At 36.4% G+C, this 57,671-nt stretch carries 33 protein-coding genes (1 of these 33 running past the window's edge); 19 read left to right on the forward strand and 14 right to left on the reverse strand.

The window, feature by feature from the left end; genetic code table 11:
• Both BC008_RS31245 and BC008_RS31250 read left to right on the forward strand, forming a co-directional pair.
• On the forward strand, positions 1-1,886 hold a 1,886-nt coding region (locus BC008_RS31245), incomplete at its 5' end, for an ATP-binding protein (protein WP_201026198.1).
• A gap of 349 nt (positions 1,887-2,235) precedes the next feature.
• Positions 2,236-5,589 carry a two-partner secretion domain-containing protein gene (locus BC008_RS31250; RefSeq protein WP_027845548.1) on the forward strand — a complete coding sequence of 1,118 codons (3,354 nt, stop codon included), beginning with the start codon at positions 2,236-2,238 and terminating at the stop codon, positions 5,587-5,589.
• 301 nt (positions 5,590-5,890) lie between these two features.
• Here the strand turns inward: BC008_RS31250 and BC008_RS31255 are convergent, their stop codons facing one another.
• The 5 genes from BC008_RS31255 to BC008_RS31275 form a co-directional block, all read right to left on the reverse strand.
• The gene (locus tag BC008_RS31255; RefSeq protein WP_058183637.1) at positions 5,891-6,262 is read right to left on the reverse strand and encodes a hypothetical protein; all 372 of its coding nucleotides are present in this window, start codon (positions 6,260-6,262) and stop codon (positions 5,891-5,893) included.
• A 210-nt stretch (positions 6,263-6,472) separates the two neighbouring features.
• Entirely contained in the window at positions 6,473-7,456 is a 984-nt protein-coding gene (locus BC008_RS31260) for a DUF928 domain-containing protein (RefSeq protein ID WP_027846970.1), read from the reverse strand.
• Positions 7,457-7,736: 280 nt separating this feature from the next.
• Positions 7,737-10,172 carry a CHASE2 domain-containing protein gene (locus BC008_RS31265; protein ID WP_027844604.1) on the reverse strand — a complete coding sequence of 812 codons (2,436 nt, stop codon included), beginning with the start codon at positions 10,170-10,172 and terminating at the stop codon, positions 7,737-7,739.
• Between the two features lie 90 nt (positions 10,173-10,262).
• On the reverse strand, positions 10,263-11,186 hold the full coding sequence (locus tag BC008_RS31270; protein WP_027844603.1) for a DUF1822 family protein: 924 nt from the start codon (positions 11,184-11,186) through the stop codon (positions 10,263-10,265).
• A 126-nt stretch (positions 11,187-11,312) separates the two neighbouring features.
• On the reverse strand, positions 11,313-12,179 hold the full coding sequence (locus BC008_RS31275) for a hypothetical protein (protein WP_027844602.1): 867 nt from the start codon (positions 12,177-12,179) through the stop codon (positions 11,313-11,315).
• Between the two features lie 402 nt (positions 12,180-12,581).
• On the opposite strand from BC008_RS31275, the gene BC008_RS31280 reads away from it, so the two are divergent.
• The 5 genes from BC008_RS31280 (at position 12,582) to BC008_RS31305 (ending at position 22,375) form a co-directional block, all read left to right on the forward strand.
• Positions 12,582-14,495, forward strand: coding sequence for a vanadium-dependent haloperoxidase (locus BC008_RS31280; protein WP_201026128.1), 1,914 nt, complete (start codon positions 12,582-12,584; stop codon positions 14,493-14,495).
• Between the two features lie 1,055 nt (positions 14,496-15,550).
• Positions 15,551-17,260 carry a 4Fe-4S binding protein gene (locus tag BC008_RS31290; RefSeq protein ID WP_058183639.1) on the forward strand — a complete coding sequence of 570 codons (1,710 nt, stop codon included), beginning with the start codon at positions 15,551-15,553 and terminating at the stop codon, positions 17,258-17,260.
• 111 nt (positions 17,261-17,371) lie between these two features.
• Positions 17,372-18,844 (forward strand): FHA domain-containing protein, encoded by a 1,473-nt coding sequence (locus tag BC008_RS31295; RefSeq protein WP_201026129.1) that lies wholly within the window; start codon positions 17,372-17,374, stop codon positions 18,842-18,844.
• A gap of 1,500 nt (positions 18,845-20,344) precedes the next feature.
• The gene (locus BC008_RS31300; RefSeq protein ID WP_027844600.1) at positions 20,345-20,683 is read left to right on the forward strand and encodes a hypothetical protein; all 339 of its coding nucleotides are present in this window, start codon (positions 20,345-20,347) and stop codon (positions 20,681-20,683) included.
• A 180-nt stretch (positions 20,684-20,863) separates the two neighbouring features.
• Positions 20,864-22,375, forward strand: coding sequence for a hydroxysqualene dehydroxylase (locus tag BC008_RS31305; protein ID WP_027844599.1), 1,512 nt, complete (start codon positions 20,864-20,866; stop codon positions 22,373-22,375).
• A 662-nt stretch (positions 22,376-23,037) separates the two neighbouring features.
• Here the strand turns inward: BC008_RS31305 and BC008_RS31310 are convergent.
• Together BC008_RS31310 and BC008_RS31315 are read right to left on the reverse strand one after the other, a co-directional pair.
• Positions 23,038-23,493 carry a hypothetical protein gene (locus BC008_RS31310; protein WP_027845929.1) on the reverse strand — a complete coding sequence of 152 codons (456 nt, stop codon included), beginning with the start codon at positions 23,491-23,493 and terminating at the stop codon, positions 23,038-23,040.
• A gap of 1,851 nt (positions 23,494-25,344) precedes the next feature.
• On the reverse strand, positions 25,345-27,183 hold the full coding sequence (locus tag BC008_RS31315; RefSeq protein WP_036267749.1) for a sodium:solute symporter family protein: 1,839 nt from the start codon (positions 27,181-27,183) through the stop codon (positions 25,345-25,347).
• A 1,865-nt stretch (positions 27,184-29,048) separates the two neighbouring features.
• Here BC008_RS31315 and BC008_RS31320 point away from each other — a divergent pair.
• From BC008_RS31320 to BC008_RS31335, 4 genes are all read left to right on the forward strand, one after another.
• On the forward strand, positions 29,049-30,131 hold the full coding sequence (locus BC008_RS31320) for a glycosyltransferase family 4 protein (protein ID WP_027845928.1): 1,083 nt from the start codon (positions 29,049-29,051) through the stop codon (positions 30,129-30,131).
• 636 nt (positions 30,132-30,767) lie between these two features.
• A complete protein-coding gene (locus BC008_RS31325; RefSeq protein WP_027843805.1) occupies positions 30,768-32,081 on the forward strand; it encodes a DNA cytosine methyltransferase in 1,314 nt (437 codons plus the stop codon).
• A gap of 101 nt (positions 32,082-32,182) precedes the next feature.
• Positions 32,183-33,541 (forward strand): GTP-binding protein, encoded by a 1,359-nt coding sequence (locus BC008_RS31330; protein WP_027843804.1) that lies wholly within the window; start codon positions 32,183-32,185, stop codon positions 33,539-33,541.
• Positions 33,542-34,290: 749 nt separating this feature from the next.
• Positions 34,291-34,542, forward strand: a complete 252-nt coding sequence (locus BC008_RS31335) for a Calvin cycle protein CP12 (RefSeq protein WP_058183640.1) — start codon at positions 34,291-34,293, stop codon at positions 34,540-34,542.
• 11 nt (positions 34,543-34,553) lie between these two features.
• Here BC008_RS31335 and BC008_RS31340 read toward each other — a convergent pair whose 3' ends face one another.
• A complete protein-coding gene (locus BC008_RS31340; RefSeq protein ID WP_027843802.1) occupies positions 34,554-35,450 on the reverse strand; it encodes a TlyA family RNA methyltransferase in 897 nt (298 codons plus the stop codon).
• A 245-nt stretch (positions 35,451-35,695) separates the two neighbouring features.
• Complete coding sequence (gene apcB, locus BC008_RS31345) at positions 35,696-36,205, reverse strand: allophycocyanin subunit beta (RefSeq protein ID WP_027843801.1); 510 nt, start codon at positions 36,203-36,205, stop codon at positions 35,696-35,698.
• 383 nt (positions 36,206-36,588) lie between these two features.
• On the opposite strand from apcB, the gene glnA reads away from it, so the two are divergent.
• The gene (glnA, locus tag BC008_RS31350; protein WP_027843800.1) at positions 36,589-38,004 is read left to right on the forward strand and encodes a type I glutamate--ammonia ligase; all 1,416 of its coding nucleotides are present in this window, start codon (positions 36,589-36,591) and stop codon (positions 38,002-38,004) included.
• A gap of 115 nt (positions 38,005-38,119) precedes the next feature.
• On the opposite strand, the gene BC008_RS31355 is transcribed toward glnA, so the two are convergent.
• Positions 38,120-38,320 carry a hypothetical protein gene (locus BC008_RS31355; RefSeq protein ID WP_027843799.1) on the reverse strand — a complete coding sequence of 67 codons (201 nt, stop codon included), beginning with the start codon at positions 38,318-38,320 and terminating at the stop codon, positions 38,120-38,122.
• 573 nt (positions 38,321-38,893) lie between these two features.
• Between BC008_RS31355 and BC008_RS31360 the strand changes: the two genes are divergently transcribed.
• The gene (locus BC008_RS31360) at positions 38,894-39,949 is read left to right on the forward strand and encodes a class I SAM-dependent methyltransferase (protein ID WP_027843798.1); all 1,056 of its coding nucleotides are present in this window, start codon (positions 38,894-38,896) and stop codon (positions 39,947-39,949) included.
• A 413-nt stretch (positions 39,950-40,362) separates the two neighbouring features.
• Here BC008_RS31360 and patX read toward each other — a convergent pair whose 3' ends face one another.
• Entirely contained in the window at positions 40,363-40,560 is a 198-nt protein-coding gene (gene patX / locus BC008_RS49830; RefSeq protein WP_058183641.1) for a heterocyst-inhibiting protein PatX, read from the reverse strand.
• Between the two features lie 746 nt (positions 40,561-41,306).
• Here patX and BC008_RS31370 point away from each other — a divergent pair.
• Positions 41,307-42,353: a zinc-dependent dehydrogenase gene (locus BC008_RS31370; RefSeq protein ID WP_027843796.1), complete on the forward strand. Its 1,047-nt coding sequence runs from the start codon at positions 41,307-41,309 to the stop codon at positions 42,351-42,353.
• Positions 42,354-42,457: 104 nt separating this feature from the next.
• Here BC008_RS31370 and BC008_RS31375 read toward each other — a convergent pair whose 3' ends face one another.
• Positions 42,458-45,688, reverse strand: coding sequence for a glycoside hydrolase family 15 protein (locus BC008_RS31375; protein WP_027843795.1), 3,231 nt, complete (start codon positions 45,686-45,688; stop codon positions 42,458-42,460).
• 1,363 nt (positions 45,689-47,051) lie between these two features.
• On the opposite strand from BC008_RS31375, the gene mgtE reads away from it, so the two are divergent.
• From mgtE to BC008_RS31395, 4 genes are all read left to right on the forward strand, one after another.
• Complete coding sequence (mgtE, locus tag BC008_RS31380) at positions 47,052-48,398, forward strand: magnesium transporter (protein WP_027843794.1); 1,347 nt, start codon at positions 47,052-47,054, stop codon at positions 48,396-48,398.
• A 410-nt stretch (positions 48,399-48,808) separates the two neighbouring features.
• Positions 48,809-49,075 (forward strand): glutaredoxin family protein, encoded by a 267-nt coding sequence (locus tag BC008_RS31385; RefSeq protein ID WP_027843793.1) that lies wholly within the window; start codon positions 48,809-48,811, stop codon positions 49,073-49,075.
• Between the two features lie 320 nt (positions 49,076-49,395).
• A complete protein-coding gene (locus BC008_RS31390) occupies positions 49,396-50,886 on the forward strand; it encodes a UDP-N-acetylmuramoyl-L-alanyl-D-glutamate--2,6-diaminopimelate ligase (protein ID WP_027843792.1) in 1,491 nt (496 codons plus the stop codon).
• A 259-nt stretch (positions 50,887-51,145) separates the two neighbouring features.
• Positions 51,146-52,624 (forward strand): DICT sensory domain-containing protein, encoded by a 1,479-nt coding sequence (locus BC008_RS31395; protein ID WP_027842626.1) that lies wholly within the window; start codon positions 51,146-51,148, stop codon positions 52,622-52,624.
• 146 nt (positions 52,625-52,770) lie between these two features.
• Here BC008_RS31395 and BC008_RS31400 read toward each other — a convergent pair whose 3' ends face one another.
• Complete coding sequence (locus BC008_RS31400) at positions 52,771-54,309, reverse strand: sensor histidine kinase (protein WP_058183642.1); 1,539 nt, start codon at positions 54,307-54,309, stop codon at positions 52,771-52,773.
• A 2,325-nt stretch (positions 54,310-56,634) separates the two neighbouring features.
• Here BC008_RS31400 and BC008_RS31405 point away from each other — a divergent pair.
• Positions 56,635-57,213 (forward strand): BON domain-containing protein, encoded by a 579-nt coding sequence (locus BC008_RS31405; protein WP_027842625.1) that lies wholly within the window; start codon positions 56,635-56,637, stop codon positions 57,211-57,213.
• A 217-nt stretch (positions 57,214-57,430) separates the two neighbouring features.
• Here BC008_RS31405 and bioF read toward each other — a convergent pair whose 3' ends face one another.
• On the reverse strand, positions 57,431-57,671 hold the end of the coding sequence (gene bioF, locus BC008_RS31410; protein ID WP_036265126.1) for an 8-amino-7-oxononanoate synthase. The gene runs 974 nt beyond the window's last position; 241 of the gene's 1,215 nt are visible here — the last part of the coding sequence; its start codon lies off the right edge, out of view; it ends in the stop codon at positions 57,431-57,433.

The raw sequence follows: 57,671 nt of genomic DNA on the forward strand, positions 1-57,671 counted from the left end.
CAGTCAGCGTGGCGGGAAGCATGGCGGGAATGGTGGCGGGAAGCATCGCGGTAAACACGGCGGGAATGGTGGCGGGAAGCATCGCGGTAAGCACGGCGGAAGGCGTGGTGTTCAGCGTGGCGGAAGGCGTGGTGGTCGGCGTGGCGGTCGGCGTGGCGTTCGGCGTGGGTGCAACTATAAATTTATGGCGACCTGTGCTAACTTACCCCTTTCTGGTTTTATTCCATAACATACTCTATCGCCTTGACCAACGATTCACAGATCACCATTTAAGTTTTTTACACTTACATGCTTCATTTTGGGACGAATATCAATTAATACCATTGATTGGCTTGGATAAGCATTTAGTGCAAGTCATGGAGCAAAAACCAGATGAAGGACAAGTAGCTATTGATTATTTATTAAGTAATAGCCGTCAGCGCTGGGCTGTTCAAGCTGCACAAATTGAACTGGATGCACGAATGTTGGAAAGCTCTGAATCGGTTGAATTTATCCGTAAAGTTTACCACAAATTGGTAATTGGAGAGCTAGAAGGTAAAGCCAGCCCCATACTACGCATATTCACTCGCATCAGTGAATATGTAGATTCTGCTCTCAGTCAGCGTAGTAACTATAACCAGCGTTTAGCCCTTACAACTACTGCAGATCGATTAAATGCAAATTTACAGGATCTTACTCGCAGCAGTAACGAATATGCTCCCCGTTTTTACCCGATCGCTCAAAAATGGCATGAAATAATCACCAACTATGTAGAAGAGCTAGCAAAACAAGTTGAACTGCGCCAGGAAATTGACTCTCCTTACATTCTCGCCGTTCCCCTCACCCAAAAGCAAGAAATCTTCAGCGGACGCGATGACATCGGAAGTCGCATCGAACAACTAATCCTAGATCGCCGTCGCCCACCCCTGCTACTCTACGGACAACGCCGCATGGGTAAAACTTCCCTCCTCTACAACTTGGGAAAACTCCTACCCAACTCCATCATCCCTATGTTTGTGGACTTGCAAGGTGCACCTTCATCAGCAAATAACTACACAGGTTTTCTCTACAATCTCGCCAGGGGGATGATTACCTCAGCAAAAAAAGAAGCTGTTAATTTACCACCACTCACCCGCGAAACCTTAAAAGATGACCCCTTCACCTGCTTTGACGAATGGCTCGATCGCGTAGAAGAGGTACTAGAACAAAATACCGCTTTGTTGATGCTAGATGAATTCGAGGTACTTGACAGCGCAATTACTAAAGGACGATTTGACGAACAAGACGTATTGGGAATGTTACGTCACCTGATCCAACATCGTCCCCGCTTCAAAGTCATGCTGGCTGGCTCCCATACCATTGAAGAATATCAGCGTTGGGCTAGTTACTTAATTAACGTGCAAGTGGTGCATATCAGTTACTTGGAAGAAGAATCAGCCCGTCGATTAATTGAGCGTCCCGTAAAAGATTTTATGCTGCGCTACGAACCGGATACTGTAGAGCGCGTGTTAGAACTTACTCGCTGTCACCCCTTCTTAGTACAATTACTTTGTAGTGAAATCGTCGCCTATAAAAACGAACAAGACCCCTCAGTGCGACGATTAGCAACTTTAGCAGATGTGGAAGCAGCAGTTACGGAAGCCTTGGGTACTGGTAGTTTTTTCTTTGCTGATATTCAAAATAATCAAGTAAATGCGATGGGGCTTGATATTCTCAGGTTTATGGCTGCAAGAGGGGAAGGGGTAATTGTTAATAAAAATACTATATTACAAGAAATTCCTGGCGTGTTAGAAAGTGATTTTCAAAAGTTATTGCAACGGGAACTGATTGAAAAAATAGAGAATGAAGAAGAAGGAGATGGTTATCGCTTCCAAGTGGAGTTGATTCGGCGATGGTTTGCAAGATAAGTTTTGAGTTGTACTGGTGTTAGCCATAGTAGGTTAAAACCCACTACAAAGCTTACCCAGTCTGATTTATCAGACTTTTTCTATGAGCCTGGGAATTTATTCCAAGGCGTCTATGAAAATGATGTAAGTTGTTAGTTTAAACTAAATTTAACTATTATATTGAGACTTTCAGCAAGTTTTGTATGACTTTATCCAATAGTTTTTTTATAGTGCAAAATGTGAGCGTATAAATAAATTAACTTATCGCGATCGCTAAATTAACTTATCGCGATCGCTTAATGGATAGCTTGGGGAGCTTTGGGAGCGATCGCAACATTTTAATTTAGAAGCATTAAGTTAAAAAGAATTTATGGGTGCAAATTTTTATAGATCTAATAAATCTAAGATATCTACCAAATTTAGATTCTTTCAACATTCTAGCTATCAGATGCTGTTGGGAAGTTTATTCATAATTACCAGTAGTTTCACATTTGTTCCCAATCGGGTATCTGCTCAAATTATCCCCGACGGAACTCTACCCAATAATTCCCGCGTTACACAGCAAGGAAACACCACAAAAATCGAAGGTGGAACGCAAGCTGGAGGTAATTTATTCCATAGCTTCCAAGAATTTTCTATTCCTAATGGAAGTTCGGCTTATTTTAACAATGCTGGAAATATTCAAAATATTATTAACCGAGTTACTGGAGATTCTGTATCCAATATTGATGGTTTAATTCGTGCAAATGGTACAGCAAACTTATTTTTGATTAATCCCAATGGAATTGTATTTGGGAATAATGTCAGACTAGATATTGGTGGTTCCTTTATTGGAAGTACAGCTGACAGTTTGGAATTTGCTGACGATCGCTTTTTTAGTGCGAGGGATACTAGTAACTCTTCACCTCCACTTCTGACAATGACTACTCCCACCGGTTTACAGTTTGGTCGGGGTCGTCGTAGGGGAGCGATCGCCAATCAGGGAAACCTGGAAGTTAAACCGGGACAAAACCTAACTTTGGTTGGTACTAATTTTACTAATACTGGAAATTTAACAACTAATGGCGGACAAATCTCTCTTGCTGCTGTTCCGGGGGAAGGTTTTGCAAGTTTGGGAGATTTTGGAGAACTGCAAAATGTGGAGTACCAATTTCTAGGTCGCGATCTAGAAATTGGAAATATTATCAACCAAGGAAGAATCGATGCTTCCAATACCCAAATAGGAAAACAAGGTGGTAGGGTACTTGTTTTGGGAGAAAGAATTGGTTTATTTGCAAACTCCTCCATCGATGTTTCTGGTGATGTAGGTGGTGGTGAGGTCAGAATTGGAAATGATGGGAAATATCCCAAGGGTATGAAAGCAAATGCAACCTATGTAGCCCCAGAAGCAAGAATTACAGCAGATGCTTTAACTAGAGGTGACGGGGGACAGATATCGATTTTCTCGAGAAATTCCAACCGTGTTTACGGAAGCTTGAGCGCTAAAGCAGGATCGAACTCTGGTAATGGTGGTTTAATTCAGACATCAAGCCAAAATTTTCTCGACACCAAAGGTATTGAAGCAGATGCTAGTGCTAACAATGGTTTAGCTGGTACTTGGTTGTTAGAAACCCCAAATGTTGATATTTCTGGTGTAGACGAAGAAACAGGTTTTCCTTTAAGCAGCAACGATCCAAATATTTTTATCCCTGAGACTGACACAGTTGCAGTAAGCATTCAGGATATTGAAAACCAAATCAACACCGGAACTAGTTTTACTGCGATCGCAAATGGAATTGCAACTCAAGAAGGAAATATTCAAAAAGGAAATATAAAAGTAAGTGGTGATTTTGCAATCAATATTACTAAAACGGTTGATTTTACCTTACAAGCAAATAATAGTATCGAAATTGAAGGACTTAATCTATCATCTAATAATTCTCCTCTGAGCATATTTCTCAGAAGTGAAAACTTAAAAACTGAAAACTTAAGAAATAAAAATAAGACTTATAGAGGAGGAAACATCAGTCTTAAAAATGTGGATATCAATAAAATCAGTGGAAGCTTTAGTGTTAATGCTGCAAATTATTTTCATGCAGAAGAAATAGGGATAAACGTCGATAACACCATAGCTAGAATAGCCAAACCTTTTTCTATCAGTGCTTCTAATACATCACTGCGCAGAATTAATATTATAACTAATAACAACAGCAATTCCAATCAAAGTCAAGGGTCTTCAATATTTATGAATGCTGACTCTTTAGAATTAAAAGGTGGAAGAATTTTAAGTGGTACCACTAACAATGGTGAATCGGGAAACATAAATATTGATGTTGATATACTTTCAGTTAAGAATGCAGTTATAACTAGTGATACTTCTTCGAGTGGTAATGGAGGAACGGTAAATATTAAAGCAGATACCGTTGAAATTGAAAGTGGTTCCATTGGTAGTAGAACATTTGGTAATGGTGATGCTGGAGGAATTAATATCGATGTAAATACAGTTTCATTTTTTAATGGAGGAGCCCTTGAAACATTAACTAGAAATACTGGGAATGCTGGAAATATTAATGTCAATGCAACCGAAAATATTACTATTAAAAATAGAAGTGGTTGGAATAGTAAAACATTTGGAAGCGGTAATGCTGGTAATATCAGCGTCAAGACTAAGTCATTATTAGTAGAAAATAGTGGAATTGGTTCTGGTGTTGATGGTAATAATAATAAAGGAAATGCTGGATCGATTAATATTGATACTGACTCTACTTTTTTACTCAATAGTGGAATTACAAGTGGAACAGAAGCTAAAGTCAATGCAGGGAATATAACTCTACGGACTCATTCATTGGTATTAGAAAATAGTGGTATTACTACTAATGCAGATAATCCTAACATTCCAGTAAATGGAGGAAGTATAAATATTAATGCTGATTCTATTTTTTTGCGAAATGGTGGTATTAGATCTCAAACTATATTTGGAGACGGTGGAAATATCACATTGAATATAAGAGATTTTCTATTGTTACGCAATGGTCAGCAGATTTCTACAGCAGCAGGTACCGAAGGAACTGGGGGAAATGGTGGTAACATCACTATTAATATCCCCGATGGTTTTATTATTGCTGCTCCAAATCAAAACAGCGATATTACGGCGAATGCTTTCAACGGCAAAGGTGGTAAAGTCAGAATTAATGTCGCAGGTATCTTTGGTATGATACCTCGTACTCGGGAAGAGTTAGCAGAATTACTAAATACCAACGATCCAAATCAATTGGATCCAAGTCAACTATCAACCAATGACATTACAGCCATTTCACAGCAAAACCCTTCTTTAGATGGCACGATAGAAATTGATACTCTAGACCCAGAACCGAAAAGTGATTTAATCAACTTACCATCGGAACCAGTCGATACAAGGATTGCTCAAGGTTGCAGTACTCCTAATTACGCCCGAAGTAGTTTTACTATTGTTGGGCGCGGTGGTTTACCAGTAAATCCCAAAGATGTTCTGAATAGCAACTCAGTGGAAGTCGGTTGGGCTAGCATTAAACCAATAAACCAAAAAAAACCCAATTTATCTGATGCAGATCTCAAAAGCGAAGCATCCCCAAACAAAATAGAAAACATCATCGAAGCAACTCAATGGTATTACAACGATAAAGGAGAAGTAGTTTTAACTGCTGATTCATCGAATGCAAATTCTAGTAATAATTGGCTAACATCTACTATTTGCAATCGTTTTTGAAGAATTTATTTGAAATAATATCACGTCCGGTAAAACACTTGTAATAAGGTTCGTAGTAGCGCTTTAGCGCAATAGACAAACATTCGCGCTAAAGCGCTACTACAAACATATTTTTTCATAAGTAATTAAGTGGACATCGTATAACTTGTTTGAAATAACTTGTTGGAAATAAACTGTTTAAATTGAGCGGAGAGTTTGCAGTCTGCGGTGACGTAATTAAGTAAGAACATTAAACTCAGAACACAACTCTCCTGTTTGTGGTGCAGATAGTTGCGCAGTCACTATCTTCTTGTATGTGTTTTTATTTTATTCTATTGAATTGCAACTCTCCACGACCCGAAAAATTAAGCGATATCGTATTACGATTAATAACATTATAGACTGCGGTATATTCCCTACCAGCATATATGCCATGTACAACGACACTCCCACTACGAACTTCATAGGTATTTTTTTCTGCAGGACCTCCGCTTCCGCAAAATGAGATTGATTTTTCGAATGTTATCTCTTTACAGGGAAAGTAGACAGCTAATGGATTTTTAGAATCAACTTCCCAGGTACCGATAAGTGGATTGGGTTCCAAATCTTCTCGAGTTTCGAAAGGTGAATTGAGTGGGAAACAACCCGAAAATGCCACCGAAAGCACTCCAATAACAAATAGCTTTCGTATCATCTTTACACCTTGTACTGGTCGCTCAGCTATATATTATGTTACACCACCCATTTTGTTATGTTACATGTCTCGTTGCAGAGCGAGGATAAATATCTATATTAGCAACGGCTTTATTAGCCACGGCTTTGCACCATAAAGTTATTCAGCATTGGCTACAACAAACCCCGTGTACCAACAGATTAAAAGCACCTGTTAAGAAATAAACTCATTTTAATTATGCGTAGCGCTATGATTTGGCGAACAACAACTAATAATAGGTACTTTTGATATCTTTTCTAAACCAACAGATTGCAGAAGTTGTACCCAAATATAGTTTTGCGCATTAGTATTATTTAAAGTTGCTAAAGTATTGATTGTCTCATACCAAATTCCATTTTGTGCATATAATATCGCTTTTTGTTGTGCCGATATATTTTCGTTTAATTGAGCTTGAAGCTGAGAAGTAATTGCTTCCCGTTTTACCCATCCTTGAGCAAAATCTTTTTGCAATCGTATCTTAGGCTTGCATAAGCGATCAATAAATAAATAGTATTGGTACCACTGATTGATTTCTAAATTTGGTGCATTCGCAGGAAGAGAAAAGCTGATAATTCCTGGTGCGTCAGTTAATTTTATATTACTTTCATAAATCGTTTTATTGTTTCTATTTCGCAAAGAAAACTTAGCACTTTTAACAGACTCAATGTGATGGGGAATATAAAACCAAAATGTCGGGTGTGTTTTCGTAGTTATTCCCCAACGTAGTTCAGTATTTTCAGTCCCTTTAGTCACAGGTACTACTGGAGAAAAGGGTATTTCTGATGCAATCAAACAACCTCGCTTTCCTGCGGGTCTAGTTCCACGGGGTGTCCCTTGGCGTTGGGGTTGTCTAAAATAGATAAATTTTCTCGTCGGTTTAACTGGCGTAGTTCTGGGTAATTTTCTTGTGGGTTGATTAAAAGGTAATCTTTCCCATAAAGGTTTTTTATTAGGTTTAGTTTTTCTAGGTTTAGATTGGTCGGTCGATTCTTGAAAATTTAATCTTTGTTTTGAATGTAACGATTTGTTTGAATATACTTTTTTATCTGAATATATTTTTCGATTCAAATTTAATGTTTCTTTTGCAACCGCTGATGTTGGGATAAAACTCAATACTGTTAGATTAATGATGAATAAAATTTTCCAGTGTTGATGTTGTAATTGCTTTTTAAACATAATAAATTTATCGGCTTGTGAAAAAAATATATAAAAAATGAAAGCTTCCGATCTAAAGCCTTTATAATATTTACGAAATATCTTACTAAACTAATTTTTTATAAAAAGCTAAAATTAGTATTTATCCTTTTTTATATTAAAAAATTACCAATTACCAATTACCAATTACCAATTACCTATTACCTATTACCTATCACCAATTACCTATTACCTATCACCAATTACCTATTACCTATCACCAATTACCTATTACCTATCACCAATTACCAATTACCAATTACTAATTACCTATCTTAAATTTATGAGATTTTGAATAGGTTGCTGAAACGATTTGCGCGATCGCAAATGTCAATACTGATGGAACAATAGGTAACCAAATACCTTGTATAAATGAAACAAAACTAACTCCATAGATAATAGTAACCCCAACTCCTCCTAACAGCAATAAGAGTGAAAAGGAATCAAAACGCCACCCAATAGTCCCTCCGAACGCAGCGAAAATCGACACAAATATAAATTCCCCCCACAATGGTAAAGGTGATAGCAAAGGTCTTCCATCCAATACCGTACTCAAGATTTGACTAATCATTTGAGCGTGAAGTATTACCCCAGGCATATACCTTTGGGAAGAATTGAGAATTTCACTATAGGGAGTGAGAAAATCGTCTCCAGAAGTCGGGGTTATTACCCCAATTAAAATAATTCTATCTTTGATAAATTCTGGCTTAAGCTTGTCTCTGAGTACTTCTGTAAGCGTGACAACCTCCACAATATCATTGGGAGAACGGTAGGAACGGTAATTCAATAAAATTTGATTTCCCCAAGTGTCAGCTTTTTGGTATCCACCAGCATTTTCCCGTAGAGATTGCAAAACAACTTTTCCTAATCGCCAGTTTTCTTCCTTTACCTCAAGTGCAATACCTTTATTATTTAAGTAATGTAATGCTAATTGAGAACTGAGTCCCCAGGTTGTCGGACAAGCAGAATAATGAGGTGCATGCATTGATAATAAATGGCGACGTAAAACACCATCAGAATCAGCCAAAACATTACTAAAACCGAGATGCTGTTCTAATATTTCCGGTGGTGGAGCAACACCCTTTGACTTCGATTTTGATTCACCTACATGACATGTACTGAATAAAGGAACCTCCTTGACAGCATTGTTAAGTAAACGTTCCTTTAGTTCTATTTGCTTTGAATCTATGGGAAAATCACGAAAAATATCTAATCCAATCGCTTGGGGTTTATGAGGTTCCAATTTATCTAATAATTTTGCTAATGCTTCATCCGATAAAGAACCTTTGCGTTGTTTCTGTTCTGGAAGCTGAAAATCTTCTTCTGTAATTCCAACCACCAAAATTCGCCCATCCGGTCCTTCATCGGGACGCGATCGCATTAATTGGTCGTAAGCTTGCAGTTCCCATTTTTGCAGTATTCCAAGATGACGCAAACCCATGACACTCAGGGTAACCAAACAAATCAATAAGATAGATGCAATTAGTTCTCTCCCACCAAAAGGTGTAGATGTTTTGGACTGAGACCAACTCATCGGTATTTCAGCTGGATTTTGACAAATAACTGGTAACCAAGTTGCGCAAGGATACTCATCTTCTAAACTTTCCAGTCTCTCTCTAGCCAAACGTACTGCTGTATATAATGATTTTTCTCGAGAAAATTCAGTTAAGAAATGTCGCAAAAATTCTTGTGCGACAAAATCGGGTACTGCTTCGCGCATCACGATCACTTGGGGAATATTTAAATCCTCCAAATATGACGCTAAAGCTAAACCGTCACAGGAATTAAAAATAGCTAACCTTAAACCATTTTTTATCGCCGTTTTCAGAGCGTTTCTTAACTTATCCAAACCAATTGTCTGGGTTCGATTAATTTGAATAGTTCCCTTTTCTTCACTGGAACTATGTCCAGCAAAAAACAGGATATCCCAGCCCCGTTCCCAAAGTTGTTCGTTTAATTGTCTCGCTTCTGGTTCTACCAAAAACTCAATTTTTGCTTTACCTGATAGTTGTTCTAAGAAAGTTCGATCTCGTTCGAGATTAAGTCCTTCCCCGTTTCCTTGAATTGCTAAAACCTTGATTTTTTTGTCTTTTTTTTTACTGGATTTTTTACTTGTCCTTTGGAAATCTAGTAAACTTAAAGCAACTTCTGTATAGGGATAATCTTCAAAAAAGTTCCATAAATGCCAAGGAAGGCGGCGTAATAAATCGTCATTTGTTTGGATAATTAATCTAATCTCGTCATCTGGATCTAAATATCTGCGTAGTTTTCGATCTATGAGACGAAACTCTTCAGAATTTAACCAATTATTGATCAATACTTGGAAGTGATCGCATAACTGACGAAACTCAACCTCAGAAACCTGAACTACATCTTCTTCTTCTAGTTCAAAATCATCATCTATAAAATTACCATCTCTAGAATTACCATTTTTAGCATTACTATCTTGAGCACTACGAACTGTCAAACTATTATCAGTTGAATTTATAATCCCTCGGCTTAAATTGAAACATTGATTTAAAGCTTCATATAGAAACTTCCAACGCCGATACAAAATAGGAATTTCTGGAATAGCAGGTAAAGCAGCATGAAATTTCATTGGATATGAATCGCTGTCCAACCATAATTCTGCACTGACTGTAGTAAATCCATTTTCCAAATCACCTTGTACTAAGCTTAAAACCACGAGCTTAGACATTCTTACCACCATAGCGAGAATTAAATTTTAAACGTTATATTTCAAACTGTAAATCCCAAAGTTTAGATGTAAAAGTTTAGATGTCAAAGTTTAGATTTCAAACTTCTCAGTCCAACTAAATCGGTCGAGAATAATTTTAATGTGAAAGCATTTACCTATTTTCGATTTAAACCTTTTTAACTGGATATAATTATCTTGATTTCTTGCTTCTACTTGTTGAATATTATCCCCTGATTCCGATTGCATTACAAGTTTTACATGGGGTGGTAAGTATAATTTATCTCCAACAGAATGTAGTTGAATGCGAATTCCAACTTTCTCTTCTTCTTCTGGAGTAATTGCTACTAATAATGCTACTGGCTGAGAGCCCAATTCTATACCCAAGTCTATGAGTTTTGCACCTTTAATACTTGATTTACTAGCAATTCTAGCAGTATTTCTAAACGTCAGTTGTAATTCTGGGGGGCTGGAAAGTTCTTCTACTTTTTGCCAATCAGCGACAAATTTATTTTCGAACCATTGAATCAAATTAACCGGAGATTGAAGTTGCTTTAAGTATTCTGGTAATTCACAAATATTTCTTAATCTGGTAATAGGAATATCTTCAATAGATGCCTTTTCTAAAAACCCTAATAGTTTTGCTTCTCTCAGACTTTGATTTAACTCAACAATCACACACCCAACTCTCTCAGACCAAATTTCTGCAGGGAGACGAACAAATGAAGCATGTGGAGAAACAGGAATACATTCTAATTTGCCATAATATTTTAATTTCAGATCGGCAACATTCATTAAGGTTTGCATTACTGGATTCCAACTATCACTTGATGTTAAATCAGTTTCAATGCCCAGAGATTCTAAATAAAAGTTAACAATATATACTGCTACCGTATTACGGGAAACCTGTTCAATTTTCTGAGCATGGGATTGATGACGTTGAAAATCCTCAGCTATTGCATAAGCTTGGGAAGATATGGGAAAACTTAAATTTAATATACCGTTGTGGCAACTCATCGCTAATATAATTCCTTTTTGATTACATTCTTTTTGATTACATTCTTTATGTAAGTTTAGCTTCGTAATTTTAATTTTTTTAATTTGTATGATTTGATTTTTATAATTTGATTTGTATACATAATTTTAGTCGTGTAAGTATTTTTCGAAGATTGGCATAAATTTTTTAATACTACGATTATAAAATGTGTATAAACTTTGCTGTGGAACTCCTAATTTTTCTGATATTTTTCTCATAGATAGTCCTTCTAAACTAAGAAGAGCTATTGTCCGAAAATTAATTTTTTGGTGTTTTTTCATGCAAGTATTCTGAAAAATTTTTTCTGGGTCTTCATCAATCAATTCTCTAATTATTTCCGCAAATGGTGCTTCTTCAGATGGAGCAGATATACTTTCATAATTATCTTCATCTAGTAGAATAATTTGGTATTCTTTACTGATTTTATGAGATTGAATGTCAATATTCCTAAAATAAGAGCGTTTAATTATGTAAGACATACTGGAATTAATCCAAACCATAAATTTGCTATACTCATTATTATCATCTACTCTATTTGCCTCAAACTTATCTATTTTTAAACATATAAATCGCCATAGCTCAGTTAAAGAATCAGCAGAAATATCCTCATAAGTTTGTAAATCAACTTTATACATTTGGGGCTTTTTTAACCTTCCACATATAATGATGGCATTAAAAAGTTGGGTAAGAGCTTCAAGTTTATTTGGGTTATGAAGTGGTAAGTCAACAAACTGTTGAGCATTAATCGCTAACTTATCAATTCTTTGGTAAACAGCTTTTTTTAAAAAAAAATCTAATGAACGTATCCGAGATTGCAATTGACTTTTGTTATAGTCGTCTTCCTCAACATGACATAATAATTCCAGACGCGCTTCATCATAGATCTCTTGATAGATACAGGGTATTTGAACTTTTATCTCACGACAAAGTTTATGCGATCGCACAATGACATCGACTGGATAAACTGAAACCATAGCTTGAGTCCTGTCTTCAAGACCTTATATTGTGTATTCAAATCTTCAAAAGGAAAATTATGTAAACAAAATTATATTTCAGTAAAGAAATATTTACATAAACATATGCTGTTGCATCACAATACACACATAGAGAGATAATAACTCTGATGAGATAATAAACTTAGGCAAAATCTGAAACCAACGACACACTGAATAATTGAAACTTAAAACCTACTTTTAGTTTTCAAATAAAGCCTGAGGTATTGAAAAAATAAACTCAAATCATGACGTTATTTATACGTCATCAATATCTACCACCGATCTCTAGTTAAATGTAAATTCTAATACTCGTGAATGGAAAAAATTTGAGAACCTTGCTTTGGTTTTTATTTTACTCTGCCAACTTGAAGGATAAGTACAATGGACAACACAATGAGTAACGAACACTCTTTAGGACAAGAAAGTTTACCTGTGGAATCTCTTGATGAAGCTAAAGAAGCACAAGATATAAAGCCGGGTATTAATTATAACAATGCTCCAACTTTGATAGTGGATCCAAAAACTCAATTGATAACAGTTAGTGACCCTTCGCCAACTATTTCTGTATTTTGGGATCGAGTGGTTCAACAAGCTGTAATTGAGGCTTCACCGGGTCCCACCGTTGCATCTCGTGCTTATGCAATGATCCATACAGCTATCTTTGATGCTTGGGCTGCTTACGATCCTAAAGCCATATCAACTCAACTCTCTGATGACTTGCAACGCCCTTCATCAGAGATTACTGAAGCTAACAAAATAGAGGCGATGAGTTATGGAGCTTATCGGGTTTTGAGAGACCTTTTTCCCGATCAAATAGAGATATTTGAAAATTCAATGCTCGAACTAGGTTTCGATCCACACAACAATACTACAGATATCACTACTGCTGCTGGTATCGGTAATGTTTCTGCAGCTGCATTATTAGACTTTCGCCGTCAAGATGGTTCAAATCAGCTTGGAGATAATCCGAATGGAATTCTCGGAGTTCCATATTCCGACAACAGTAATTATCAAGCAGTTAATAGCCCCGATGAAATAGTTGATATTGAGCGTTGGACTCCAGAAAGGGTACCAATTAATGCTGAACCAGGGGAAGAAAAAAGGATTCAACAATTTCTTACACCCCAGTGGGGAGATATTGAACCTTTTGCTTTGGAATCTGGCGAGCAATTCCGACCAGAAGCACCAGAGCCATTTCTGTTAGTGGATGGCTCTGTAAATTTAGAGGATAAGACAATTACCCTCGAAGATGGTTTCACAGTAAAAATTGATAAAAGTCTCATTGGAACGATTATTAATCCCGAATTTATTGCTCAAGTAGAAGAAGTTGTTGATATCAGTGCCAATTTAACTGACGAGCAGAAGTTAATTGCAGAGTTCTGGGAAGATGGTTCTGGAACTTCATTTCCTCCCGGTACCTCCATGACCTTTGGACAATTTGTTTCAGCTCGGGACAATAATAACTTAGATGAAGACGCTCAACTATTTTTCAGTTTGGGAAATGCTGTATTCGATGCAGGTATTGCCACATGGGACGCCAAAAGGTTTTATGACTATACTCGTCCAGTCAGAGCAGTACGGGAGCTTGGTAAATTAGGACTAATAGGGGAATTTAGCGAAGAAAAAGGTGGTTTTGTAATTGATGCATGGCAACCGGGACAAGGAACTCAGACAATTTTGGCGACTGAATTTCTGACATATCAAACTCCTGGTAGCGATCCTTCTCCACCATTTGCTGAGTACACTTCCGGTCACAGTAGCTTTAGTGCAGCAGGTGCAACCATTCTGGAATTATTTACCGGAAGTGATGAATTTGGTGCTTCTGTTAGTTTTAAACCTGGCGAATCGCGTTTTGAACCAGATATTACACCTTCAGAAACAGTTATTTTACAGTGGGATACTTTTAGTAAAGCTGCAGATGAATCTGGGATTTCTCGACTTTATGGGGGAATCCATTTTACTGAAGGAGATTTGAACGGGCGAAAGTTAGGAGAAGAAATTGCTCAGAGTGTTTGGGAAAAAACTCAGTTTTTCATCAATGGTGGAGAAATCAATGGTGGAGAAGTAGATGAATTAATTAATCCTGCTAATGCTGAAAATCTAACACTCCACAATAGTTATTTTAGCAACAGTGAAGACATTATATCCTTGGATATTGATCGCACTACTTTAATTGGAAATATTGAGTCTAGTAATTTTGGACTCCCTAGTAGTTATCCCCTGGAAAACCCGAATTTTGTTGGAGTTTTTGAAGGTAGTGTGGATATCTTAAATGTAGGTAATTTGGAAGTGTGAGGAAATTTATTGGCAGCTTAGGTGTAATTTTTGCATAAGTATCAAGACATAAAACCTACATCAATAGTGTAGATCGCCTAATAGTAGTGCATAGCACATGAGAGCACAAGCTTGATTGAAATAAACAAGTTCAAGATCTGTATAGGTTACTCATCCCTACTTCTGTATTTATAAATAAGACAAAGAAAAGAAGTTAAAGGTAAAAAGGAGAAGACAAGAGTCAAGATAAGTACAAACAAATCAAAAAATTATCTCTGACTTTTGTCTTTTTTGATATGTAATCAAAAATAACTTCTAAGAACAAATACTATAAATAGTCTTACGTGAGGATATGTGATGATTTTAAGCCAAATTCATTATCTTCTTATAAGTTTCATTCAAGTTTTCTCTAGTAATCAATTTTCCTGAAGTGTTTGCAGCAGTTGCAATATTAATTTGGGTGTATAGAGTTTTATGTGTAGAGATATTCAATTGCTGGAAATTTACACGAATTATAGTTTTTAGATTAAGGTTTACTACTCTCATAGAATCAGGTAAATAAGCCCTTAAGCTTTACATACTGTTGCAGTACAGCATGTTTTACGCCCAATTTCATATCAGTACAAAAACTATATTTCGAGTTAATGGAAATAATCAAATAGATTCAAATAATTTCAACATTTGAAATTATTCAATTATTTGTATTCGTATGTAATTAGTCGCTCTCAAAAAGTATTATTGACTTTCTATATTTAAGGTATTAGCTCATATTTCTGAGGTTTTGTCAACAAAGAATAAAATAATTAAAATCCTTAGGTTTTGCTTAAATTATTCAGGAATGGGAGACAAACAATTTGAAGGAAATAGTAAGAATTACGTAGATGAAACGACAAAGCCAAAAACTCTAATTTAATGTGTTCGAATCTATGTATTCAAATCTATGTATTTAAATCTATGTATTCAAATCTATGTACTCAAATCTATGTACTCAAATCTATGTATCGAACTTAATGTCTATTAATAACTAATTATTCATTATTGATAAAGAAAATTTTTGTAAAGGAGGTTGAAAGACAATGCTGAGTAAGGCTTCTGAAAAAACAATGCACGCTATTAGATGGGTGCTTGTAATCGGATGGACGCTGTTAATTGTCTCACTATTTTACGATCCCATAAGCCAGTATTTAACGGAACCCAGCAACTTGTTGTCTCCATTACGTGACTTACAGTTAAGTGACGATCCACCAATAAAGGTTTTCGTCCAAGGAAAAGAATTAATACAAAATGCTTATCCAATTGGAGCGAGAATTTTTTGGGGTATGGTTGTACCCAGTGCAGTCATGATCGTACTAGTTTTCGGACACGAAACTTGGCGACGTATTTGTCCTTTATATTTCTTCTCCCAAATCCCTCGTGCTTTAGGTTTGAAATCTAAACTAGATATCAGCCAGAATAAATGGCTAACTCGCAATCATCTGTACGTACAATTTGCTTACTTATTTGTTGGTTTAAATTTTAGAATTTTATTCATTAACTCTACAAGATGGGCTTTAGCCTCATGGTTTCTGCTTTCAATTTTCTCTGCAATCTTAATAGTCTTTCTCTATGGTGGTCGTAGTTGGTGTCATTACGTCTGTCCATTTGGACTTGTCCAAACTGTTTTTACCGGTCCTGCTGGTTTATTAGGAAGCGACGCTTCTTCTGCACCTCCGAGAAGCATTACCCAGTCCATGTGTCGAGAAATAGACAAAAAAACAGCTAAAGAGAAAAGTGCTTGTGTGGCTTGTAAATCCAATTGTATGGATATAAATGCAGAAAATTCCTACTGGAGTGACCTAAAAAAACCCGGGCGCAGATTTATACAGTACGGCTATCTTGGACTAGCTATTGGTTATTTTGTTTACTACGGATTGTATGCTGGCAATTTTGATTATTATTTTTCCGGTGCTTGGACCCATGAAGAAAATCAGTTAGGAACTTTGTTTGACCCAGGTTTCTATATATTCGAGCGGGCAATTAATATACCTAAAATCCTTGCAGTTCCTTTAACTTTAGGATTCTTTGTCATCGCCGTTTATTTGCTGTGCAGCAAATTAGAGAAAGTATATCGTGCTCATCTTAGAAGACGTCATCCTAACATAAGTTCCGAGCAAGTATTGCACAGATCTCTTTCTATTTGCACCTTCATCGCTTTCAATGCTTTTTTCATCTATGGTGGTCGTCCGGAACTTCTACGCTTTCCTTCCGAAGTGAACTTAGTATTTAACGGCTTTGTAATCCTAGTTAGTACTTTGTGGTTGGCTAAAACTTGGGGACGTAGTTCTGAGCAGTACCAAAGAGATACTCTAATTTACAGTTTTCGTCGTCAACTCAAAAAATTACCAATTGATATTTCCCGCTTTTTAAAAGGTCGTTCTCTTGATGACCTGACATCCAATGAATTATTTATCCTGACTGCTGTTTTACCTCAATTTCAACGTCGAGACCGCTTGCAAGTCTATAAAGAAATATTGCGGGAAACTTTGACCCAAGGAAATATAACTCCTCAAAACACCTTTGAAGTTCTTAGAGAGTTACGTCAGCAACTAGCGTTAAATGATGATGAACACTACAGTGTATTGTCCAATCTAACTCAAGAAGAACCATCGACTGTTTATCCGGTACCTTCCCAGCAAGTAACAACAGTCCTAAGACCCAAAAAACTTTCAGACTCGCCCAAAAAGGTACAAGCAACCCCAGCAAAAACAGAAATCAGAGCGAAACGACGCCCTCCGAAAAATAACTAATAGCAGCCAAAAGTAGCCCAAATCTCAGGTTTGAGTCTTAAAAATAACGAATAGCTCCCAATCAATCAAAACCCCCTTGCGCTTGTCAATCCAACTGGAGTTCAAATAATTATGAAAATTACAGCTTTTAATCATTTAACCGGAGCCTTAGAAGAAAAAATATTTTCCTCAAAAACAGAAATCTTACAACGATGTGTAATTGGAAGACATCCCAGTTGTGACTTAATTCTCAACAGTCCAGAAATCAGTCGGGTCCATGGTATTATCCTGGCTCATCAGGGAAATCACTGCTTTATCGATCTGGCTAGTACCGATGGTTCTCGCATCAATAATCAAGAAGTTGAATTCAACCAAGAATATTCTTTAAAAGCCGGTGATGCGATCCGAATTGGCGATTTTATTCTTTTATTTGAAGAAATCAACGATGAATCGAAACCTTACTGGTTCCTAAAACCACAAGAAACCAGTAGTCCCAAACAAGTAACTATTGGTAGTGAAGTTCAACCTATATTTCGTTGTTCTCAAATCATAGATGAAACCCATGATGTAAAAACATTTCGCTTAGTTTCTTCTCAATCTACGGTATTTGATGACTACAAACCCGGTCAGTTTGTCACCCTAGATTTAGAAATTAACGGTCAGCAAGTAAAACGTTCTTACTCAATTTCTTCTAGTCCTTCACGTCCCCATGCTTTGGAAATAACTGTTAAGCGGGTTCCCTCAACTTCAGAGGTATCTAATATTCCCCCTGGTTTGGTTTCTAACTGGTTACACGATAACTTCAAGGTTGGTTCCTTAGTAAAAATCAGCCCACCAATGGGTAAGTTTACTTGTTTTGAACATCCCAACGAAAAATTTTTGTTTATCTCTGCTGGTAGTGGTATCACACCAATGATGTCGATGTCTCGATGGTTATGTGATGTAAAACCAGATGCTGATGTTATATTTGTTCATAGTGCGAAAACAGTAAGGGATATTATTTTCCGCCAAGAATTAGAGTTGATGGCGTCAAGGTACCCGAATTTTAAATTAGCTATTACTTTAACTGGTACTCATCATCCAACTTGGTCGGGTTATAGCGGTAGGCTAAATAATTTAATGCTACAAGCGATCGCACCCGATTTCAAAGAACGTCTTGTGTATGTTTGTGGTTCTGATGGATTTAGAAATGGTGTGAAAACAACCCTTGAAGGAATGAGATTCCCGATGTCTTCCTACCATGAAGAAAGTTTTGGCTCCAACAAACGAAGAAAATCTTTACCATCACCAAAACCAGAAATCCATAGACAATCGGAATTTTCTCCGCAAGATACCCATATAGCTGCCACTTCCTCAAATACTGATGTTGTAGTTTTTACTAAATCTCAAAAGGAAGTAATTTGCGAACCAGAAGAAACTATTTTAGAAGCGGCTCAAAGGGAAGGTATTAGATTACCCTATGGATGTCAGATGGGAGCTTGCGGTCAATGCAAGTTACATAAAGTGTCTGGAGAAGTTGTTTATGAAGAAGATTCTGATTGTGAAAATGATTTTGTTCTAACCTGCGTTGCTAAAGCTGCTGGACGTGTAACAATTGAAGGCTAGATTTACACAAGGTTATTATTACATAATGATATGTAACTAAAAATACTCTTATTTCTTTTACTTCTTCACTAAAATGCTTAAGCGTAACAAAGTATACTAATCATTAGTGCTACAGATAGAGCCTCTACAAACTTATCACTAGATCGATTTCGATCCTAATAATAAGAGATAAGAGGCTCTTATTATAGTGCTGTGTACAATGAAAAAAGACCATGCCCATAGGATGTTAAAGTCCAGCTACAAGAAACGAGAGGTTTTTTGGAGTGTAAGCACAGCAAAATTTTAATATTTACTTATATGTCTCAGGATTCATTAATGTCCTGAGCCAATTACTTATTTCTACAAATTTAGGTTAAGCTCTTTGGTTTCTTTAAATAAATTAATCAAATAGACAGATTAATTTATTAAATAGATTACTTTTAAATAAATTCTATGAAATTAGAGCACGTTTTAAATTTTTAGAACATAAATTTTTAGAACATAAATTTTTAGAACATAACTTTTGCAACAAAAACTTGTGCGATAAAAATATTACAGCACATATTTCTTAAGAACAGTCAAATTTGATAAAGAAAGTAGTATGTAAAATGAATAAAATATCGACCGCGTAAAATATTTTGTTATAAAAAGCGTTAATGCATGCTATGCTTTGAGTCTTGAGTTTTTGTTTGCATCTTCCCCCATAGCTACTTCCTAAGTGAAAATAAGTTATTTTTGATCGTTTTCAGTCGCATTGACAACAAACGCATTCGTAAAGTTATTTTCTATATTAGGCATGCATCTATTATCCAGCTCTATTGCAAATACACCTTAAGCCGTAGTAAATTCTATTTCTGAATCTTTTCTACCCCAGACATACTATAAATTTGAAGTGTGCTAGCAATTAGATAAGAGCAAAGTGTTTTGCTACTTACGTTTTCATGGAAATTTTCTATCTACTTGACCAGGGTGAGAATGTCTTTATTGGGTGTAATGAAACGCCCTACATCAAATACTTAGTTTTGGGAAAAATCATTTCCTTTCTACCAGCAGTACAAACTAAGCAAGAAATTAGCAGATAGACTTTGTAGGTATTTCGCCGAATAATGTATTTACCTACAACATAGTTTGCTTCTTATGCGTATGTTTTCAATTTTTATTTGAAAGTATATTTTCGCTTTTGAATTGTGAATTTTTCTTTAGGGTCTACTATGTATGATTTTTTTACTCGATATCAGACCGAGTCTATTTTTCTTTTTGCATATAAAAATATCTTATGGATTACTCTCCAAGCGTACTCACGATTTTTGGAGCTTTTAAGGGCGATCGCAATATCAATTGACGATTGCTTAACGTTAGTCTCAACACAGTGTATTCAACCAATACTGGGTAAGTCCTATGACTATTTATCAAGCAAACCTACTTACCAATATTGGTGTTTTAAATAACTTATAGTCAGAATGACGAAGAAAATTCAAATAGTACGATGAAAGATTGAATATAGTTTAAACACTTGAGTCGATGAATATTATCACAGAAAATTTCGAGCTCAAGCAGCACATCTCAAAATTACCATTACCGCAGCAAAGGGCTCTTCTATCTTGGTTAGGAACGCAAATCGCTAAAAGAGAATTGGAGGAAGAATTTGATATCCCTACAAAGCCAAGACGAGAGGTTTTAGAGATTAAGCGGGTTGGTAAATTTGCGTACCAGCTTGAGGCATTTGAATGTAGTAATAAGTACTGTTGGTGTAAAAAGCCATCAGGTAAGAAACATACTGCATGGTACGGCTATCAGTGGCGTAAAGATAGGGTTGTTTCTTGGTATATCGGCAAGCGTTTAATTGAGGAGGAATATTAGTTTATTATCGGTAATTTAAGCATTTCAACCAAGCGATTCTTATGCTTGGTTGATATACTGCTTAATCTCAAAAAGTCACAACATAGGGAATAAAAGGTATAAAAAGTATATGAGGAGTGTAATAATACAGATGATATAGTCTTTGCTGCAACTAACAACAAACAAAATCAGGAGGCAGAAATGTCAGAAGCGTTACGGCAAAAAAAAATTGTTGTTGTTGGTGCTGGTTGGGCTGGATTAGGGGCAACCTACCACTTAGCAAAACAGGGTTATCAAGTAACACTTCTGGAAGCAGGTTCCTACCCTGGCGGGTTAGTAGCAGGTTGGAAAACTAAGGGTGGACGTTCGACAGAAGCGGGGATTCATGGTTTTTGGTATCCCTACAGAAATATTTTCGCTTTAATTAACGAATTGGGAATTAACCCTTTCACTACTTGGACTCGTTCTTCACAATATTCTCCCATCGGTTTAGAAGCAGAATCACCTATTTTTCAGGATTTACCTCGGTTACCAACACCTCTTGGAACTTTTGTATACACCCAATTCCAACGTTTGCCCTTAGTTGATCGTCTTAGCGCTCTACCTTTACTTTACGCTGTTATTGATTTTGATAATTCAGATGCGGCATGGCGACGTTATGACTTTGTTACAGCAAGGGAATTATTCAAACAATTTGGTGTGTCGCAAAGACTATATAAAGAATCTTTTGAACCTATGTTGCTGGTCGGTTTATTCGCACCAGGAGAACAATGTTCCGCAGCAGCTACTTTGGGAATGCTTTACTTTTTTATCCTTGCTCATCAAGCAGATTTTGATGTTGTTTGGTGTAGAGGAACTGTTGGGGAAAAAATCTTCCGTCCTTGGACAGAAAAAATTGAACAAGCCGGAGGAAAAATCCTAACAAATCGACGAGTTACCGATTTAATCAGCGATAGTAACAACCAAATCACAGGTGTTGTCTGTGGTGATGAAGTTTTTACTGCGGATGCAGCGATTTTCGCAGTTGGTATTAATGGGATGAAAAAAATTGTCTCGGGTAGTCCCGTTTTGCAAAGCCGAGCAGAATTTCGGAATTTAAGTAATTTAGGGGGAATAGATGTTTTAGCAACTCGTCTGTGGTTCGATCGCAAAATTAATATTCCCCGTCCTTCCAATGCTTGTTTTGGTTTTGATTCCACTACCGGATGGACATTTTTTGATTTAAATGCTTTGCATGATGAATATAAAGATGAACCAGAGACAGTTGTAGAAGTAGATTTTTACCACGCCAATCAATTCATTGCCTTGGAAGATAAAGAAATTATTTCAATAGTTCATAATTATTTAACAACATGTGTTCCTGCTTTCAGGGAAGCAAAAGTTATTGACAGTAGTGTTATTCGTTTACCACAAGCAGTTACTCATTTTGCTCCTGGTAGTTATAGTCATATGCTTCCAGCTAAAACTAGTTTTTCTAACTTATTTATGAGTGGTGATTGGATTATTAATCGTCATGGTTCTTGGTCCCAGGAAAAAGCTTATGTTACCGGTTTAGAAGCTGCAAACCTAGCGATCGAGTATTTACAAGAAGGAGTGCCGGCTAACATTTTACCAGTGGAAGAAGACGAAGGACATATTCAAGTCGCCAGACGAATTAATCAAACTGTGCGCGAGGTGGGTAAATCAGTGTTACCTAATTTTTGGCTTCCCTAGTTTGATTTTTGCTATTGTTGATTTTTATTTCAAATTTAAATTTAATTATTATTTTGAATTTGATTTGTGTTGGTAGCTGGGAGATTGAGTTACTTAACTCGATTGGTGATTGCCCCAGAATAAAATAATACTAAGAGCGTCTTGATTGCCCATTTTTTAGAAATTAGTTTGTGTTTGGGGGAGCATAGAATAGAAATCCTACAAGAGTTTATAGGCTGGATAGATATAGCGCTACGTGCAAGTCATTAGCAGATCCATAGGTAGCGCAGCTAGAGGCTCAGCTCTGACTAACTTCACCTTGCGGACTCCAAAGCCGCAGGCTAAGCGAGGACATAGGTTTTATACTAAATCCGGGTTAATTACCCCTTTTTAGAATGAGAGAGGGAAGTGTGGGAGGTGTGGGAAGTGTGGGGGGAAATCCCAAAAAATATAAAGGGGTTTTNGTTTTAAGAATCGGATTTGGTTTTAGAACTCATCAATGTCCTAACATAGCTACGTAGTTCTACACATTAATAAGAAAGAATAAAAAAAACGGGTAAGGTACCCGCCTCAAAATCACTACTTGTGATTAGTTAACCTATTTTTAAACTCTTGGTAAAGATCTCACCGATACAATTAGTCTGAGAATTGCGAAATAAATCGGAATATTGAGATCTAAAAATTTATTGATTAGTACAACTCTGGATCTTTTTTCTGATGTTTAAACGATCCAATCCCTCTTTAATCCACTGCAAACACTCATATTCAGATCTAAATAATTTTGGCGCTGCAATATTATTTAACGAATCTGACGGGTAGTGGTCGTAAAAATATTTACCACCTTGATTAAAGACAATAATCAAATTATTCCGATATGTATAGCGAAGCTTAAAAGCATCACTATAAGCGACTAAATCGGAATGCAGATCGAGATGCTCCTTAGCTATCTTAATTATATTCTCAATGTTACTACCGTAGATAGTCGCAGGATTCTCTACCTTATGAAATTGACTATTATAACCAACAGCCGATAGTAATTTGTAGGAAAAAATATCGTATTTATCGGCTTTACCGAAAACAAAAGGAATGATGAGATATCCTTTGTATGAAACGGATTCCTCGTATAGTAGACGACCCATATCCAGTCTCCTTTGGTGTAAGTTTAAATACCAAAGCCCAAGCTGATTAATTAGGAAATATTTCTCAAGCAGATATAGCCCAAGAAATTATTTTGCTCTTAGACTTCTATCAAAGAAAGCTAGCGAAATATGGCATAAAATACACCCATACTCCCATTGTGTCTGAAAGTGCTGAGAGTATTTATTATAATTTATTCGCCAATTTTGCTGTTAGCTCTTTATTTAAAAATATCACACCAAATATAGTTAGAGTAATGCTTATTTAACTTTGAAATATAGAATGTATCTAAATTTTCATAAATTTCTATAGATAGTTTATGTAAATCTTAGTTAATAAACAGATCTACAAGAGCAGATAGGTATAATAAATCAATAATTCACACACCACCAATTCTTATTTAATGACAAAATATCACCTGACATAATACCTGTGAATATATTTATAAACTCATTACTAAAACCTAGACACTTTAAATTTTTCCAAATATCCATATCTAATATTAAACGTCAGCCTAAGGACATCATACTTTACTTAAAAATATTTAGATTAAACCGTAATCTAATGAACTTAATTACACCAATACCTAATTCAATCACTCGTCATTCTTCTAGAAATAAAAGTTAGTATATCCATTACAGAATTACCTATAGCGGATTGTAAGTAAGTGAGGTACAGTTCAGAAGCTGAAAGTCTGTTATCGAGAGAATTATACTCTTGGCCCTTGAATTCTTCCATAGGTCAAAACCCAGTAAAATTCGCGCCATAAATTACTACATGGAAAACCAAGCCTTCGATCCCACAAGAAAATAAAAAAAGCTTCAGATATAGTCGTCCTAAATCGTTTATAAAAATCAATATTGTAGAGATGCGACAGAACCTGAACAGCACCTATGACAAAAGGCTTCAGTGTTGCGCCTGTTGCATTTTACAGAATTTATCTGTTCGCAACTCAAATAGGATTCCTATAATTAGGAGCAATTTATCTAAGTTTCACGAATCAGTTACAATTTTTGTTAATAGATTTTTACTTTTCTCTGTTCACAATAAAAAGTAATTAATTGTAACCTATATAAATATTATTATCAGCAAATCATGACCAAAAAATAGACTGGATACAAGCCCCGGATTTATCCGTGGAAAGAAAAAATATATTTTCCTTATTTCAAGCCCCTCGATTTATCGATGGGATAATAATTTTGAATTTTGTTAGCGCAAGCGCGATAGCGTACCGGATCCGTAGGTAGCGCTGCGTGATGTTTAGCCATATTTTGAATTCCCCCGAAGGGGGTTGACATTACTTGTTATTAATAAGTTTAGAGTTTTGATATGTATGAAAAATAAAAAGCTGTGAAACTATAAGTTTCACAGCTTTAAGTGTGGTGTGAGGAGCTTAACTATATACAATCATACTAGCAAAATAGAATTGTAACAATTGTGTTAATACAATTTTCCTTGAAAAATAAGCATTCTTAGTTTTCCCCCGTTTTCATGTATATATAAATTAATCTGGGAAATTTATGTCATAAATAGTTAGTACTTAATAACCTTAAATTTAGTGGATAAAATTGCGAATTTATTTGAAAATGCCTAGTTTTAATATTTATCTTAAAGAATTTTTAGTTGTCAGCCAAGGAGAAAATAAAATAAAACTGCGGATTCTATCAGCTAAATCCACAGTTTACTTAATTGTGTGAGGAGACTTGAGTTGCATATACTATATGTCTAACCGAGAATTTGCCAACTATCTGTTACTGTTTTTGAAACCATTCAATTCAATTACGTGTTCACAAAATATTATGTTCTAAGTGGGAATATATTTTCAATCTCATTACTCATCCTACATTCTGATTCTATTGATTTTTGGAAATTTTATCGCTATTTTGGAGATTGTTTTCTATTTTTACCTCTTTAGATAAATATCTAAACCAGGTAAAGTATAAAGCTATGGATAAGACTATAAAGCCTAATAGCAAAAAACCAAAGGTATCCCAACGTTTCATCATAAAAGCTATTCCCGTCATAAATAAAGTTAGTTGCCAAGGTATAGCGACGAAAGTAGCTAAAATATCTCGTTGATTCTCTTGTTTGATTTTTGCTTGGATATTATTAGGAAGTTGTTCGCGTACTTCATCCCAAAATCCGAATGGTCTGGTAGTTAAATAAAAGTTGCTCGTTGTCTCCCATTCAGTTGGTTCTGTTAGAACTGTGGCTAAAATACAACCAACAAAAGAACAGATACTGGGAACTAGAAATAAAGCATACTCTTTAAATTGTGGTTCGCTTAAGCTAGGTTCTATCATTAACTTCGTAATAATTGCAGCTAGCATGCCAGCAATTGTGCCTATAGCAAAACCATAACCATTAAAACGCCACCAATACCAGCGCAATACTAATGGTACGGATAAACCTGCACCAAGACCCAAGGTAAGCCATCCCCAAATATCATTGATACTAGTGATATTGAAACTAAATAACAATCCCAGCAGAACTATAAGAATAGATGCAAGACGACCTTGCGCAACTAACTGACTTTCTGAGGCTTGGGGTTTGAGATAGGCTTGATAAATATCTTTGACCCAATAAGCTGCACTGGCGTTAATAATAGAGTCAAAGGTAGACATAGCTGCAGCAATAAAGCAAGCTATCAGTAGTCCTCTGGCACCAGTGGGAACGTATTCACCAATTACAGTTGGTAAAATTAATTCTGGATCGGAAATCACTTCTTTGGTGGCCCCATAATGAATGCCCAACATTGCAAAAGCTGTTACCAAAGGCCAACGAAATGATAGTAAGAAAATCCAAAAAAGAGATAATAAACCGGCTTCTCTGTCGCTTTTGGCGGCAAAATAGCGTTGGATCATATAACCACCAGCACCACCAAAGCCTTCCATAAAAACCTTCACCACGTAGAAAAAGATTACTCCACCAAATAAGTTAAAAATGGCGTAATTTCCTGGTAAATCAAGGGTAAATGACGGAGATATACTGCTCCAATCAGAAAAATTCCAATTGTATAATTCAAAACCTGTGCCATTAGGGATAGATACAGAAAAAGTTTCTGGAATAGTTGCAGTATGTAAAGCGATCCCACAAACATAAATAATTGCCAGAAAAATCAATATTCCCTGAAAAACATCAGTCCAGACTACTCCATAAAAACCACTGGCTACCGTATATACCAGTGCCATCCCAATGAGTAGTATTGATGCTGTATGGTCATCTACAGTAAGGAATTGACCTAAAAATTTTCCCCCGGCTACAGCAAAGTAACTCATCGCACCAATAGAAAATATGATATTCGCTACCGCGCTGATAATTCTGGCTGTATTACCTTCTCTTCCCGTTCCGAATCGTAAGCGCATCCATTCGGCTAGGGTCATTACTTTTGCTCTACGGTTCCACTTCCCCATAAAGACCATCAAAATTGCCATGATTAGAACTACTCCACCTCGGATTTCAATAAAAAATCCCTGAGTTCCCAAGGCATAAATTAAAGCTGCAATCACCATTGTCCCTGCTAAATCAGTATTAGAAGCCATTCCCGAAGCTCCTAAAACCCACCAAGGCAAATTACGATTGCCCAAAAAGTAAGATTCTATACCAGTTGATGCTTTTTTCTCTAAAAAAATACCAAATGCAATTATGGCAAGCAAGTAAATTGCAACAATGAAGTAATCAATCTCATGCATAAGACTTAATTTTTACTCACTATACACCACACAAAAAACTAAGAATGAATCATTCATTTTACTGGCAAGTTTAACTACTCAGTAGTGATTATTAATGTAAGTATTTTCTTGTTCAATGTTCGCATCCAAATTCAGAATAACTGCACTTGAAGCGATATGTACCCAAGTAATGATAGATATTGATACCGGCAAAGAGGTGAAAATACTTAACTAAATTCACCATTTTAAGTAGCTAAGTATGAACTAAGATACACTAAAATTTATTCTTGTGCTTCTAGCACAGTGATTATCCTTGCAAGCTTTATATTGCTGAGGTGCAAATTATTGTGAGCGTTAGAACAAAACCAAAATTCCCAACTGCAACACAAGCCTGAATTTCTTTACACAGTTTATTTCTTCAATTTTACCCACCGTTTAATATGTCAAGGACAAATCTAAACATTCTTGACAAGCAGTATAAAACTCAACGATATCTTGCAAGTTATTTGGCTTGCACGGGTGAAGATAATTTTCTAGTAAACTATGTAAGCATCTTAAGGCATTAATTTGCGCTTCTTTTCTAATTTTAATAATTAAAATATAACTTTACCCAGATACCTTCTCTCAAGCAAGAATTAATTTATTGGTAGATCTACTTCAATTTCTTAATTTACTCATATTTCAGAACAGGTTGAAGATTTGAACTCCACATAGCTTGCGGTTCGTCATTACTTAGTAATCATGATGAGTTATTTTTAGCCAGACAAGTTTTACTTGGTGCTTACACAAAAGTGACGTAATATCCCTAAAAACTGTTATCTTTATCTTTTTTAGAAGATGTAATAGCTATTGCAAGCTTCTGCTAAGTACTAAAGCAATACTTTCTTCTATTCGTAGTAGTAATTTTTGTTTTCTCAAATATTTTTATTTATAGATTGGGATCGCTTAAGATGAAGAAAATATTAGGTTTTACAGGATATAAAATAATATTTTACGACTTTTATTCATACTTATTAATGGGATATATTTTTACTGTTCTAAAAAATTATTTAAGTCTTCGTTATACCTAAGAACAATCACAATTAACTATATAGATATTCATTATCGTTTCATTGGTAGGATTTAAATAGTAGCATGTACATCTTGTTTAAAGTAAGAAAATCTAACCTAAATTACAATAAAAAATATTATAAATTATTTAAATAAAACTTAATTCGGAAAATATAAATTTATATAAAGAGCTTTATTGCTGAAGATTGATTCTTTTCGCAGGGTAAGAGTTAAATAATTTCAAATGCTAAACTTATAGATATAAGCTTATTTATTGAAGATTTATATAAATTCTTTATATGAATAAGGCTATACATAATCAATTATGTCACTAATATTAATTAGTAAATATTAAGACCTTTTATTGCTTAATTATAAGTGGCTGATTAATTAAATTAAGTCAAGAAAATAATTTAAATATTTGAAAATAAATCAACAAAATATTTATTTGTAATTAGATAGGATATTTTTTGAGATTGCCAAATTTTCAGAACTTCAATATTTAAATCTCCCGCAAAAAGATGATAAAAAGTTATTATTACTTACACCTATATCTACTTAATGTTGACAAATACATAATTTTCATATAAACCTAATTATAGATGTCGTGGTCAAAAGCAAAAAACATAGTTAGTGATGTAAAAGCTGAACTATAGTTCTATAAAAGCTTTAATTTGGAGGTGCGTGCAAAGGGTTAACACTAACTAAATTTGCTTAATTTAGTGGCAGTTTCTGGTTATCTCAAACTTTAGGAAAACAAATTCTTAAAATTTGACTTCCTTGGTTATTTAACCCCTTGTCCAATGAAGAATTTAACTTCTGAACCAAAACAACTTATGAAAATTGCTCAGATTGCCCCGTTGTGGGAAAGAGTTCCGCCTCCTACTTATGGAGGAATTGAGCTTGTAGTGGGTCGTTTGACTGATGAACTTGTGCGTCGAGGTCATGAAGTTACCTTGTTTGCTTCAGGTGATTCGCAAACATTGGCATCTCTAGAAGCTGTTTATCCTCGTGCATTACGCTTGGATTCAAAAATTCAAGAACGACCTTTGTACGAAGTACTAGCGCCTAGCCAAGCTTATCAGCGAGCTACGGAATTCGACATAATTCATTCCCATGTGGGAGTTTGGGCATTACCTTTAGCTGAGGTAGTCTCAACACCAACAGTACATACTCTACATGGTCGGTTTAGCCGGGACAGTGGCGAAATATTTGGTTATCACTCAACGCAACCTTATATCAGTATTAGTGATGCACAACGTCAAATAGATCTTAATTATGTTAAGACTGTTTATAACGGCATTGATATTGGCAATTACTCTTACTATCCCAAACCTCAAGATCCACCTTACCTGGCGTTTTTAGGACGTTTCTCCCCAGAAAAAGGACCACAACATGCGATTGCAATTGCCAAGAAAACAGGTTGGCGATTAAAAATGGCAGGAAAAGTTGATGTAGTAGACGTCAAATTCTTTGAACGAGAGATTGCACCTCTGATTGATAACCGGCAAATTGAGTTTCTAGGTGAAGTCAATCATGCTGAGAAAGCAGATTTGCTTGGTAATGCATCCGCCACTCTTTTTCCTATTACTTGGGACGAACCTTTTGGCTTAGTAATGATTGAATCAATGGCTACTGGTACACCAGTAATTGGTATAAAAATGGGTTCAGTACCTGAAGTTATAGCTCATGGAAAATCAGGTTTTGTTTGTCAAACCTATGATGAGATGGCAGAGATGATCCCAGCAGCTTTAGAATTGGATCGTAAAACATGCCGAGAATATGTAAAAAATAACTTTACCATTACCCAAATGGTGGATGGTTATGAAGCTGCTTATGAGAAAGTGTTACAAGGTTCTGTAAAAAATTATCCTTCCCATCCTGCTCGACTCTACCCGTTACCAAAGATAGTGTCATGAGTGAGTAGCGATTTTAAAACAAAAGAAAATATACCAAGCTACTGAGAACATACTTTACTTGAAAATACCTGGTTGCTTCCTGCAGATGTAACTTACTAGTAGAAAAAAGTAGAGATGTTTAGTTTATAACTTCAGTAAGCAAGATCCATAGAAGATGTATGGACCCTTTGTGAATCGAATTTTTTGGTACTTTGAAGAGATAGTTACAGAATGTAATGTCTCGCTCGAAATACCTCTACGGATTTTATTCACTAGCGCAATCTCCAAGTTTTTTGCTTTTCTAGAACATAAATTAATATAGCTTTTGTAGGGGAAAGGGATACCTTTCCTTATTTTTTTTCACGCCCTCATACCAAATCCGATTTTTAAAACCTCTTTATATTTTTTGGGATTTCACCCCACACTTCCCACACCTCCCACACTTCCCTCTCTCATCATAAAAAGGGGTAATTAACCCGAACTTAGTATCAATTGTGAATGGGGACAGACAAAATCAACCTCAGGTTACTCCAAAAATACTTGATAACCTCCAGAAATACGCACGCAACTATTGTTTTTGTTAAAAAAACAAATTGATAAGACTAACCAAGCAAGAATAATGTGTATTCTAGGCTGTGGGATAGTTTGAAACATAAAATGAATATTCAAGAAAGACCCATAGCAGTGGATCTATTTGCTGGTGCGGGCGGTATGAGCCTTGGTTTTGAGCAAGCAGGTTTTGACGTACTTGCAGCGGTGGAGTTAGACCCAATTCATTGTGCAGTTCATGAATTTAACTTTCCCTTCTGGTCTATTTTATGTCATGGTGTCGAACATCTAACTGGCAAAGACATCAGAAATAAATCTCAAATTGGTGATCGAGAAGTAGATGTGGTATTTGGTGGCTCTCCTTGTCAAGGATTTTCAACTATTGGTAAACGTGCTTTAGACGATCCCCGGAATAAATTAGTATTTCACTATCTGCGCTTAGTTTTAGAACTAAAACCAAAGTATTTTGTATTTGAAAATGTACCCGGTTTGACTATTGGAAAACACAAAAAATTTCTTTCGGAAATTATAGAATTATTTAAGATTAAAGGTTATCAAGTAGAAAGCAAATATCGCGTACTTAATGCAGCCAATTACGGTGTACCTCAAAGTAGAGCCAGGTTATTTTTGTTAGGATCTCGCCAAGATTTATCTTTACCCAAATATCCCGAACCAATTACTAAGCCCGCTAATACTAGTAAATCAAAATATATTGTAGATTTACCCCATTTAATTCCAACTCCTACGGTATGGGATGCTATTGGCGATTTACCAGAAGTTGAGGAACATCCAGAGTTATTAGATAAGGATTGGACAAAAATCTCTGGAGAAAACTCCGGTTATGGTAAACCGAGTAATTACAGCAGTAAGTTACGGGGGTTTTTATTTTGGAAAGAAGACTATTCTTATGGGCGTGTATTTGATGCACAAATCTTGACCTCAAGTATTCGTACAAAACATTCTGAATTGTCAATTAAAAGATTTCAAGAGACTTTACCGGGGAAAACAGAACCCATTAGCCATTTTCGTAAACTTGATAAAAATGGCATTTCCAATACTCTAAGGGCTGGAACCGCCAGAAATAGGGGTGCTTTTACCTCTCCTCGTCCGATTCATCCCATTACTGGAAGATGTATTACCGTTCGAGAAGCCGCAAGACTACATTCTTATCCGGACTGGTTTCGTTTTCATGTAACAAAATGGCATGGTTTTCGCCAGGTAGGAAATTCTGTTCCCCCCCTACTTGCAAAAGCTGTTGCAGCAGAAATCATGCGTGCTTTGAAAATTACTCCTTCAAAGCCAGAATCACCAATGGAATTAGGAACAGAATATCTACTACGACTAAATATGTCTCAAGCAGCTGAGTATTATGGTGTTTCTGCAAGTGTCATCGAGCAGAGAAAGAGAAAAATCAACAATTAGCCCAAGCCCAGGAATACTTTAATTTCCCGTTATTATCTTCTTCCCCAATATAAAATTTAAAATCAAATAATATACACCTTTGACTTTAACTTTTTCTCCTCGTGTCTAGAAATCAGCAAGAAACTCATTTAAACCGTGCTCGTGCTAGTCTCAGACAAGCAATATCTTGGTATGGTAATTTTCGCAAGCCCGGACACTTATCATCTAATCCGCAGTTAGCAGGTTTGGTTAAACCAGAACTGGAGTCTTTAACTTCTACCCTGAACAAATTAGATAATAACGTAATTTGTATTGCTGCTTTTGGATTAGTAAGTCGTGGTAAGTCTGCAGTTATAAATGCTTTGTTTGGGCAAAAAGTGCTTCAAACAGGTCCTCTTCATGGTGTTACTCAGTATCCTCGTTCCATACGTTGGCAACCGGGAGGGAAAGTTCAAGTTGAATTAATTGATACTCCTGGCTTAGATGAAATTGCTGGAGAAGTACGGGCTCAAATGGCGCGAGATATTGCTCACCAAGCTGATTTAATTTTATTTGTAGTTTCTGGGGATATTACAAGAACGGAATATAAAGCACTATCCGAATTACGACAAGCACAAAAGCCATTAATCTTAGTTTTCAACAAAATTGATTTGTATCCAGATACAGATCAAGCAGATATCTACAACAATTTACAACAATTAGGTGCAGTCATCTTACAGGAAAAACCTTTGCAACCAGATGAAATTGTTATGGTTGCAGCTGAGCCAACACCTTTAGAAGTAAGAGTTGAATATCCTGACGGTACTGTAAATTATGAATGGGAAACTCCACCTCCTCAAATCGAACAGTTAAAGGAAACTATTCTCAAAATTCTTAACCGGGAGGGGCGATCGCTACTGGCACTCAATGCATTAGTACAAGCAAAAACTGCTGAAGAATCAATTGCTTCTAAAAGTGTTGACCTGCGCGAAGCCCAAGCAGAAGATTTAATTTGGCGATTTGCTAGATACAAAGCTTTAGCTGTTGGCTTGAACCCGATTGCATTTTTAGATGTTGTGGGTGGAACTCTTACCGACCTAGCTTTAATTCGCGCTCTTGCAAAATTATACGGTTTACCAATGACTGGTTACCAAGCCGGAAAAATCCTTAAGACCATTTTATTTAGTTCCGGTGGTTTATTGTTAAGTGAGTTAGCCAGCAGCTTTATGTTGGGTTTAGGGAAAAGTGCAACTGCGATCGCATCCGGAGAAAATCCCATGCATCTCACAGCATTTGCAGGAACTGCAATAACTCAAGGTGGGATCGCAGGTTATGGAGCCTATGTAGTTGGTAAAGCTGCTCAATTATATTTAGAAAAAGGTTGTAGCTGGGGTCAATTAGGTGTAAGCACAGTAATTACAGAAATTCTTTCTGAAGTAGATTCAAATACGATTCTGTATCGCTTGCAACAAGAATTAAGTAACAAAAAAAGAAATATTTAATGTTCGTATTATTTATCGCTTCCAACCTTTAATTTCCCTGGGTTATAGAAACTCGTAAATAAAAATATTTCACTCGATTTTTGATTTGAAATATATATAGAAAATATCAGTTTATATTAGTTAATCATAAAAAAATATGTGCTTGGTATTGCAAGCAAATCTACTGAGGCAATATCTAAATATGATTTTAAGTATTTATATAAACTTGCTCTCAGATATTTTATTTAAATAAAATATGCACTTCCATAAATTTTGTTCGGCATACAATCTCGAACACTTGGATATCTGTAAGCAAGACATGGCAAGATTCATGCCTGATTTTTGTCAAAATTAAGGAGTTTTAGATTTATTAAAGATTAACAGAAGTACTCAATATAACAGGTGTCTTTAATAACTTTAGCTGAAAAGATACTCTTAAAATATAGCAAAATATAAGTATAGCAGTTGACATTTTGAACAATTGTTAAATTAATAAAATTCCCAGATATAATTCAGAGTTAAATTTGTTGAACTTATAATTTACTTTAGATTTACTATTGATTTATTGCTTAAATTTTGACTCCAATATCAAAAAATGAGTACTATTACTTATTGCAATTAATATTAAAAATTGAAAGTAAAAATAATTTTCAAAAACACAAAATTTCTCCAACAAAATGTTTGCATTTAACACTCTATTCTTGTTATCTTGAAATGCGGAACGTTCCAAATTCAAATTACATTCTTTAGCGATTGAGGAGCTTAAGGTAATGGCAAATAATATGGAAACAGTTACAAACCCAATGCTCACAGAAGAAATTCAGAAAGCTGTTGTTGAAGCTCGTTCCACCTGTCAAGAGAAAGGAGATGGTTCGAGTGAGTGTGCCGTAGCTTGGGATATCGTTGAAGAATTGCAAGCAGAAAAATCTCACCAGAAACAAGCAGCTCAGCGCAAAAACTCCCTAGAAGTGTACTGCGAAAATCACCCCGAAGCTATTGAATGCCTAGTTTACGACGTTTAGCTTTCTTCAGTTTAATTTTTCTTTAGTTCAGCAAAAGCAGATTTTGTCACCCTCTTAATTGCATCCAGATCTGGTGCAGACTCTTTGTTATCAACATTCAACCATAACAGGTACTCGATATTTCCTTTGGGACCTGTTATTGGCGACCAAGTTAAACCGGCGTAATTCCATCCTTGCTTTTGTGCGGCTCCTAGGACTTGGAAAATAGCATCTGCTTGGTCGTCAAGATCGCGCACAACACCTTTTTTACCAACTCGACTTTTTCCTACCTCGAATTGTGGTTTAACTAGCAATACTACTTCGCGAGGTGATTGAGTTAGCAACCAAATTGCAGGTAATACCTTGGTCAGTGAAATAAAAGATACATCAACTACAGCTAAGTCAGCATAACCCTCCTTTACTACGGGGAGGGTTTCATTATCATCTAAAGTTTCATTATCATTTAAAGTTTTATTATCTGGATTTTCATGTTTTAAATCCCGATACAAATTTTCTGCTGTAAGGTGGCGCAAATTCGTACGTTCGCGTAGTACAACCCGCGAATCATTTCGTAAGCCCCAGTCCACCTGTCCATAACCCACATCTATCCCGTAAACGCGTTTTGCACCGGCTTTAAGCAAACAATCTGTAAAACCCCCAGTGGAGATTCCACCGTCCAAACAAACACGTCCAGAAACTTGAATTTGGAATTCCTCTAGAGCTTTAGCCAGTTTTTCTCCACCACGGGAAACGTAGCGCGATCGCTCTTTAAGCTTAATTATCGCTGCAACATCAACTTCCGTTCCCACTTTGTCAATTAGTAGGTTATTAACAAACACCTCTCCTGCTTGAATTAACCGTTGTGCGGTAGTGCGAGAGGAACATAAATTTTTTTGTACTAATAAAATATCCAGTCGTTGCTTAGTCAAATTTTTTGGGGATTGGGGATCGGGGATAGGGCTGCGGCGTGCCGCTTCTCTGCCTGTGCTAACGCACCGCTAGAGCCTACGACGTTGGCAAAGCCTCTGACTAACGTCACACTTCGCTTTCGCTAATGCTAACGCACAAGTGCGTGGGGATTGGGGAGATAATAAATTAATAAATTAGCAATTACCAATTACCCATTAGCAATTACCAAATACCAACTACCAAATCACCAATACCCCATTGCTTGTTAAATATCTTTCTCGCTTAATTCTCTTGTCATATAATCAAATGGCTCATCAACAAAACTAGTATCGCTAATACCAGCTTCTGCTACTTGCTCCTTGGCTATATCTTTCATGATTTGGATTCCACGAACTGTAGGTCCAATAGGGACTCCCAAGGAATTATAAGTTTCTCGTAATCCTTGCAGCACCCGCTCATCTAAAACATCCATGCTTCCAGCAACTAACGCATAGCTAGCATAGCGTAAATAATAATCCATATCTCGCAAACAAGCTGCATAACGGCGAGTAGTATAAGCATTACCGCCAGGGCGAATTAATTCTGGTAGCTCGTCAAACAAAGCCAAACCAGCTTGTTTAACAATAGCCGCAGCATTAGAATTTATCATTGCAGCAGCTTTTACCCTTGATGTACCGCTCTCAAAATAAGACTTGAGGCTATCTATAGCATTTCTATCAAAATAACGCCCTGCAATATCATAATTCTGAATCAAATTTGTCACTGCATCGCGCATCGCTTTTCTCCCTATGGTTCCTATCTATAGTTTGATATTTATTTAATTGGCTGCTATTATATGCCACGATTTGCACCAGCAAACTAAGTAAGACTCTGGCACATTAATCTGTGACCTATGTGACCTACTTTTAGGATTCTATGCCAAAGTTGCCCCGAACACATAAACTGTGGAGTTTTGTGTAGTAACTTCTTCAGTTAGTTCTATAAAAGGTTAATCTAACCTTTAAATAAAGAGTTCTGTAACAAAAATGACAAAATACTGAATTTGGTCTTCATAAGATATTCCAGGTGTGTCACCATCTCGGTTTTAAGATCGCAGGGTCAGCAATGCTTTAAAATTTATCGGTTGATTATTGTAAATAGGCAGATTAAGGAGTGACCATGACAACCCCACAAGAAGTCTTGAAAATGATTCAAGACCAAAATATTCAGATGATTGATCTGAAGTTCATCGATATGCCAGGAATATGGCAGCATCTTACGGTTTATCAAGACCAAATCGATGAAAGTTCTTTTACCGAAGGGGTTCCTTTCGATGGTTCAAGTATTCGGGGTTGGAAAGCTATCAATGAATCTGACATGGCAATGGTACTCGATCCTGACACTGCCTGGATCGACCCCTTCATGAAAGAGCCAACTCTAAGTATAATTTGTAGTATTAAAGAACCTCGTACCGGGGAGTGGTATAACCGTTGTCCGCGAGTAATTGCTCGAAAAGCATTAGATTATTTAGTTTCTACAGGAATTGGCGACACTGCTTTTTTTGGTCCGGAAGCTGAGTTTTTCATATTCGATGATGTCCGCTTCGACCAAAATGAAAATTCAGGTTACTACTACGTAGATTCCGTAGAGGGTCGTTGGAATTCTGGTAAAGATGAAGGTCCTAACTTAGCTTATAAACCCGGTTACAAGCAAGGTTATTTCCCCGTTCCTCCAACAGATACCTCACAAGATATTCGTTCGGAAATGCTGTTGACAATGGCAAAGTGTGGGGTACCGATTGAAAAACATCACCACGAAGTTGCAACAGGTGGTCAGTGCGAACTAGGATTCCGTTTCGGTAAGATTATTGAAGCTGCTGACTGGTTGATGACTTACAAATATGTCATCAAAAATGTTGGTCGCAAATACGGCAAAACTGTTACCTTCATGCCGAAACCAGTATTCCAAGATAATGGTTCTGGAATGCACACTCACCAATCCATTTGGAAAGATGGTAAGCCCTTATTCGCTGGCAATCAATATGCCGGCATGAGCGAAATGGGTTTATATTACATCGGTGGTATTCTCAAGCATGCCCCAGCATTGTTAGCATTTACTAACCCCAGCACTAATTCTTACAAGCGATTAGTTCCAGGTTACGAAGCACCTGTTAACTTGGCTTACTCTCAAGGTAATCGTTCTGCTTCCGTGCGTATTCCTTTGAGTGGTGATAATCCTAAAGCTAAGCGCTTGGAGTTCCGTTGTCCTGATGCAACTTGTAACCCCTACTTAGCATTTGCTGCAATGTTATGTGCTGGCTTAGATGGTATCAAGAATAAGATACATCCTGGCGAGCCCCTAGACAAAAATATTTACGATCTTTCTCCAGAGGAACTCGCAAAAGTTCCTTCAACGCCAGGTTCTTTAGAACTAGCTTTAGAAGCATTGGAAAAAGATCATAAATTCTTGACAGAATCGGGCGTATTTACTGAAGACTTCATTGAAAACTGGATTTCCTACAAACTGGATAATGAGGTTAATCCTTTACGTCTTCGTCCCCATCCCTACGAGTTCTCCCTCTATTACGATGTTTAATTTGCAAGGGTTGACAAAAGATTATTCTTAAATTGTTTATTACCCTGCGACAAAGTAACACCTAATTATATGAATAAGCCACCTACTACGGGTGGCTTTCTTTTATACTAGTGCATTAGCTCATTGATGCGTAGGAGCGATCACAACTTATCCTGACGCTAGGACTGATTTTTCCTTGAATTGGTTGCCAATAATCAGCAATTTCTTTTGGTAAACCAATTTCTTCTACTACACGTTCTAGCATAGATTGTTGGCGGTTTTTAATTTGATGATAGTGCTGCATCATTAAGGCGCGTGCTTTGTCTTGAGTAGTCATCTCACAACTCTCCTGAATCTGTAACTTTTAATCACCAATCGGACACACAAGTTTAACGATGGGATAAAAGCTGCTGGCGTAACACCAAATACTACCCACACTACACTCTGCTAGGTGGCTAGCTTTTACACTTTTCTTTCTATCAACCTCATACAGGTTTATTGGAGGGCTTACCCAAGTTTTTATTTTCGATCAAGCTATTACGGTTATGAAGAAGGTAGATATATTTCCTCAATAGGGTTGCCCTTTCTTATTAATCAGTTATCGCTCGCTTTTATTTACCCCATCATTAATATATCCAAAAAACTGTAACGAACAACACAAAATACTAACTTTTTAATAAAAACTAATATACTTCCAGAGTAATACTGAGAGAAGGCGATTGCTCCTGACTCATGCCATACGTATTTTTATCGACCTAATAGCCTTAAAAGGTCTGAAAGTTATTCTTTTCGGTTATATCCTTGCATAAAGTATTAATGGTGAAAATAAGCAAATAATGAAGAAGCTTATGATTTCTTAGTGAAAATTATTTAAAATTTAAGAAACAAAAGTTAACAACCTGGGTTTTCTATGTCCGATACGATAACGAAATTTACATACCAAAGTTTTCAGCAGGGTAAGAGTTTATTTGCTTTGGCGCACAAGACTCTCAGTAATCGCTTAATGGATATTGTTTCTCCCCTAGAGACAAAAAGTAAACCCATACCAAATGAAGTTTTACTTGAGTTACAAGAAAGACTAAATCATCTGTCAGAGGTTGATTGGGAAGATGCGCAACGGGGAATATATCCCAAGGAAGTATTATTTGATAATTCTTGGGAAGACTTTTTTCGTTATTATCCTGCAATCTTAATAGATATGCCCCAAATGTGGGAGCGTGCTAAAAACAAAAAATATCAAGAATTTGCTCCTGAGGTTGATATTAAGGGGTATCCAAACTACTACGCACAAAACTTTCACCACCAAGCCGATGGCTATTTGAGTGATGCATCAGCAAATTTATATGATTTGCAAGTCGAAATTTTGTTTGGTGGTTCTGCGGATCCAATGAGACGACGTGTTCTCGCACCCCTCAAGAACTCCTTGGAAGTTTTCAGCGATGTATTACCCAAGCAAATTAGAGTGTTAGATGTTGCTTGTGGAACAGGTCGGACACTCAAATCCATTCGCAGTACCTTACCTGAAGCATCCTTGTTTGGTGTGGATTTATCTCCTGCTTATCTACGCAAAACTAATGAGGTTTTATCTCAAATTCCTGGAGAACTACCGCAATTACTACAGGCTAATGCAGAAGAGTTGCCTTATTTGGATAACTATTTCCATGCAGTTACTTCCGTATTTCTGTTTCATGAATTACCAGCACCGGTTCGACAATCAGTTATAGAAGAATCTTTTCGTGTAACAAAGCCAGGAGGGACTTTTATTATCTGCGACTCAATTCAAATGAGTGATTCACCTCAAATGCAGGTAATAATGGAGAATTTTTCAGAAACCTTTCACGAACCTTACTACAGAAACTATATGACTGATGATTTAATGGAACGTCTGCATAAAGCTGGTTTTGAAAGTGTTGATACCCAAGTTCATTTAATGAGTAAGTATTTGATTGCTCGCAAACCAGTTTGATTTTGATGTCAACCTAATATTTTTCAAATATTTTCAAATAGTTAAAGACGCGAAATGTCGCGTCTTTATATGTGCAAATAAAAATATTGCTGCAAATAAATTATTGCTGCAATATTTCATTAAAGTAGATTGGTATTTTCAATTAATAATTACTGATTACAGTATTACCAAATAAGTTTCAATAGTCTTCTGTAAAAATTTCTAAAACTCATATACATAATCAACAACAAATACATCATAACTAAATCATTTAAATTTAGATAGATTGAGTTGTTATATATAATTGCCGAAAATCACAAAAGTAATATATCTAACAATAAGGCCAAATGTCGTTACGGTTAAAATTTTAACTGTAAATCTTGTAATCAGATAGAATTATTTTTTCAGGTGCTTAAATATAAATCAATGAAATACTACATAAACTTTCTACGCCCACTACCTCTGTAAGGTGTACCTTTACTGGGCCTTGTTGAATCTCTATTGGCTATCAATTCTTGGTTGTCGCTAGGTATAAATGATTGTTCAATTGCCTGTGCGGAAGTGGAAACAGCATTGAAAGCTAGAGAACCGAACATGAAAATTGTGACAAAAATAGAAGTGGCAGTACGCATAATAAATTTTTACTTTAAGACTCTCAAATCACTGATACTGAGTTTTATTTAGTGCATCCGGATATTTTGTCGTGAGTATTTTTTCTAATTTTTCTGTTTTGGCCTACCAAGTATTTAAATGTATTAGATTCATGCCTGAACAGTAATTTAATACACTAGAGAAAGAGATGCAATGCATTTAAATACAAATGATTAATCTTGAGAAAAGCTTTAAATACTTCCAATAAAATTAAATATCTATACTTCTCTGGTAATCTACTTAATTACCTATCTTGGACAAAATTTAAGACATATATTTTTAATCTGTGCTTTTACGTAATTTAAAAATTAAAATTCCTCAAAAATTATTTATTTTAAGTATTTATACTATTTATTTGTAGGAGTAATATTTGATTTATTTTTCAAATAAATTGAAAAAATATCAAGTTAAGAAGATTACAATTTTGTATTTTTACGTAAAATCAACTAGTGAATTTAAACAAAATTTACAGTAAAAGTAATTCTAAAAAAAATCTATATTTATAAGTATAGTTATGCCAAACGCATGTGAATTCCATGTCAAAACATATAAGTATCAATCACAGGTGTTATTTGAGAAAAATTGAGAAATCAGGATAAACCAAAGTAGGTCTTAAAACCGTTGATTTTCCATTAGTAAAACAAAATTCCATTTAATTCCATTTAATAAATTTTCAAATGGTACAAGAGATGGTAGATCTATAAGCATTGATCGCAGATGAAAAAAGGTGAAAGCACAAGTATTTAGAGGTGTAAACCAACTGTCCTACGAAGATATTCCAGTACCTTCCCTTTCTCCAGATGAGGTACTGGTAAAAATGCAAGTTGTTGGCTTGTGTCAGTCAGATATCAAAAAGATTCGCTATCCTCTTTATCAACCGCCACGTATATTTGGGCATGAAACAGCAGGTACAATTACTGCAGTTGGTCAATCCGTGAAGAATTGGCAAGTAGGACAGAGAGTAGCAGTAATGCATCATATTCCTTGCATGCACTGCGCTTATTGCCTCAATGATAATTTTTCTATGTGTGATACCTATAAAAATATTTGTACTACTGCAGGTTTTGTACCTAGTGGTGGTGGCTTTGCTGAATATGTTAAAGTTCCCGGTCATATAGTCAGCAATGGTGGTTTAATTCCTATTCCTGATGATGTCAGCTTTGAAGTTGCTAGTTTTGTTGAACCCACCAACTGCTGTCTGAAAGCGGTTAAAAAAGCCGGAATTGCTCCCGGTCAAACAGTTTTGATTACCGGTGCGGGTCCAATTGGCTTGATGTTCGTAATGTTAGTCAAGTATTTTGGTGCAAAAGCGATTGCTACTGATTTATTACCGTCAAGAATTGAAAAAGCTGTAACTTTGGGAGCAGAAGCTGCGTTTGATGCTCGCGATCCCCATTTACCTAGCAAAATAAATGATTTGACTAATGGTTTGGGAGTAGATGTAACTTTACTTGCAGTTCCAAGCGATAAAGCTTTTTTTCAGGCTTTGGATTGTACCCGCAAGGGTGGAAAAATATTATTCTTTGCAGAATTTCCCGATGAAGTCGAAATTCCTATTAATCCAAATATTCTTTACCGACGTGAAATTGATTTGATGGGTAGTTACAGTTCCTCATACCGCTTACAAAATTTAGCTGCAGATATTGTTTTTAAGGGTCGGATTGATGTGGGAGCATTAATTAGCGATCGCTATCATCTAAAAGATTTATCTGCTGCAGTGGAACAAGCTATTTCCCCAGCATCAGATACTTATAAAATTTTAATTCATCCTTAAAAAAGTAGGGGTAAAGGTAAGCCGATCAGAGTTGAGAATAATCGGAATCACTAATCCTGTTACCATTTCTTACCCATTACCCATTACCCATTAACCATTACCCATTACCCATTACTAACCCCAACTTTCTGCGCAAACATAATTAAGAACCTAAACGCTTTGACAATATAAACAGCGCATTCCTGAGGGGAAGAATCGTAAAATGATTGCCATGCTTGAGCTTTATCTTCATCGTAGTGTCTTGTTCTTTTTGGTTTATCTTCCAACCAAGATAGACGTACAGCATGACCGATCACAACATCAAGCACTATATATTCAGCAATTTGTAATTTAGGATTTTTCGCAACAATCACAGCAAGTTGCATTAATGCTTCAATATTTATCTGACGGTACTCTGGAGATTCAATTTTATTCAACAAATGTTCTACCGTTAGGGCAAAATTCTTTTCTCCTGGCGTCATCTCCGAAATCAATAATTTACTCTCAAGGCGATTGCGACGTTCTAATTTATCGCCAACAACTAAGCCTTGACAATGCTTCATTAACAACCATACTTGCTGATAAAAATCTTTTGGTACCCTTCCTGTAGTACCTTCAATATTACGAAAATGTCGCCATCCGTTGAGTGGATTTTCAACTTTTTCTGAACCTTCTCTTTGCAGGTTCCAATTAATTTCACTTTCCCTTTGTTGGCTGTGCAAAGATTCTTGCTGGCGTAAAACTTCACTTACACCCACATACTCTACCAAACAGTAACGTAACTTATTTCGCACCTCAAACGGCGAAAGTTGCATTAAATGTTCGTACGCTTCATCTTGAGTAACATTTAATTTCCACGCCAATTCACCAGTAATTAGTAAAATCAGATAGCCAACTTTAATAGTTATCAGTCCCTCAAATAATTGTGGCTCGGTATTAATTAAGTTACTCAAATAAATCAGAATCTCTTGAGTTAAGACCCGATCGCGAATATCCTCACCACAAAAATGATTGATTTTTTCGACAATTTCTTTATGGGATAGGGGTACGGTAATCAGAGAATCCTCATTGTAAGACCGACCAATAGCGATTTGCTTACCCCGCACCAGTAGACTTGTAACAACATCCGACAGGTGCATATCAGCCATTTGCAGCAAACCAGCAGCCCGTCGTACCACAGCCCAAATACCTAATTCTCCAGCTCTGGTATAAACTTCATTCAGTAAATCTTTTACCCTTGCAGGACATTCAAAAGTACCAAAACCGGTTTCAAATTCAAGTCCATGTAAGCGAGTTAGAGTTTGTAATAGCTCAACTTGTTCGTATAAATTTTCTGATGCGTGTAAATAAGACAATAATAGTTCTAAATTAGTTTCACACTCCATCTGAAATTCTTGGGTATGAGCTAATGGCCAAGTTTGTTCTCGATCGCAGGAGAGATAATAACAACGGGGGACAGCATTATCAACAGAGGAATAGGAAAATTCAAAGTTAGGTGAAACATCAATTCTTTCAATTGCAGAAGTCAACATAAACTGATTTAAACGACCCAGTTTTACTCTGACGCCATTAAATAAACCGTCTTTGAGATCTTGAAGTGACTTCATTAATTCTGGATTACCGGTTTCCATCATAGTCTGGGTCATACGAGTCAGCATCAAAGTTAAGGTAGGACGTCCCGGATCTCGCCAATATTTCTGGATATAAGCCAATGTGGTGGTAAATTCATCTAGGAGAAAATGGTAATCTAAAGTTAAATAAAACTGCTGAGAATCTAAAAACGAAGGTAAAAGAACTACAGTTTCGCCACCAATACGGAAAAATCTCGATGTTGTTAAACTACGGGGTAACCTTGCAGGACGTCCAGTTAAACCTAATTTTTCATTACACCCAATCTGTTCGTAAATGGTAATTAAGTCTTTAGCTTGACGAATTTGAATTGGTGCAACTTGTTGGGGTGTTTGAGTTGGAATCCCGTAAATTAAAAGTTTTTCTTGCAAATCTTCATTTGCAGCAATCAAAGCAATTTGCACCATCGGTTGGCGTTCTCTACCGATATACAGGTGTCTTCCCAAAGGATCCACATCACCCAATGCTAGCAATCCCTCATCCAACATTTGTCCGAGGAAATATAAACTTTGTGCCCAAACCAAAGGAATATTATCGTTCGGCAAACGAGGTTGGGAATGGGGCTCTAACTTTTCAGCTTCAAGTTTTTCTCGCGGTACATAATATAATTCTGGGAGCAAATACGAACCATTTCGTTCGATAACTATTTTCTGTAAAAGTTCTCGATAACGTTTAACCTGCGCTTCATTTTTGCAAAATAGCCCATCTAAATATAAATAAGTGAAAAATAAAGGCCATTCGCATTCTATATGTTCAAATTGCTGTAGTTCCTCAGGTTCGTAGTGCAAACGTTCGGTGTTTTCTATAACTGTTTGGTGTCCATCCCGTAAAAATCGCTTGCAACCATATTTTCCTTCTAGTTTACTAATTATCTCAGCACGGGTACGATCTTGTAATTCCTTATCTATGACTGCAAAAGCCGGAAAACTAATGATGCTCAATAATGCTGCATCTATTTCTTTTGAAGCTGATTCTCTAGGTAATAGGGATTCTAAGGTAATTCTGGCACGGGCAATTTCATCTGGAAGTGCGTGAACTACAGATGCTTGGGAACCCCTGACTCCAAATAAGTCCAGTCCATCAATAGCTTGTAGCGCGGCTTTAGCCATTCCTACAGAACTAGCATTTAATTCTGGATTACCATGATTAATCTTGTTACCTCTTTCCCAAATTCCGTAGTCTGGAGTGCGATAAGCCCGCCCAATATAGTAAATAAGATTTTGAACAAAATCAACTTCATCAATGGTATAGATTATCTGCAACCCTGATGCCGTCATCTGTGCCAATATCAAAATAAAGATGGACGTGGCATCCAGTTGCAAATGACCCCATTCGTGATCGCCAACGACAACATCCCCCGTTGTCGTATCATACTTGGCATGAAGAGCATTCGAGGGTGACTGATTATGCTTAAATTGCTCAACTTTATCAGCTTGTCGCATCATTGCAAATAGCAATCCCCGCATCAATTTGATGACACTATGCTCTAACTCGTATGTCCGACCAAGGTCTTCATCAATTTTGCGATATGCTAATGCCAATCCCCAAACGGCCAAAATACTATAAACGTTATCCCGCACCCAAGCATCCGTATAGTCACCGTGAGCAGTTATGGCTGTGGAAGCAGGCAACAAACCAGTAATTGGATTCTGGCGTTGAAGAATAATAGTCTTGATTTGCTGATAATAATATTCGAGGCGAATTGGTACGTCCGTGGCTATTTTCATGTTAATTTCCAGAGCTTTTAAGGAATTATCACCCTTCAGCCTTGAAGTAAATTATATCTATTAAGATATAAAATTTTCTGTAATTAATGATTGTATTACTAATTTAATCTTTTAGAGAATAATTGCTATGGAACTTATATACAAATGTATTTAGATTTTATTTTTGGATGAAGTATTGTTTAAAAATAATATTTTTTCGGCATTTAGAGATTTTAGAAGAAAATTAAAGTAAATATGTGAAAAATGCCGATAGTTAAGTCTCATAAAAATCATTTTATAAAATAAACTTAAGTTTATTTTTCAAGATGTATTTTAAAGGTAAATTTTTAGGATATATCTTTGGAGTATATTTTCAACATGTGCGTTCGGGACGTACTTTTAAGATTTACTTTCAAGATATATTCACACCCATCTTAGCTTAGTAAATTATTTTGACTTGTACTATCAAGAATAATCATAGTTTATAGTTTGCTAAACTCTAATTTTATTGACGTTCTACATTTAATCATAAATTCTAGACAAAATAAAATATACTTAAGAAAGGCGATGACACTGAGCGCTAGTGTCAAATAATGCACATTTTCTCAAACTTGTCTACTCTTAAATTTAAGCTGAACTCAATCTTTTATTAATAACACTAAATGTACGCCAACATGCAAGAATCAAGTTATTTAGCTGCCAAGATAAAATTACCTAGAAGGTGTAATTATTGTATTTCCAGCGAATAAATATTTGATTCCGTTCGCTCCTTATTAACTTATAGGGTTAACATTATTGTTCGCTCCGACCAAATCGACGAAGAAAGCTAATAAGTCTACAAATTATTACTTCCAAGTGCTGTAATCATCAGAATAACATCGGAAGTTAGATAAAAATCCTGCGTTTGTTAATTAATATATTTCGCCCTTAACAAGGATAAATTTGGAGGTCAAGAAATAAAAACTACAATATCTTCACAAAATAATCGGTGTTATTACATGTTTTTACCTCCTATCATATCAAAAAAAAACATCAAATAAATTGTAAAAATTTTGACCCATTCGAAATTAGAATAAAAATAGAAGATTCCCTTGACACAGAATTTCATAGTAGTAAAATTTACTCTAAGAAAATTGAAATTACAGCACATAAAAATAAATGTGTGCTGAATATCACATACTTTCTCTATAGAGGGGTAGGATCTACCGGATAAGTAACTTCCGGGTTAGTATTATGACTTATAGTGTCTAATTATAGTGTCTAATTGGTTTATCAATTCCAATTCTTGAGATTTTATGGACAACAGTCCACACGAAGGCAGTAATATCCTCCTCTGAACTGGCGAGCTTGTCTCCCAGTACGGGGGAGACAATAGGAGGGGATTATGCTTGCACAGAATGTTAGCAATAATGTTGTTGACATAGAGGACTTGAGCCGACTCAAATCAGATTTAAATCGTTTACAAGCTGTTGATGTTGGGGAGTATATTAGCAAGTTGCCTCGCAAAAAAAGGGCACTTGCATTTCGGCTTCTGAATAAGGGTCAAGCGATTAACGTTTTTGAATATTTACCACCGGAAATACAGCAACAGCTAATTAATTCATTGCACGACGGTCGAGTCGTGCAAATTGTTGAAGAAATGAGCCCAGACGAGCGGGCTGTTTTATTTGACGAACTACCTGCGGGGGTTGTCAAGCGTCTTTTACACGAACTCAGTCCGGAGCAGCGTCAAGCAACAGCAACAATTTTGGGCTACCCCGAAGGAACTGCAGGACGGGTCATGACTACGGAATACGTACGCTTGCAAGAGGGATTAACTGTAGGGGAAGCTCTAGAAAAAATTCGTCGTCAAGATCGGGATAAAGAGACTATCTACTACGCTTACGTTACAGACTACAACCGCAAACTGAGGAGTGTGGTTTCCCTGAGGCAGTTATTATTTTCGTTACCTGATGCACTGTTGCGGGATATAGCTAGCGATCGTGTAGTGAAAATTAAAACTGAAACTCCCCAAGAAGAAGTAGCGCAATTAATGAAGCGTTATGATTTGATTGCGTTACCCGTAGTTGATCGCGAGAAAAGGTTAGTTGGAATAGTTACCATAGATGATGTCGTAGATATTCTTGAGGAAGAAGCTACAGAAGATATTCAAAAACTAGCCGGTGTAAGTGGTGGAGATGAAGCAGCTTTATCACCTCCCCAAGTAACAATTCGCAAGCGTTTACCCTGGTTATTGGGGAACATTGCTCTTTATGTTACTGCTGCGAATGTAATTGCACCTTTTCAGCAAGTAATTACTATTGTCCCGGTATTGGCAATTATTATGCCGATTTTGGCAAATAGTAGCGGCAATGTGGCTTTCCAAGTTTTATCTGTTACTGTCAGGGGGTTAGGTGTAGGTGAAATAACCCCAAAAGATACCCTTAAAGTGCTTCGTAAGGAGCTTTTAGCTGGTTTAGGTACAGCGATTGGATTAGGTAGTGCTTTGGCTGGATTATCGTTAATGTGGGCACCATCGGGAGAACATTGGGTATCCTTTGTCGCTGGTGCTGTAATGTCAGTAAACGTTCTCATTGCTGTAACCTTAGGGACAGTATTGCCGATGGGTTTCAAACAATTAAACTTGGACCCGGCATTAATTTGTGGACCTTTGATGACAACTACGTTAGATGCTATTGGTTTTTTGACATTTTTATCGTTAGTTTCATTTGCTTTGCAAGTATTGCCCTAAGTTCCAGAATTTAAAGATTGTTGCTGCTATGCATGGGCAAGATACTGTGAACACTCGTGTACTCGAAAGCTATTAGTCATTGGTTCGATCGCACTACATTCTCGACCTAGGAAATTTTTTTGTTCCCTGTATTTCGTTTCCTATTCCCTTTCAAGTAAAATATGCGATGTCTCGGCCTATATATCTACTGCTATAGGTTCTTGTTTGGGATTACCCTAGGTCTAATTTAACTAGGTTCAATTTAAAATAATAGCTCGTTATATTGGTAGAAAGCGTTAGAAATATTGATTGATTATTGGAGATTGGATGGGCACAGTTATTTTCTGTGTTTCAACAGGTATTTTATTTTCCTAGGCATTAATCAACGAGCTTTAGACTAAAGTGTCTGTAGGACATCGAGAAAATAACCAATGACTAAAACGTTAATTTTATACGGTAAACCTGAATGCCACTTATGTGAGGGTTTACAAGAAAAATTAGAACAAATTCAAAATATCCCGTTTAAGTTAGAAATTCGTGATATCACAACTCGTGAAGATTGGTTTACAGCATATCAATACGAAGTTCCTGTTTTATTCGCTGCTGAAACTGATTCAGAAAGTTTGCAACCGATACCGCGCCCTTCACCTCGTGCAACAGTAAAACAACTAGAAAAAATTCTCCAGAAGTATCTTTGAGTATTTGTATGTAGAAAAAAATAGTGCAAAATAAGCGGATAAATTGGCACAGAGAAACAGAGGCAGGATATAAACTTACCTCATGGCAACGACGAAGTTTAAAATCAGGGTAAACAAGTAAACAGTAATATTCGCCAAAACTCAGCTTAATATATTTGGTTGCAAGTATGGAGCATTAGTATAGGGTCATAATTCAAAGGATCTTGACCAAACAACATAGTTTTATTGCTCTTATTAACGGTGACTGTCTACTCATTTATTCTCAAGCGACGTCGTTGACTTTGATTTCTCATCCCTTTGTTTGTGACGAGGTTGATACAATGAAACTGCGGGAATTGCTTGCGGCGATCGATGAAAATATTCAATTACCCAAACATCCAGCAATGGATGAGGAAGTTAAGGGTTTAACAACAAACTCCCACGCAACAGCTCCGGGGGATTTATTTATTGGAATGCCCGGTACGCGCGTTGATGGTGGTGATTTTTGGCAAAGTGCTTTAAAATCTGGGGCTATTGGTGCTGTTATTTCTTCCCAAGCTTTTGAGAAACATCCACCAACAGCTGCCGATTGCGTGATAAGTGGTACTGATATGCCGAAAATTTGCGCTCAAATAGCTTCTACCTTTTACGACTATCCCGGTCAAAAGCTTAAGATGGTGGGAGTTACCGGCACAAACGGTAAAACCACTACTTCTCACCTGGTTGAATATTTTTTACATCAAAGCAAATTGCCTACAGCTTTGATGGGTACCCTTTATACTCGTTGGCAGGGATTTTCCGAAACTGCGATTCACACCACTCCCTTTGCTGTTGATTTACAAAAACAGTTAGCTGCAGCCATAAATGCTGGTAACGAGTACAGTGTAATGGAAGTCAGTTCCCATGCTTTAGCCCAAGGTCGGGTATTGGGTTGTCAATTTGATGTAAGTGTGTTCACTAACCTTACTCAAGACCATTTGGACTATCACAAAGACATGGATGACTATTTTGCTGCTAAAGCATTATTATTTAGTCCTGACTATCTTAAAGGAAGAGCCATAATTAATTCTGATGATTCCTATGGGAAAAAACTAATTGAATCTTTAGAGAAAAGTCAGGTTTGGAGTTACAGCGTCAATGATTCTACTGCTGATTTGTGGATGAGTGACCTGAACTACGAGTCCAATGGGGTTAGTGGTAAACTTCATACACCCAAGGGTGAAGTAGAATTTCGTTCGCCTTTAATCGGTCAATATAATTTAGAAAACTTATTGGCTGCTATAGGTGCTGTCTTACATTTAGGATTAGATTTACAGCTAATAGCTAATGCCATTCCACAATTCCCTGGAGTTCCGGGAAGAATGGAGCGGGTACAAATTAATTCTCAACAAGATATTAGTGTAATTGTCGATTATGCCCACACTCCTGACAGTTTAGAAAATTTATTGAAAGCATCCCGTCCATTTATTCGGGGTAAAATGATTTGCGTTTTCGGTTGTGGTGGCGATCGCGATCGTACCAAGCGTCCCCAAATGGGTAAAATCGCTGCTGATTTTTCCGACAAGGCTGTTGTGACTTCAGATAATCCTCGTACTGAAGACCCAGAGAAGATTTTGGAAGATATTCTGGAAGGAATCCCAGACTCAGTTAATCCAACTGTAATTTGCGATCGCGCAACTGCGATCAAAACAGCAATTTTGAATGCAGAATCTGGAGATGGAGTCTTAATCGCCGGGAAAGGACATGAAGACTATCAAATTTTAGGTACTGAGAAAATTCATTTTGATGACCGAGAACATGCACATGATGCTTTAGTGGTACGAATGAAGTAGAGAACTTGGGGATTAGGGATTTGGTAATTGGTAATTGGTAATTGGTAATTGGTAATGAATAATATATTTTAATGCCCAGTCGCCAGTCCCCATATGACGCTGTCGCGTCACGCTTTGCTAACGCCAATCCCCAATCTCCAATCTCCAATCACCGCAATTCCCTAATTTTTTGTTAAAAATAGACACTTAAGGGTAAAAAGATAAGAGAGTATTATTTTTTGCTCTATTTTTTGTTTGTGTCAATTTTACAGCTTAAATCATGAAAGTCTCTCTAAGTCCTGAAAAATCGTTATTTCAGCTCCTTTTGGAGCAAAAGTTATACAATTCACAGTCAGTTTCGTCTCTTAGTCCGGCAAGTTTTCTATCACTGCTGAGTTCGCAAATTGACTTATTAATTGAAGAAGAAGTTAGAGCAACTTTGTGGTTTAAGTTACCTCCCGGTAAAATTTGGCATTCGGAAATTCAGCGTTATTGTTCTTGGCTGGGAAATTCTGTTAATATTTTTAACTATTATGTTAGTGATTTAACTTTAGAGAACAAAGCTTCAGGTTCAAATTCTTGGCGTTCAAAAAATAATATTACACCTTTTGAAGAGAATGGAATTCCCTTCACTAATATTGAACTCAAAAGAGAACATCAATTACAAAGAGAATATTTTCTGATTGTACAATCGCCCCGATGGTGCAGCCTAATATTGTCTCATCGACCACGAAAAAAACTTCGAAAACAAGTCGCTTCCAGAATAAAAATAAATAAAAAACATTTTTTATTAACAGTTACTAATTTCGAACCAAAAATAATCCATTCTACTTTAGAAGCAATTGAAAAAGAGACTGTTAAATCTAATTCAACAAGCACTATCGTAGATCTCAAATCAAACTCAGCTACAGATCCGACATTAATAGCTAAATTTTTTACAAAGCAATTACAGCGACAAGATGAAATTCAATATCATAGAAGTAATAAGCGTTTATTCAAAGTAAAACAACAAAATCAAAAATTAGAAAATAACTTGCAGCTTAAAGATGATTATCTGAGTAATGTTTGTCAAGAGTTACGCACTCCTCTTACACATATGAAAACAGCGCTGAGCCTTTTAAATTCTCCATCTATGAAGAATACCCAACGTCAGCGTTATCTACAAATGCTTAGCAGTCAATGCGAACGTCAAAATTCTCTTATTCACGGCGTACTCGACCTTGCTCAGATAGAACGCAATCTTGAGGAAATGACCTTAGAAGGCGTGCATTTAGCAGATATAGTTCCTGGTGTCGTCAGTACATATCAACCAATTGCCCATGAAAAAGGTATAATGCTTGCTTACACAGTATCCAATGAATTACCGTCCGTTTGGTGCGTTCGTGGAGGCTTGAAACAAATCTTAATTCATTTGATTGCTAACAGCATTAGATTTACTTCTAGTAATGGACAAGTATGGGTAAGGGGACGAGTTCACGGAAAATATGTTGAGTTGGAAGTTCGGGACACTGGAGTAGGAATTCCAGAACATGAGATTCCCAAAATATTTGAACGTTTTTACCGAGTACGTTCGGGAGCTACTGAAGATTCTACTGGCGCAGGATTAGGTTTGACAATTGTGCAGCAATTACTCTGGCGTAGTGGTGGCTTTGTTTCTGTTAAAAGTAAATTGTCTGAAGGGTCTGCTTTCACAGTAAGTTTACCAAGAGTTTTTGAGAGCGATCGCGTTTCACAAATACCAAAACGCTTATCAAAATAAAAATACGCAAGTAGTAATAACCGAACAACTGAATTATCAACTCTCAGAAGTTATCAATTGAAGTATTATTTTCACAGTCTGCTTCTGAAGTTATGATTCTCAACCCTAAAAAAGCTCAAGCAAGTAGTAAATGCAAAATTCTATCTTTATCTTTCCGCTACTTTATTGCTTACCTTATGAGCCTTTGTATTTTTATGATGCCAGTTTTTCATTTTTCCCATGTAAGCATCTGAGTTTTCAACTCCTTGCAAAGGCAGAAAAATAGTTAATACTTCTGCTTGATGTGGGCGCTGACGCACGATCAACTTACCACCAATTGCCTGAAATAGATGCTTTGTTGCTGCTAGATTCAAACTTACAACACCTGTTTCTGGCTGAAAAGTGAGTAATTCTCCAATTGCTTTACGGATCGGTGGTGTAAATAATGGTTCCGAACTATTACTATGCTTTTGCTGCTGTAGTTGCGGTAAAAGCTGAAGTTTTAATTGATTACCAGCAGGGATTACTTGGACTTGAATATGACTTCCTGCAGGTAAGCTACGCGTGAAGTTTTCCATCAAGCCAGTAAGAACTCGATCCAGCATATTTGGATTACTTACTACCGCCGGAACCTGCTGTGGTAAAAGGACATCCAAGGTTAAGTCGCGCCTATTTGCTGCTTGCTGCCAACGAGGTATACTTTGCTTCAATACCTGTTCTAGACACATGGTAGTCAGTTGAGTGTTAGCTGGCTTGTCCACAGGTAAAGTTTCCAATTCTGCAGCCCTGAACAAAAGCTCCATGCGATCTATCTGTTCTGTACATTCGCGATCGATAATTCGCAGTCGCTTAATGACATTTCCCGGTAGATCTTGTTTTTTAAGTAGTAACTGCGTGATTGTACGAATAGTAGATAGTGGGGTACGAACTTCATGAGCAAAAGCTTGTAAAAGTTCGACATCGAGACAATTAGAAGTATTATTAGAAGGCTCAACTCGATCAGCCTGTTTGTTGATTTTATGATTAGCTGTAATATAATTACCTGTTTCACTTGCCGGTACATTAGCCAACAGAAATTGACTAAATTGCATCAAAATTTGTGGGTCTAGAACTCTAGGATTATATTTTTGGACTATTTCTTCCAGTTGAGCGAAAAAATCTGGATTATTAAGGATTACCCTTGCACCAAGCGATCGCCAAGCCCGTTCGACGACTTCTGCATCGAAGGAAAATAAAAAGTTTTTTTCGCCACTACTGTCTTCAGCTAAAACCAAAATTAATCTAAATTTGTTTGTGAACACTAAACAAAATTGCTCGTTTGCCAAAGGGTCTCCCGCTAGCAAAGGTAAAATAGATTCTTGGCTCGAATTTTCCTTTTCCGATGATATTTCTTCTGAAGACAAGGCAAATGGTAAAGCAAGAGGATTGAAAGGTTTTGCACTGAAAGTAACAGCATGCAAACCTTGAATTAGTTCGGGTTGGCTAAATACAGGTGCAGGTGCAGCTAATACCAGTCCCTGAGTTTCCTCTGAATTTATTCCAGATTCTGAGCTTGTTCCAGATAATGTATTCAATAATAACTGCTCTGCTGCGGCTAGACTGACACGCCATTGGGCTTGTGCTTTTGCCGAGTCACAGGCTGCTGTTACCATTGATTGGGTATTAATTAAAATGTCCTTTAAGCTTGGCAAAATCCACTGATACAATGGTTATCACCCCTTGATTTAACTGCGCACAAAGCTTGTTTGGAACCTTGTTCCAGATTTATCGGTTCCTTACATTACGAGGTTATCGACATTTACCTGCGGATGAAAGTCGTAGAACCGAACATCATCAGGTGCAATTTCCCCTTTGGTTACCCGGTATACAAAATTCAATTATTCTTATTCTATGGCGAACCAGGCACAACCTCAATTTTTAATGTTGATTTACCAAATCCCATGTCATTAATAGTAAGCTTTGCGTTCAGAGGTCTTACTTCCAAATTTTTGCCTCCAAATTTTTGCCGCTTTGTCGCTTTGCTTAAGTAAGTGGATATAAATATTTATGTCATTGCGTTAGCGCAAGGTGTTCGTCAAAATAAACGGCAGTGTTAGCACAGCTTGTCCTACAAAACATCGCAATCTCAAAGCTTTGCGTTAGCTCCTAGCGATAGGATACCGGATCTGTAGGTAGCGAAGTTATAACCTGTGGTATCGGTGGAGCCTCTAGCTACAGCTATTGTTACGTGTCTGACAGGACATATGCTACATTACGCAGCACTCCACTAGCCCCAGCAAAGCTTTTAGCACAAGCGTGACGTGATTCATATGCAATGACAAGTATCCAATTAATCCGATTCAAGTACTTATCAAGGAAGGATCTATGTACTAATATTCTACACTTTTGGAGGCATCAACTCGATATGGTGCAAAATTTTCTAATTCTCTAATGTTTGATATCAGCCCGAGTAAAGGTAAAACAAAAATTAAATTTGTTCTTGATTTTGTTTTTTTATTTAATATTCCCTTCATATTTTTAGTTTCAAGATTTTTATTTTGAGGAATTTATTTTTAGAAAACGAGGAAAAACAAAACTCTTAAGTATTGATTATTAGTTTGCATAAGAATTTGCAATCAAATCTGAGTCTTGCCAAAATCTGTGATTGAAGCGTCTAAAGGATGAATTAGTCTTCACAATATTCAGGTGTTTGAAGTAATTTAAAATCAGATAATCAGAAAATTAGATTTTTGAAGAGTTCGGGCTTCCTGAAAGTTCATCTTGTTCGCAGCATTGATGCTAAATTGCATCATTAACGACTTACAATCAACAATATGACGACTTAAGTAATTTTAAAACCTTATATAAGTTATAAATTCCTGCAATATAGAGATAATTAAATTCGTTTTTATAATATAGATGACAGTTTTAAGAAAAAATTTATCAACACAGAATTTAAGATAGATCTTGGATTAGAATATTCTAAAAGTAGGTAACCCTTCACATCCTACTGTTGACCGAGGAAAACTGCTTTGAAGCTGAAAGCTTAATTTGCCCTGTTTATTTACATTAACAGTCTCGAATGTAACTGCAAAAATTAAATACTGACTATTGTATTTCTCTTCAAAATCATTCAAGATATTCTTATTTAAATTACTAATGTGAAAATCCCTAATATCTAAATTCAGATATTGTTAACCGTTTTTGAGAATTTTCTATATATAAATCGTAGACAGAGGATATATATAAAAGAAACAGATTATACTGCGACTCCAACATCTACATTCTAAGAATTTTTTATTTCTCGTCTTATATCTATCCTTGTATGGACACCTATATTTTTCAACTCAAAAATATTATTACTTTCGACTCATAAGTATTTCAAAACTATTTAATTTTAAGTAAAGAGCAAAATATCACAGTTATAAATTGACATTATCCTATTACTGACTTAAAAAACAAATAAAACAATAATTAAAACTACGAAAATAAACTATCAAACAATGATTTAAAATCTAAATCATTAAATTACTCTTTAATGAGTCCATATAAAAAAACGCGTGTAGAATGGTGAGAGTATATTTTCAGGCTATGCAATTTATTAGTCTTATTGGCTTTAAGTGTGAATGTCTGAAAATGCTGATAGTTTAGGTGAGCGTTCGTTATTCATTACCTCTGATTGAACTACGGATGCTGTTTTTAGCAAGATTTATCGATGAAACATATCGATATTTTTTGATGTAACTTTCATCGTCAACGTGACGTTTTTGACTTAAAACTAGACTAATATTTTATATGTTGCCAAGCTATAAAATATCTGTTTAAATGGCTCAAGCAGTAGTCATATTTTACTCACCTAATGTAAAATTGTTGCCGCCAAAGATGATTCAAGAATCTTTGTTTAAATTTGGCTAAGCATGTTTAATTATTGGTAAGTAAATTCCCTTTTAAGTCTATTCAATTTCGGTCTTAAAATTTTCCTTTAAGATTCGTTCCTAAACATCAAACGCAAAGTTAATGAATTGCTTCAAGTAGTTTACTAGGAGATAGAAATGAAAAAGTTTATTCCATTTCTGATAAGTGGTGTTTTAGCGATTGGTACTTTCGGTTGTCAGGGTCAGGAAGCCGCTCAGACAAATCCAGAGGCTTCAGATACTACAGAAGAAGCAACTCAACCTGCTGCACAAGAAGCTAGCGATACAACTGCTGAAACAGAAGCCAAGCAAGGTACAGCAGCTACTGAAGGTGAAGGTGCAGCAGATACAGCAGCTACTGAGGGTGAGGCTGCAACAGATACAGCAGCTAGTGACATTAAAATAGATCCAGCAGCTACCGACAGCGCGACAGATCCAGCTGCAGCTGAAGGTGTAACAGATCCAACCGCAGCAGGTACCGCAGAAGATGCAACTGCTGTTGATGGTGATGTCGCAACTCAAGCTAATAAAGCATTAAAAGACAAGTTACCTACCAGCAAACTGGAAGCAAAAGAAGAAGAAGCAGGTGTTGTTTCCGTTTCTGGAACCGTATCTAGCGACGCAGAACTTAAGGAGATTGAACCTACTGTTAAAAGCGTTAAAGGAGTTACAGAAGTTAAGGTAGATGCAACTGTTGAAGGTGCTCCTGCGGAGTAATGAGTACAGACAGTGCAAAAATTTGAATTCAGTTTTTATTTGCTGAATTGATAGAGCAGAACTTGTAGCAAAAATGCAAGTTCTGTTTTATTTTTTTGTGATTTTTTAAGTTTTTTTAATAGTTTTACCTCTTTGGTTTAGAAAATTTTTTACTTCCTGTTCCCTGTTTCCTTTTCAGCCAGAATATAATGTCCTAACCTTGATGCTTGGTACTACACTACAAAATATTTTTCAAGATTGTTGTTAATTTTTGAATTTGAGATAATTCGTGGGTAGCCATTACAGAAATCCGAATTCTGCTTGTGGGGACTGTTGGTGGACGAATTGCTGGAGCAAAAATTCCTTTATCTATTAATTGCTGTCCTAATTTAAGTGCTGTACTACTATTTGGTAATTGGAAACAAAGAATCGGTGAATTTGAAGGTAGTAGTTTTAGATTTGGTTGTTCTGATGTAGCT

It is taken from the genome of Mastigocoleus testarum BC008 (genome assembly GCF_001456025.1).
GTDB lineage: Bacteria > Cyanobacteriota > Cyanobacteriia > Cyanobacteriales > Nostocaceae > Mastigocoleus > Mastigocoleus testarum.

Excerpts from the sequence above, each read along its gene's own strand:
- BC008_RS31250 (WP_027845548.1), top strand. The coding sequence starts at position 2,236 with ATGGGTGCAAATTTTTATAGATCTAATAAATCTAAGATATCTACCAAA.
- BC008_RS31255 (WP_058183637.1), bottom strand. The coding sequence starts at position 6,262 with ATGATACGAAAGCTATTTGTTATTGGAGTGCTTTCGGTGGCATTTTCG.
- BC008_RS31260 (WP_027846970.1), bottom strand. The coding sequence starts at position 7,456 with ATGTTTAAAAAGCAATTACAACATCAACACTGGAAAATTTTATTCATC.
- BC008_RS31265 (WP_027844604.1), bottom strand. The coding sequence starts at position 10,172 with ATGTCTAAGCTCGTGGTTTTAAGCTTAGTACAAGGTGATTTGGAAAAT.
- BC008_RS31270 (WP_027844603.1), bottom strand. The coding sequence starts at position 11,186 with ATGAGTTGCCACAACGGTATATTAAATTTAAGTTTTCCCATATCTTCC.
- BC008_RS31275 (WP_027844602.1), bottom strand. The coding sequence starts at position 12,179 with ATGGTTTCAGTTTATCCAGTCGATGTCATTGTGCGATCGCATAAACTT.
- BC008_RS31280 (WP_201026128.1), top strand. The coding sequence starts at position 12,582 with ATGGACAACACAATGAGTAACGAACACTCTTTAGGACAAGAAAGTTTA.
- BC008_RS31290 (WP_058183639.1), top strand. The coding sequence starts at position 15,551 with ATGCTGAGTAAGGCTTCTGAAAAAACAATGCACGCTATTAGATGGGTG.
- BC008_RS31295 (WP_201026129.1), top strand. The coding sequence starts at position 17,372 with ATGAAAATTACAGCTTTTAATCATTTAACCGGAGCCTTAGAAGAAAAA.
- BC008_RS31300 (WP_027844600.1), top strand. The coding sequence starts at position 20,345 with ATGAATATTATCACAGAAAATTTCGAGCTCAAGCAGCACATCTCAAAA.
- BC008_RS31305 (WP_027844599.1), top strand. The coding sequence starts at position 20,864 with ATGTCAGAAGCGTTACGGCAAAAAAAAATTGTTGTTGTTGGTGCTGGT.
- BC008_RS31310 (WP_027845929.1), bottom strand. The coding sequence starts at position 23,493 with ATGGGTCGTCTACTATACGAGGAATCCGTTTCATACAAAGGATATCTC.
- BC008_RS31315 (WP_036267749.1), bottom strand. The coding sequence starts at position 27,183 with ATGCATGAGATTGATTACTTCATTGTTGCAATTTACTTGCTTGCCATA.
- BC008_RS31320 (WP_027845928.1), top strand. The coding sequence starts at position 29,049 with ATGAAAATTGCTCAGATTGCCCCGTTGTGGGAAAGAGTTCCGCCTCCT.
- BC008_RS31325 (WP_027843805.1), top strand. The coding sequence starts at position 30,768 with ATGAATATTCAAGAAAGACCCATAGCAGTGGATCTATTTGCTGGTGCG.
- BC008_RS31335 (WP_058183640.1), top strand. The coding sequence starts at position 34,291 with ATGGCAAATAATATGGAAACAGTTACAAACCCAATGCTCACAGAAGAA.
- apcB (WP_027843801.1), bottom strand. The coding sequence starts at position 36,205 with ATGCGCGATGCAGTGACAAATTTGATTCAGAATTATGATATTGCAGGG.
- glnA (WP_027843800.1), top strand. The coding sequence starts at position 36,589 with ATGACAACCCCACAAGAAGTCTTGAAAATGATTCAAGACCAAAATATT.
- BC008_RS31355 (WP_027843799.1), bottom strand. The coding sequence starts at position 38,320 with ATGACTACTCAAGACAAAGCACGCGCCTTAATGATGCAGCACTATCAT.
- BC008_RS31360 (WP_027843798.1), top strand. The coding sequence starts at position 38,894 with ATGTCCGATACGATAACGAAATTTACATACCAAAGTTTTCAGCAGGGT.
- patX (WP_058183641.1), bottom strand. The coding sequence starts at position 40,560 with ATGCGTACTGCCACTTCTATTTTTGTCACAATTTTCATGTTCGGTTCT.
- BC008_RS31375 (WP_027843795.1), bottom strand. The coding sequence starts at position 45,688 with ATGAAAATAGCCACGGACGTACCAATTCGCCTCGAATATTATTATCAG.
- mgtE (WP_027843794.1), top strand. The coding sequence starts at position 47,052 with ATGCTTGCACAGAATGTTAGCAATAATGTTGTTGACATAGAGGACTTG.
- BC008_RS31385 (WP_027843793.1), top strand. The coding sequence starts at position 48,809 with ATGACTAAAACGTTAATTTTATACGGTAAACCTGAATGCCACTTATGT.
- BC008_RS31390 (WP_027843792.1), top strand. The coding sequence starts at position 49,396 with ATGAAACTGCGGGAATTGCTTGCGGCGATCGATGAAAATATTCAATTA.
- BC008_RS31395 (WP_027842626.1), top strand. The coding sequence starts at position 51,146 with ATGAAAGTCTCTCTAAGTCCTGAAAAATCGTTATTTCAGCTCCTTTTG.
- BC008_RS31405 (WP_027842625.1), top strand. The coding sequence starts at position 56,635 with ATGAAAAAGTTTATTCCATTTCTGATAAGTGGTGTTTTAGCGATTGGT.